The following is a 57,671-nucleotide window of genomic DNA, read 5'->3' on the forward strand; positions in this document are numbered from 1 at the left end:
CGTCGTTGGCTTTGGTTAAAAACTGTTTAGGGATCAGTTCGATCAGTTTCTCGTGGTATTTTGAATTATTTTTTAAATAAGCAGGGACAAACTCTTCCAATAAACCACCCATTACCTTATAACCGGCAACTTCCTTTTGCACTACCGGGCTATAGTTGTAGATCTTTTTTACAGAAACCTTTTCGATCGCTTTCATGGCAGACCGGAGTGGTTCTTCAATTGCATCCATCAGTGCCGAATTAAAATCACCATTCATGATCTCTTCCTGTTTGTCGTAAAACAGATTTGAACATTGATTTACCAGGGTATTTATTGCTATTGCCCTCAAATAGCCAACTTTGGCGTCTGTATCATCAAACTCTTCCAGTCGCTCTTCCATCCTGGGAATAGTACACAATGGCATTAGCAATGCTTTCACTTCCTCATAGGAGAGTATTTTAAGGCGATGGGCATCTTCCAGATCAACGACATTGTAGCAAATATCATCAGCCGCCTCAACAAGGTATACTAATGGATGCCTTTTGTAAATAAGTTCATCGTCCTCTACCCTGATCAAACCCAAATCATTGGCTATCTTTTCAAAGTCCTGTTGCTCGGAAGCAAAGAAACCATATTTCTTTCGGTAGATGATACCCTTTTTATGCCCGGCGACAGATGAACACGGGTATTTTGCAATAGAAGCGATGGTTGAATAAGTTAATGCCAAACTCCCCGGCCTTTACCGGCAAACGGATGCGTCAATAATCTCAGGGCATTGGCGTTGCCTTCAAAATGAGTGAGATCTTCCCATTGCTGCGCAGTAACAGTGTCTTTATAATCCTTACCTGCTCCTTCTGCAAAATAATGTGAAATGGCTGATTCGCCTGAATGGCCAAAGGCGGGATTACCCAAATCATGGGCTAAACAGGCTGCAGCCACCATATTACCGATCTCACTGATAAGCGGATATTTCTTTTCTACATCCGGATCTTCTTTAAGCATCCTGTTAAAATGCATCCGCCCTAACGAGCGGCCCACACTGGCTACCTCCAAACTATGGGTAAGCCGGTTATGTACAAAAATGCTTCCGGGTAAAGGGAATACCTGGGTTTTGTTTTGCAACCTCCTGAAGGGTGATGAAAAAATTATCCGGTCGTAATCCCGCTGAAACTCCGATCGTGCATCGATATGGTTTGCAATATATTTATCTTCGTAACCCCAGCGTTTTGCCGATAACAGTTGATCCCAGTTCATTATAGTTTGATGTATATAGAGCGGCAAAAGTAGCCATTATGCATGAAAGAAATAATAGGCTACACCACCTCAAAATGCTGCCTTAATTTCTCTTCTTCCAAATCAAGCAGATCCAATTGCTGCTTTACAATATCATCGCTGATGTTTTCTTTTTTATTCAGTGTAAGTAACAAGGCCCGCTGCTGATCCATTACATCATTTAAAATTACGCGGTAGTCATGATAAAAATTATCGGCGCGTTGTTCACTGCCATCTTTTTCCCAGTCTTTCAGCAGTTCCATATCAGCACTCAATCTTAACCTAAATGCCTTGATCATATCGTTACCGTCTAATCTGTCCGCATATTTATCTTCAAGTATTTGTAATGCCAACTTCGATAACTTTTTCCTGACTAATTGCTTTTGCTGCTCGTGCGAACCTATGTAATCACGATCGGGCATATTTACAAACCTCACCAATAAGGGCAACGTAAGGCCCTGAACCACCAGGGTAAACATGATCACCACGAATGTGATAAACAAGATGAGGTTGCGTTGAGGAAAGGCGGCGCCCGACGGCAAAAGTTCGGGGATACTCAAGGCAGCGGCAAGTGAAACCACGCCCCGCATACCTGCCCAGCCCAGCAATAACGGCCCCTTCCAGCCCGGGCTCGGATCGGCTGTAGTGATGTAACGGCTAATGAATACGGTAAATACAGAGGCCCCAAAAGTACTGGCTAAACGGGCCAGTATCAGTACACCGGTTATAATGAGGCTATAATTTATCGCCGGTTTCAGGCCTTCGGGCCCAAGCGCCTTGATAATTACCGGAAACTCTAATCCTATCAGGATAAACACAAACCCGTTTAAAACAAAAGCTACTGTTTCCCAAACATTAACTCCCTGCAACCGGCTGCGGTAACTTAATATCACGTGCCGTTGTGACGACAGGAACAACCCGCCGCTTACTACAGCCAGCACTCCCGAAAAGTGGAACTCTTCGGCTGCCATATACATAGCATACGGTGTAATAAACGTAAGGATAATATCAATATTGGCCGTAGTTGGCAACCATCGGTGTATGGTGTAAAAAACCAAACCTACTGCCAATCCTATAACGATACCCATTACAATCACCAGTACAAAACTTAGCGTGGCTTGTCCTAATGCAAATTTCCCGGTAACCACCGCGGCAAGCGCAAACCTGAATATTACTAAACTTGATGCATCGTTCAATAAGCTTTCACCCTCAACAATAGCAATAAACCGCTTAGGCACTTTTATATTTTTCAGGATAGTACTTGCCGACACCGCGTCGGGTGGGGAAATTATCCCCCCGAGCAAAAAACCCAGGGGCAGGGTAAAACCCGCTATCAGGCTGTTTGACACAACCGCGATTAAACATGACGTTAAAATAACGATCAAAAATGCAAAGCTGGAGATCACCCTGCGCCATTTCCAGAAATCCTTCCAGGAAGTGTTCCACGCCGATTCATACAACAAAGGCGGTAGAAAAATAACAAAGATCAGATCGGGCTGTATTTCGATACCTTTCAGAAAAGGAACAAAACCAAGAGGTAAACCGACTAAAACCAATAGTATGGGATAAGCTATTTTGATTTTTTGCCCAAGCATTACCACAAAAAGGATAACTACCAACAGGCAGGCACATTGAATAATAACGTGATGCAGCATGTAGCTAAAATACAATTATTCGTTGAGTAAAGCTTGCAAGTTATATTACTAGGTAGTATTAAGTAAGCATGAACAAATAACCGTTTTTGCTGTTATGAAATCATTAAATAAAAACTACCGAAGTAAAAATTGAGTTATAAAAAGATAAAATCCTAAAAAACAGCAACAAAAAATAAAAATAAAGTCATTTTATATCAAAAAAAATACAAACCTATTTCGATAGCTTCAAATATTTTAGTATTTTCGCAATCATGGCGCCGACAATAAAAAAATATTCTTCGCATTATTTTTTTCCAGCTTGCAATAGCTGTAGCCCCTGCTAACGCCGAATCAATTTTAACCCATTACAAAAAATCCGGCCAGGCTGCCGATTTAATTTCCCGTACCCATCAAAGGATCATCGGTCAAATTCAGCAGCAGGAGGTTCAGGACGATTCACCCGATTCGGATACTAACGAAGCTCATCATAACCGTACCATCATACGCTTTTTACCCAGTCGGGTAAATTATTCATCGGCACTAATGCCTGGTCAGCAGGCCTCACTTGCCGATATTATATCATTAGTCGAAAAACGACAAAACCAGAATAAATCCATCAAAGGCTTTTTGCCTGCATATTACAATTTCCTTTTCAGGCTCAGCCCGTTCTGATCCCTTTTCCGTTTCAGATGCCCTTTGCGGCAAATCCATGTTTTTATAAATCAAATTTTAACATTGGCTAACAGTACGTGATTAGCACTGCTATGCCTATAATCTATCCGGAAAAAAATGAAAAGGATCATCATTTATATACCCTTGCTGGCCATGGCCGCCGGCATACTTGTCACGGGTTGCTCAACCAAAGCCAAAACCAATAACGAAGCTGCCGCTTCCGATACGCTTCAGCTGCCTGTACTTACGTTAAATACGCAGGATACCGTTCTTCAAAAATCATACGTTGCCGATATCCAGGCACAAAAAAATATCGAGATCCGTTCACGCGTTCGCGGCTTCCTCGAAAAAATATATATCGATGAGGGAAAGCAGGTTAAAAAAGGCCAGCTTTTATTTAAACTTAACGACCAGGAATTTAAAGTAAACCTGTCAAAAGCTAAAGCCGCGTTAAGTAATGCCGTGGCCGCTGCCAAAGCAACCGAACTTGAGGTAGCAAGGGTTAAACTACTGGTTGACAAGAAAGTAATATCCAAGTCTGAACTGGAAGTTGCCGAATCAAAAATGAGCGCAGATCGGGCAACCATTGAAGAAGCACGCTCTATGGTACAAAGCGCCGAAGACCAACTGGCTTACACTTACATCCATGCGCCGTTTGATGGCATCATCGATAGGATCCCGCTTAAATCGGGCAGTTTGATTGATGAAGGCACATTGCTTACCAGTCTGTCGGATATCAGCTCCATGTACGCTTATTTTAGCTTTCCGGAAAATGAATACCTGCAATATATCCGCAAAAAGGAATCAGCACCGGGCCAAACAAGTGATAAGGTTAAGCTGGTATTAGCAGATGGCCTGGACTTCCCCTACCAGGGCGAAATAGAAACGGTAGAAGCTGAAATTGAGCAAAAAACGGGCTCAATCAATTTCAGGGCAAAATTCCCTAATCCGAACAAGCTATTGAGGCATGGTGCTACCGGTAAGCTTTTCATATCTACCAAAGCCAATAACGTAGTCATGGTGCCGCAGCAGTCGGTGTTTGATATCCAGGATAAAAGTTACGTGTACATAGTTGATAAGGATAATAAACTGCACATGCAGGCCTTTTCGCCGCAAACCCGTTTTTCTACCTATTATATAGTAAAAGACGGTCTAAAAGCGGGCGACAGGATCTTGTACCAGGGAGCGCAGAACGTACGTGACGGCATGATCATTAAACCAAGGAAAATGGCAAAAGATTCATTGCTGGCAATGAAATAATTATCGCCAAGGTTTCCTTTTTCCGGCCGCGTAAAACGCGCGGCGCGGGTTTATTGTACACTTACCCTAACAAACTATGTTCGAAACTTTTATAAAGCGACCAGTGCTGTCGCTTGTTATCTCATTGATAATTACCATGCTGGGTGTGCTGGCGTTGATAACGCTGCCTGTTACCCAGTTTCCTGATATTGTACCGCCATCGGTAACAGTAACGGCCAACTACACCGGTGCCAATGCCGAGGTATGTGCCAAAGCCGTAGCAACTCCGTTGGAGCGTGCCATTAACGGTGTGCCGGGGATGACCTACATGTCGACCGTTTGCAGTAACGATGGCTTAACGGTGATCCAGATCTACTTTAACGTTGGGGTTGACCCCGACCAGGCCGCGGTGAACGTTCAAAACCGCGTAGCCACCATTATTGACGAAATGCCGGAAGAAGTGATCAAAGCCGGTGTTACTACAGAAAAAGAAGTAAACAGTATGCTGATGTACCTGAACATCATGAGCCAGGACACCAGCATGGACGAAAAATTTATTTATAACTTCACCGATATCAACGTTTTACAGGAACTTAAACGAATTGATGGTGTAGGCCGTGCCGAGATCATGGGCGCTAAAGAATACTCTATGCGCGTATGGCTTAAACCCGACAGAATGATGGCCTACAAGGTATCAACCGATGAGGTGATAGATGCCATCCGTGCCCAGAACGTAGAGGCCGCGCCGGGCAAAACCGGCCAAAGCTCGGATAAAACCCCGCAAATGCTGCAATATGTATTGCGCTACCCGGGCAAATTTTTTGAGCCTAAACAATATGAAAATATTGTGATCCGCGCCGAGGAAGACGGTTCGGTATTAAGATTGAAAGAAATTGCTGATGTTGAATTCGGTTCCCTAACCTACAGTATGGTTTCCAATACTGACGGCAAGCCTTCGGCATCAATCATGATAAAACAACGCCCCGGTTCTAATGCCCGCGAGGTGATCAATAACATTAAAACCCGCATGGCCGAGCTTAAGGAAAGCTCATTTCCGGCCGGGATGACCTTCAACGTAAACTATGATGTATCGCGCTTTTTGGATGCATCAATACATGAAGTATTACGTACGCTGGTTGAGGCTTTCATCCTGGTTTTCATTGTAGTATTCATTTTCCTGCAGGATTTCCGGTCGACACTGATCCCGGCTTTGGCGGTCCCGGTAGCCCTCATCGGTTCGCTGTTTTTTATGCAGATGCTGGGGTTCTCCATCAACCTGCTCACGCTCTTCGCATTGGTGTTAGCCATCGGTATTGTGGTGGATAACGCAATTGTAGTAGTGGAAGCCGTACACGTAAAAATGACCGAAAACCACATGAACGCCATGGATGCCACCGTAAGCGCCATGCGCGAGATCAGCGGTGCTATTGTGGCTATTACGCTGGTCATGTCGGCGGTGTTTGTGCCGGTTGCCTTTATGTCGGGGCCTGTTGGGGTATTTTACCGGCAGTTTTCGCTTACGCTGGCTATTTCCATTGTGATATCGGGCGTCAATGCTTTGACGCTTACCCCCGCCCTTTGTGCTATCATGCTGAAACATAGCCCTGCTTCAAAAAAGAAAAGTTTGATGCAGCGCTTTTTTGGCGGTTTCAATAAACGGTATGATGGATTACAGAACAGGTATTCAACCTTCATGACCTATCTGTCGCCGCGCAAGGGTATTACTTTGATATTGCTGGCGGGTTTCTTTATCCTCACCTGGGGAACCAGCGCTATTTTGCCAACGGGCTTTATCCCAACTGAAGACCAGGGTATGCTTTACGTGAACGTAACCACCCCGGCAGGTGCTACAGTTGAGCGTACCGAACAGGTGCTGAAAGAGATCGAAGCCAAAACCAAATCGATGAAATCTATCGAATCGGTTTCAACCCTTTCAGGTTACAGTTTGGTGAATGAGATTGCCGGTGCCTCCTACGGTATGGCCATGATCAACCTTAAACCATGGGATGAGCGCAGTGAATCATTGGATGATATTATTGCCGAACTAACCGCAAAAACCAAGAATATCGGCGATGCTTCTATCCAGTTCTTCCCCCGCCTACCGTGCCGGGCTTTGGTAACGCCAGCGGTTTCGAGATAAGGGTACTTGATAAAAGCGGCCAGGGCGATTTGCAGAAAGCTGCCGATGTAACCAAAAACTTTGTAAATGCGCTTAACGCCTCACCGGAGATTGCCGGAGCATTCACCAGCTTTGACCCCAACTTCCCGCAGTATATGATCTCTGTCGATCAGCAAACAGCGGCTCAAAAGGGCATTACGATTGATAAAGCCATGTCGACCCTGCAAACATTGATGGGGAGTTTCTATGCTTCCAATTTTATCCGTTTCGGGCAGATGTATAAAGTGATGGTACAGGCCTCGCCCGAATACAGGTCGCGCCCCGAGGATGTTTTAAACCTGCAGGTTAAGAACGATAAAGGCGAAATGGTGCCGTTCTCCACATTCATTAAAATGGAGAAGGTTTTCGGCCCCGAACAGCTCACCCGCTATAATATGTATACATCGGCCATGGTTACCGGCGATGCAGACAAAGGCTTCAGCAGCGGCGATGCCATTAAAGCCATTGAACGTATTGCTGCCGAAAAACTGCCGAAAGGCTATGCCTTTGAATGGTCGGGTATGACGCGTGAGCAGATCCTATCCGGTAACCAGGCTATTTACATTTTTGTGATCTGTTTGATCTTTGTTTACCTGTTGCTGGCTGCCCAGTATGAAAGCTTTTTGCTGCCGCTTCCGGTTATCCTTTCATTGCCTACCGGTATTTTCGGCGCGTTTTTCTTTCTGAAAATCACGGGACTCGAAAACAACATTTATGCCCAGGTGGCACTGGTAATGCTTATCGGCTTGTTAGGTAAAAACGCCATCCTGATAGTTGAGTTTGCTATCCAGCGGCAAAAAGAAGGATTGAGCGTGCTAAAAGCCGCTATTGAAGGTGCAGTATCCCGTTTACGGCCAATCCTCATGACCTCGCTGGCATTCATTGCCGGTTTGATACCGCTTTGCGTAGCAAGTGGCGCCGGTGCAATGGGTAACCGGTCGATAGGTACCGCTGCTGCCGGAGGTATGCTGATGGGAACTATTTTCGGATTGATCCTTATTCCGGGTTTATATGTCATCTTCGCGGGTTTGGCCGAACGCAATAAAAAGCAAAAACCAGCCACAGAAGTAGCTCACCATGAGCTCGATATCGTTAATAATTAATCAAGATCTGCAATGCTAAAAAAGCAATTTTCCATATACTCTATACGGCACTTTTGATGGTAATCATGGCCGGCTGTAAAAGCTACAAACCGGTCACGGGGCAGGAAGTGGCCGCTAATCTGCCGTCGTCATTCAATAACAGTACTGATACGGCAACCATTGCGGCCTTACCAATAGGCCAGTTTTTTGCCGATCAGAGGCTCGTTAACCTCATTGACACAGCCCTTAAAGCAAACCCCGATTTGTTAAGCGCCCTGCAAAGGGTTGAAGCCGCGCGGGCCAATCTACGGTTCAACGCCTCAAAGCTTTTACCTACCATAAACCTCGCCGCCAACGCAGGGGTTGAAAAATATGGTGATTATACCCAAAACGGCGTAGGTAATTACGATACCAATTTTTCAAACAACATCAATAGCGATCAGCATATCCCCAATCCTGTACCTAACTATTTCCTGGGCTTTCAAAGCTCATGGGAGGTTGACCTTTGGGGCAAGCTGAATAACCAGAAAAAGGCCGCCTTTGCCCGTTTCCTGGCCAGTCAAAGCGGATACCACCTGGTAACAACCGCACTTACAGCCCAAATTGCCGGGCTTTATTACCAGTTACTGGCTTACGATACCGAATTAGGCATCATCAAAAAGAATATTAAGCTACAGGAGCATGCCCTGGAAATCGTTAAAATCCAAAAACTGGGCGGCCGCGCTACGGAATTGGCTGTACAGCAGTTTGAGGCTCAGCTGGCCCGAACCAAAGGTTTGGAATACACTACCCGGCAGCAGATTACCGAGACTGAAAACCAGCTTCGTTTTTTAACAGGAAGTTATACCGGAACGGTAACACGGGACACTTCTATCATGAAAACGAAACTACCATTGGTTGTTGGTACAGGAGTTCCATCGCAAATGTTACTGAACCGCCCGGATATCCGAAGCGCGGAGCTGGAGCTTACCGCCATGAACGCGGATATCAAAGCGGCAAGGGCAAACTTTTTCCCCACTTTAACTTTAACTCCTTATGTTGGCTATAATAGCTTCAGGGCAAACCTCTTGTTTGATCCGGCTTCATTTACCTATGGTATTTTAGGGGGTATCACCGCTCCTATTTTCAACCGCAAGGCTATCAAAGCCGAATATGAGCGGACTATAGCTGAACAGAAAATAGCGGTTTACAACTATCAAAAAAGTATCCTTTCAGGTTTCCAGGAAGTGAAAAATAATTTGAGCGGGATAGAGAATTTTAACCGCGCTTTTGAATTTAAACAACAGGAGCTGCAATCGCTAAACAATGCCTTGTCCGTAGCTAACGATTTATACCTTGTTGGCCGGGCCAATTACCTTGAAATTATCACCGCGCAACGCAGCGTACTTGATGCCGAGCTTGAACTGGCCGGTATTAAGCGGGATATTTTCTTAAGCTCGGTTAATTTATACCAGGCTGTGGGCGGCGGCTGGAGATAAATAGATAGTTAATGTTAATAGAAAAAGGGTACTTATTTAGGTACCTTTTTTGTTTCTATGGGTCATCAAAAGCGTGGAAATGTGCGATTCCCCTCTTGAGAGGTTGTAGGGCGTGTTTCAGCATTTTTGCTAAACACGCAGCAGAAACACCCTTGCCGTCGCTCTTTTCCTGCGCGCCGCCTCTCTGCCCACAAAATTGTTGCGTATAATCAGCAAGGCGTTTGTTTTGCCCCTCTGGGGCAAAGGATATTTCTATTTTTCAGCTACAAACCTTTTGCACCTCTGGTGCACCTGTTTTTAAGCGCGTCTAAAGTAATACCGGTCTGTTAAATAGTAAAAGTCCCCCAGAGGGGGAAAAGGTTTGTAGAATAGCATCCTACCCTTATCCGAACCCCAGAGGGGTTCAACTAACCTGATTACTAAATTGGCAACAGCTATTTGACCATTATTTTGCGGGTGAGCTTAAACTTTCAGGGAGGGAATTGAAAAATACACGCCACACCCGTCACAAATCCGTTACACAAATCAAATTACATCGCAATAATATTAACCAGTAGTATATATTGCTTAATATAGTGGTTCCGGTGTTTACCAAACGAAGCACCGGTTGACTGACTAATACTTAAACAATTAACACAAATGATCAAACTTTTAAAGCATGCATTGATCACTCCATCAATTGCTGTACTGGCGTTTAACGCGGTTGCCCAAACCGCCGCGCAACCAAAGCTTATTGAAAAGGTTACCCGTAAGGGAACCGAGCTGGTGATCCCCTATGAAAAATATGTATTACCTAATGGCCTTACGGTTATTTTGGCCGAAGACCACTCCGATCCGCTGGTTCATGTGGATATCACCTATCACGTAGGTTCGGCGCGTGAGGAGATCGGTAAATCGGGCTTCGCTCACTTTTTGAGCACATGATGTTCCAGGGATCAGATCATGTAGCCAATGGCGATCATTTTAAGATCATTACCGAAGCAGGCGGTACCCTAAACGGTTCAACTAACCGCGACCGTACCAACTATTATGAAACCGTACCCGCCAATCAGCTGGAAAAAATGCTTTGGCTGGAATCGGACAGGATGGGCTTCCTGCTCGACGCTGTTACCCAGCAAAAATTTGAGGTGCAGCGTGCAACCGTAAAAAACGAACGCGGGCAAAACTACGATAACCGCCCATACGGTTTAGTTAGCCAGTATGCATCAAAAACACTTTATCCATACGGCCACCCCTATTCATGGCTTACCATTGGCTATATTGAGGAGCTGAATAAAGTAGGCGTAAACGATCTTAAAAACTTTTTCCTGAGATGGTACGGCCCTAATAATGCCACGCTAACCATTGGCGGCGATCTTAACCCAAAACAAACCCTTGCCTGGGTGAGCAAATATTTCGGCAGCATCCCAAGAGGTCCTGTGGTAAAGAATATGTATTTACCTGCACCTGTGTTAAAGGCCGACAGGTATGTATCCTACACGGATAATTACGCCAAGTTCCCCTTGTTATCTGTAAGTTATCCCGGCGTAAAGATCTATGATAAAGACATGTCGCCGCTTGATGCTTTATCGGCCATCATCGGGCAGGGCCGTAACTCTATCTTTTACAAAAACTTTGTAAAAACCCGTAAGGCGGCACAGGCCACCATGAGTTCATCCAATACTGAACTGGCCGGTGAGATCAGCATGCGGGTTATACCTTTCCCTGGTCAAACTTTGGCTGATGCCAAAAAACTGGTAGACGAATCATTAGCCGAGTTTGAGAAAAAAGGTGTAAGTGACGATGACCTGGCCCGCTTTAAAGCCACCGCCGAAGCCGATTACATCAACAGCTTATCGAGCGTAAGCGGTAAAGTATCTGAACTGGCACAGGCGCAAACTTTTACCGGTAACCCTAACCAGATCGGCCGCGAACTGGCTGCTATCCGGGCGGTAACCAAAGAGGATGTAATGCGCGTTTATAACCAGTACATTAAAGGTAAACCGGCGGTAATATTAAGCGTATTGCCTAAAGGCGGTAACCTGCAACCTGTAGCACCCGATAATTTTACTGTTGATACCACAGGTTACAAAGCACCGGATTATGGCTATAATGGTTTAACCTATCACAAGCCTAAAGATAGTTTTGATCGTGCCGCAAAACCGGGCGTTGGCCCTAACCCGGCCATTAAAGTTCCGGCTATATGGTCGGCCAATACACCAAATGGCATCAATATCATCGGTACTCAAAATAACGAGATCCCATCGGTATCTATGTCGATCTCTATTAAAGGCGGTGGTTTGTTTGCCATCAACAACCCATCAAAAGCGGGTTTGGCAGGTATTGTCGGCCGTATGATGAATGAAGAAACCCAGAAATACACTGCCGAAGATTTCAACTCCGAACTGGATAAACTGGGCAGCAGTATCACTTTTTATGCCAGTTTAGATCAGATTGATGCTGAGGTATCGTCGCTTACCAAAAACCTGGGCAAGACAATGTCCCTGCTCGAAGAAAGGTTATATCACCCGAAATTTACCCAGGACGCGCTCGACAGGATCAAGAAGCAAACTTTGGAAGGCTTTAAACAAGCTAAAACCCAACCTGCAGGCGTAGCCAGCACAGTTTACAGCAAAATCCTTTATGGTACCGATAACGTACGCACTTACGCCGCGGGCGGTAATGAAGAAACTGTTGCAGGTATAACATTGCAGGATGTTCAGGACTATTACGATAAAAACTTTTCGCCATCGTTAACCAAAATTGTTGTGGTAGGCGATGTTAGCGAGGCATCTGCAAAAAGCGCGCTCGCTTTCCTCAATACCTGGAAGGATAAAAAGGTGACCATCCCGGCTCCTGCTGAGGGTAAAACATTTGATAAAACCACTTTATACCTGGTTGATATCCCAGGCGCGGCACAATCTGAGATCCGTATTGGGTATCTGGATAAACTAAACTATGATGCAACAGACGATTATTATAAGCTGAACATAGCTAACTACATTTTAGGAGGCGCTTTCAACAGTCACATCAATCTTAACCTGCGTGAGAAAAAAGGCTGGACATATGGAGCCCGTTCATCTTTCAGTTCGGGTAAATATGGCGGCGACTTCACCGCTTCGGCCGGCGTATTGGCTACGGCTACCGATAGCTCGGTGGTTGAGTTTATGAAGGAGATCACCAACTACCAAAAAACCGGGATTACACCCGAAGAATTGAAGTTCACCCAAACTTCTATCGGCCAGAGTGATGCCCGTCGTTATGAAACCAACGCGCAAAAAGCGGCGTTTTTATCGCGCATCCAGGAGTACAGCCTTAAACCTACTTTTGTTGACGAGCAAAGCAAGATACTATCGACCATTACTCCCGCCGAGATCAATGGGCTTGCTTCCAAATACCTCAATCCCGACAACATGATCATTTTGGTTGTTGGCGATAAGGCAAGGATCTATCCGGGCCTGCAAAAACTGGGCTACCCGATTGTTGAACTTGATGCCGATGGCAAGCCAAAACAATAAATTAACCTAACAACTGGCGGATAAAACCCTTATACCTTAACCGGTATAAGGGTTTTTATTTTAAAAATCAATCCTTTACAATCAAGCACCAACCCGGCTGGTGTTGTTTGTACCGCTGCTTTGCAACTGAAAAGTTACTATTCAAAACCTATTTACTAACATTGATTTAACCTAAATTGAATACACAAAGTTCAATTTTGAAAAGTTGATATAGTGCTTATGGCAACTGCCAAATGCGGTGACGGTAATATTTAAGTTTTAACTATTAGTGTGCAAGCACTGCACCGGCCTTGTAAAGCCACAATAATATCTCAAGAGGAGCATGTGAATGCCTACTCCTGTTTCTTTTAGTTCCCCTAAATCTTTCCGGTTTAAAAATTTACGCAGCGTAAACGCATTTGCTATGCATTATCTATCTATCATAAAAAACAACATTATGAAAATTAACAACCTACTTATTGGCCTGGGTTTAGCTTTAACCCTTGCCGGATGTTCCAAAGACCTTAAAAACTCGCCTATCCCGCCCAAAACCGGCGATACTACAGCAAGCCCTCCTGCCCCGGTTCCTTATTCCATTACCGAAGGTTTTGAACAGGGCAGTAAAACCGCCTACGCAGCAGCCGATGTAACCCTAAGCACCGGAAGCTGGAATTTTAGCGATGCCCTGATAGGCAATCTCGCTGCCGACCTTAAAGATGGCAGTAAATCTGTAAGGCTGCGTACCGGGGATATCGCGATGAATTTTGATATCAAAGGCCTTACTACTTTATACATTAAACACGGTAAATATGGCAGCGATGCCACATCGACCTGGCAGTTGCTAATGTCGACAGACGGCGGGGCGAATTACACGCAGGTAGGTACCGATATTACTGAAACCAATACCACACTGGTAACCGACTCATTTAAAGTGAGCGTTACGGGTAAAGTTAGGTTTGAGATCAAAAAAGCTGGCACAACCCGCATCAATATTGACGATATTACCTTTAAGGGTACCGGCGATCCGGGCATCACCGTTGGCATACCCGATACAGGCGGCGGCGATACTACCGGCACATCAAACTCAGCAACACCAAGGGACGTTACTGCCGGCGCCGACGCCCCGCCTGCAAGCGGCGATAATAGCAACCTGCTTTTTGGCAACCCCTCAAATGCCCTTTCAACACTGGCATCTAAGGATAACTACCTGATAGACCAGAAGTATTACGTAGAATCATACAACGCCACCAAAGGCGAACCAAACTGGGTAAGCTGGCACCTTGACGCGACCAATACCACCAATGCGACTGGTCGTTTGGATAATTTTGCAGGTTGGAGCGGGATTCCTGCTGGTTGGTACCAGGTAGAAAGCAACAGCTATTCGGGCAGCGGGTTCGACAGGGGGCATAACTGTCCCTCGGCCGATCGTACCAGTTCAACCAACGCTAACTCATCAACCTTCCTGATGACCAATATGATACCGCAGGCGCCTCAAAATAACCAGCAAACCTGGGCCAATCTTGAAAATTACCTACGCGAACAAGTGGCGGCCGGTAACGAGGTTTACATAATTATGGGCAGCTATGGTACAGGGGGAACAGGCTCAAACGGGACTGCCAGTACCATCAATAATGGCCACGTAAATGTACCCAGCAACGTTTGGAAAGTCGCCCTGATCATCCCCAAAGGTGACGGCGACGTTGCGAGGGTTACCGCTTCAACCAGGGTTATCGCGATAAACACCCCTAATGTTAACACCATCAACTCCGACTGGACCAAGTACATAACAACTATCAAGGATATTGAAAGAGCAACAGGTTATACCCTGCTCTCAAGCCTGCCAACTGCGGTTAGAACAGCGCTTGAAGTTAAGGTAGATACCGGAGCCTCGGGAACATAAGAAATTGGTAATTGAAAAAGGAAGCCGGGGGTATATAATATTTCCGGCTTTTTTATTGGCTTTTTCGCGGGTGTTCAATTTTTGAAAAAAGGGGTGTTCAACTTTCAGAAGCTCAATATCATAACACATTGACTATCAGCACCAAGATGTTCAAATTCTCTTATTGGGCGTTTCTTTATATTTATAAAACATTGATTATCAGCGGTTAAAATTTAGACAAAAACAACAAGTGTTCACACTTTTAAAAATTGAACACCTGGTGTTTGTCTTGCTAAATATTTAAATCCTGTGAACTCCAAAGGTGAAATGACAAAAGAGGCCTGTCAGTCTGAACTTGTCGAAGACTCGCGCGCAGAGTCCCGCCCACCATGCTTCGACAAGCTACCCATGACATAATTAAATTAAGGATGCTCCCGTCAGCAGGTAAGCTTCGGGTGAAAGCGGGCAGAACAATGGTGGTCTTGAGTGCAGGAAGGGGCATAGCAAGTTTTTGCAGAAGCATTGGGAAAGCGCGAGCGTAGCGGGGCAAAATAATTGCAGCCCGTGGTTCTGCCCGTTTTGCAGGGCAAAGGCCCGCGCGACGGGCTGTGGAGTGGGTGAGCGCAAAGAAGCCTCCCTGCTGACTTGATTTTTGGGTACTTTTGTATCAAGACAAAAGTACCTGGCCCCGCGCGGCTAAGAGCGCGACAATGCAAGTTCAATACCACTAAGCACCTTGTCTGCCGATAAAGGGATTGCTTCGTAACTCAGCAATGACGTGGAAGAGATGTCATTGCCTTCAGACTCCAGCGGATTTAAATCACTCAGGATGACCCTTACTTTATTTTGTCATGGGTATACTGATAGTATAGTGACCGGATCAATCCACTCCTTTTACATTCATTTTAAAGGTATAAACTGCCTTTGATGCGGTTATAAATAATACATCTTTGTTTTTTCCGCCAAAACAGATGTTGGCAGTCCACGGTTCATCGATATCTATGTGGCCAATCTTTTCGCCTTTAGGGTTAACTATGGTAACTCCTTTGCCGCACATATAAATATTGCCATGCTCATCTATTGTCATACCATCGCAGCCCATAGCGATAAACAGGGTGCGGTTGGTTAATGTACCATCTTTATTGATATCGTAACGATAGGTTTTGTTATCGCCGATATCGGCTACATACAAAGTCTTACCATCCGGAGTTCCGATGATGCCGTTAGGACGCACAAACTTATCATCAACCATAACAGCCGGTGCCTTGCCTTTGGCCAGGAAGTATAATTTTTGTCCGTCGAGGTCGGGTTGTTTACGGGTCCAGTAATCACGCTGATAGTAGGGATCGGTTATATAGATGCCCTCGTCCGGGCGCACCCAAACATCATTAGGGCCGTTAAACTTATGCCCCTGGTAATCTTTCAGCAAAATAGTAACCTTTCCTTTAGGGCTGATAGACCAAAGCTGATCATCGGCATCGGCACAACTAATGAGATTCCCTTTTTTATCAAAATACATCCCGTTTGAGCGGCCAGCACTATCCAGGAAAACAGAAAGCTTGCCATTGGTATCATATTTCCAGATCTTGTTGTTGGGCTGATCTGTAAAAAACACATTGCCTTTTTTATCGACAGCCGGCCCCTCGGTAAAGGAGAATTGTTTGGCAACCAGTTGGGGTTTTGTATTGGGGTCGTACAAATTGGCATCGGTTTGTGCAAACACTTTAACAGAGAGCGCCGATATCAATAAAATGAAAGTAGAGACTTTTTTCATGGTTTACGGAATGTTATAATGGTTTTGCTAAAGTAATATGTTTTTGAGACCGATTATTTTAAAGGAGTAAAATATTTGATACAAGTGGTAGTTTTGTAGGATTGAAGATAAACCCACCTGACTACGCTTACCAAACACATTTTTGATCGGTGTGATAGCGTGATAACTTAAAAAACCTTACTTTTGCACCTTTATTAAAATACCGTACATCACATGAGTATTGCATTATCCGAACAGGAGATCATTCGCCGCAAATCTTTACAGGAGCTACGTGCACTGGGAATTAACCCTTACCCTGCCGAAGCTTTTAATGTTAACGCCTGGGCACAGGATATAGCCGATAATTTTAAGGATAAACCCGAGGCCTACCAGGATGTTGTAATTGCCGGCCGCATCATGACCCGTCGTATTATGGGCAGCGCTTCTTTTGCCGAACTGCAGGATTCAACCGGTCGTGTGCAGATCTACCTGAAACGCGATGATATTTGCCCTGGCGAGGATAAGACCTTATATAATACTGTATTCAAAAAACTGCTGGACATTGGTGACTACGTTGGCGTAAAAGGCTATGTGTTCCTCACTCAAACGGGCGAGATCTCGGTTCACGTACGTGAGCTCGTTGTGCTTTCAAAATCTCTGAAACCGCTGCCAGTTGTTAAGCGCGAAGAGGACGGAACTATCCATGATGGTTTTACCGACCCTGAACTGCGTTACCGCCAGCGTTACGTGGATTTAACCGTTAACCCGGATTACAAACAGATCTTTATCAATCGCTCGAAAGTGATCAGCGCTATGCGCGATTACTTTAATACCCAGGGATGGATGGAAGTGGAAACCCCAATCCTGCAGCCTGTGCATGGTGGTGCAGCGGCCCGTCCGTTTGCAACGCACCATAACACGCTGGATATGCCCTTGTTTTTACGTATTGCCAACGAGCTTTACTTAAAAAGACTTATCGTTGCCGGTTTTGACGGTGTTTATGAGTTTGGCAAAATGTTCCGTAATGAGGGCATGGACCGCACCCACAACCCGGAGTTTACCGCCATGGAAATTTATGTAGCCTATAAAGACTATATATGGATGATGGCCATGGTTGAGGAATGCCTGGAAACTGTTGCCAAAGCAGTTCACGGAATCCCGGTTGTACAGGTTGGCAGCAATGAAATTAACTTTGCAGGTCCGTACGAAAAATTATCGATGTATGACTCGATCCTGAAATACACCGGTATTGACGTATCTGCAATGGACGAAGCAGGCTTACGCGATGTTTGCGAAGAACTAAAAATAGAAGTAAACCCAAGCATGGGCAAAGGCAAACTGATCGACGAGATTTTCAGCGCTAAAGTTGAGCATCACCTGATCCAGCCTACTTATATTACCGACTACCCTATCGAAATGACCCCTCTTGCCAAAAAGCACCGTACTAAAGAAGGTTTGGTTGAGCGTTTTGAGTTATTCGTAAATGGTAAAGAGATAGCAAATGCTTACTCGGAGCTGAATGACCCTATCGACCAGCGTGAGCGTTTGGAAGAGCAGCTGATCCTGGCCGGTCGCGGTGATGACGAAGCTATGGCCATGGATGACGATTTTTTACGTGCGCTTGAATATGGCATGCCGCCAACATCTGGTTTAGGTATCGGTATCGACAGGCTGGTAATGCTGATGACCAATCAAAGCACCATCCAGGAAGTATTGTTCTTCCCGCAAATGCGCCCGGAGAAAAAAGCTAAAGTAGCTACCGCCGATGATTTTATAAATATTGGCGTACGAGCTGAATGGGTACCGGTATTGAATAAAATGGGCTTTAATACCGTTGAAGAATTAAAAGCAGCTAACCCCAACAAGGTATTTAATGATCTTGGCGGGATGCGTAAAAAACTAAAACTCGATATTACCATGCCAACCAAAGAAGAGGTAATGGCTTGGTTTGAATAATTAAACCTTGATTTGTAGGATTTTCGGATTACCCTGATATTTAATAATGGCCTGCTTCGTGCAGGCCATTTTAGTTTATAATCAATCGTAAAATCTTTCAATCAAGAAAATCAACGCAATCAGCGTAATCCCTCCATTCAGCGGTTATAATTTCTTAACAAAAGCTTAAAAAAAATAATACTTTCATTTAAAAAGAGTTAGCTATTATTGTAATAAACATATATTACAAATATCATGACCAACTCAATATTAGAGATCACCGAAAACGAATACCTGATCAAACTTAACAGGAGCAATTTTAACCTGTCGTTCATCAGGAGTTTATTGAAGCTTGTTGAAGTGGCCAACCCGTCTGAAGAATCTGAATATTCATCATACACAGACAGCTACGTTCAGCCTTATCAAAACCATTCAGCTACGCCTGATTATTTCAGCGCCATTGAAGAAAAATAAAAGGGACGCGGTTTTCGCGTCCCTTTTATTTTTTATACCTTTTCCTATCTGTTCTTTTTCTTAGAACTGACGATATCCACCTCTTACTACTTGCTTATCCATCTGGGCTAATTGGCCTTTCATCATTTTGATCTGTTCGGTAAGCAACTTGTTCTTGTCATCTTTTGAAGCTTCTGACAAATACATTTGCGCCTCGCGCTTGTTACGCTTAGCCATTGAAATGCCGGCCAGGCTCAACTTCGCCAAAGCTATATTGTGCGACATTTTCATACCCAGCGACAGAGCTTTCTTAAAGTATTTCTCTGATTTCATTGGCGCCTTGCGTGATTCGATCAAACCGATCAGCAAGTTGTAGTAACCGTGCTGGTTTTTGTGCAGCTGTTTTTCGTAATCGGTAATTTTCAACAACCATACTTCTGACTTTTCAGAATTTTCCTTACGCAAAAAATACTGGGCGATGATCATATTCTCGTTAAAGAAGAAGCTAAGCAGTATAATACCGCCCATTAACAGAACAAAAATACCCCATCCCCAAAAACCGAATGCACAAAGGGCAACCGCCGCACCCATCACTACACAAGCAATAACTAACCGAACAATATTTGACATAATTTGTGATACTAATATTAGCGCAAATATCTGTTTATTTGTACGCTAAACCAACTTCTATATAAATATTTATGGCGATTGCATTACCACCATCATGGCTTGAGGTTTTACAACAGGAATTTGACAAACCTTACATGATAAAACTTAAACAATTTTTAAAAGAAGAGCAGCAATCAGGGCAAGTTGTTTATCCCAAAAACGGCGAAATTTTCAACGCTTTCAATACTACACCTTTTGATGATGTTAAAGTAGTTATATTAGGGCAGGACCCGTATCATGGCGCTCACCAGGCCCATGGTCTTTCCTTTTCAGTACAAAAGGGCATTGCTATTCCCCGATCATTAATAAACATTTACAAAGAGCTGCAAAACGATATTCCCGGATTTAAAATCCCCGCACATGGCAACCTCGAAGAATGGGCTAAACAAGGTGTGTTGTTACTGAACGCTACACTAACCGTTAGGGCAGGCAATGCAGGTTCGCACCAAAAAAGAGGATGGGAAGAATTTACCGATGAAGTAATCAAAACCATTTCCGATAAAAAAGAAGGTATCGTGTTTATACTGTGGGGAGCTTTTGCCCAATCAAAAGCGGTTTTGATTGACGAGAAGAAACATTTTATTATTCGCTCTCCGCACCCCTCGCCTTTCTCAGCCGATCGTGGTTTTTTTGGCAGCAAACCATTTTCAAAAACTAATGAGATATTGAAAAAGGAAGGGAAAGAAGAGATTGACTGGCAAATACATTGAGCGAGAGACAAGACGCCAAGAGTCAAGAAACAAGATTTAAAAAAGTCTGAAAATAAAAAGAGTCAAGAAATAAAAGATATTTAATCCTTCTTCTTGACTCTTGATTCTTATAGTCTTGACTCTTACCTAATACTCCAGCGGCACTATAGGCTCTTTTTTACTGGTAGACATGATCATCATTGTTTGGAAAGTTTTCACCACAGTAATACGGCTAATCTTTTCCATGATGAGTTGCTCGTATGATTTGATGTCGCGTACGTATACCTTTAACAGAAAATCACACTGGCCAGTTACGTGATGACACTCGGTTACCTCTTTAATATTCTTAATTTCATCCAAAAAAGTTTGAATGGTGTTTTTCTGATGAAAATCAAGGGAGATCTGGATAAAGGTTTTGATTCCTAATCCTAACTTCTCTTCATCTACCAGCGCATGATAGCTTTTAATGTATTCTGCGTTCTCAAGTTTACGCACGCGTTCAAGAGTAGGTGCTGGCGAAAGCCCTATCTCGTTAGACAACTGGAGGTTGGTTATCCTTCCGTTTTCCTGTAAAATCTTGAGTATTTGTAGGTCTATTTTATCTAATTCGGCGGCCATAGTTGTATGCAAATATAGTATTTTCCTTGCTTCGCAAAATTTAATTTTTCGTTAAAGTACTTCAACGAAAACATATTTCCTAACGTTTATTTTTTTAGATTAGTCTAAATTTTTTATTAGATTTGTTTAAATGAACACTTTAGCCGAGGAAAACTACTTAAAATCCATCTATCATCTCTCTGTAAATGATGGAAATGCGAGTACAAATCAGATCGCATCCTCGCTAAATACCAAAGCGTCTTCGGTTACCGACATGCTTAAAAAACTTGCAGATAAAGCGCTCATCAATTACACCCCCTACCAGGGAGTAAGCCTCACCCCTTCCGGCGAGAAAATAGCGATAAGCATTATCCGCAAACACCGGCTGTGGGAGTACTTTCTGGTAGAGAAACTCAATTTTAAATGGGACCAGGTTCATGACCTTGCCGAAGAGATGGAACATATCTCGTCTGAAGAGTTAATTGACCGCCTTGACAAGTTTATGGGTTATCCAAAACATGACCCACACGGCGACCCTATACCTGACTGTAACGGCCGTTTTAACACGCACGAGTTAAAACCGGTTTCGGCAGTAACAGTTAACCAAAGCGGTATAATTTCAGGCGTCCGTGACCATAGTTCATCCTTTTTACAATACCTCGATAAAAAACAGCTTACTATCGGCTGCAAAATAATGATAACTGATATTATTGAATATGACCATTCGGTAGTGGTACAAACCGGCAATAAAGAAGTGCATATCAGCCGCGAAGTAGCCAACAACTTGCTTATAGCCCTATGAACAATACACACAACGAATCTTTAGGCAATGTACACGGATCAGTAACCACCGAAAACAAAAGCGGCTGGCGTAAGCTGATGGCTTTCCTGGGCCCGGCTTACCTGGTGAGCGTGGGCTATATGGATCCGGGAAATTGGGCAACGGATATCGCAGGAGGCAGTGCTTTTGGATATAAGCTGATCTGGGTATTGTTTATATCCAACATGATTGCCCTTCTGCTGCAATCACTGGCAGCCCGATTGGGGATAGTGCGCGGGCTCGACCTTGCACAGGCCTCCAAAAATGCCTATCCCCGTTTTGTAAACTTTTGCCTGTATATACTGGCACAAATAGCCATTATAGCATGTGACCTGGCCGAAATTATTGGCATGGCCATTGGGTTAAAGCTACTGTTTCACCTTCCGTTAATCTGGGGTGTATCGCTTACCATCACCGATACTGTACTGATGCTCTACCTCATGAATAAGGGTATGCGCAAGCTCGAAGGTTTTATTATTTCGATGATCTTTATAGTCGGGCTCTCTTTTTTGGTCGAAATGTTTATTGTTAAGCCCGATGTAATAGAAGTAGCAAAGGGTTTTATTCCCGGCAATCTGTTTAAAGGTGATAAAATAAGCCAGCAAATGCTTTATATAGCTATAGGCATTATTGGCGCTACAGTAATGCCGCATAACTTATACCTGCATTCATCACTGGTGCAAACCCGCCAAATAACCCGTAGCGAAGAAGGCTTCAGGGCGGCGATTAAGTTTAATCTTTTTGATACTGTTGTAGCCCTAAATCTTGCTTTTTTTGTGAATGCGGCTATTTTGATATTAGCAGCAAGCGCCTTTTTCAGGAACGGTTATTTTGAAGTAGCGGAGATCCAGGATGCATTCAAGCTGCTGGAGCATATTTTCGGTGCAATAGCGCCTACTTTATTTGCCATTGCGCTTATTGCCTCGGGTCAAAGCTCAACCATTACCGGTACACTTGCCGGCCAAATCATTATGGAAGGGCATATTAACCTGCGGATAGAGCCCTGGTTACGCCGCCTGCTTACCCGTGTATTGGCTATTGTACCGGCAGTGTTCACCATACTTTTTTATGGCGAGGAAGGTTTAGGAAAACTCCTGATCTTAAGCCAGGTTGTATTAAGCCTTCAGTTGGGTTTTGCGGTAATCCCCCTCATCCATTTCACCTCCGACCGAAAAAGAATGGGCAAGTTTACCATCAATTTCCAAACAAGAGCATTGGCCTGGGCAAGTGCTTTATTAATCGTTGCATTAAACGCCAAACTGGTATATGAACAAATTGGCGATTGGGTAAACGGAACCCCATCACCGGTATGGATTTATGCCGTAGTGGTTCCCATTGTTATCGGCATAGCGCTATTACTGATCTACGTTTTTATACGGCCATTATTATTTAAACATCATGACAGGCCGGCTATTGTACCACATGGGATAGCCAATGCCATTACCGAGCTTGATGCGATAACTTACAGCCACATAGCCATAACCATAGATTTTTCAAAGAATGATACCGATTGCCTCCGGCATGCTATTATGCAGGGAGGTAAAAAAGCCGATTATACATTGATACACGTTGTTGAAACTGCTGGTGCGCGTTACTATGGCGGCCAGGTGCTGGATAATGAAACCCAAATTGATTTTAACAACCTCGATAAATATGTTTGCACATTAAAAAACCTTGGCTACAATGCCCAGGGACAAATTGGTTACGGCAATCCGGCCAGTGCCATAGCCGAAATTGTAAAGAATGAAAAAATTGATTTCATTGTCATGGGCTCGCACGGACACAAAGCTTTGAAAGACCTCATATTTGGCACCACTGTAAACTCTGTAAGGCACAAGGTTAATGTGCCGGTACTAGTGGTAAAGCCACAGTCAAACTAATTTTGTAAGTTTGCGGCTGAATAATTATGAGCCAGGATAACATCTATATAAAAAATAAAAAAGCCTACTTTGAGTATCATATACTTGATAAGTATGTGGCAGGCATACAGTTGCTCGGCACCGAGATCAAGTCGATAAGGCAGGGGAAGGCTAACATTAATGACGCTTTTTGTACATTCATTAATAACCAGTTATATGTACGCAACCTGCATATCTCTGAATATTCATTCGGCTCGTTCTATAACCATGAGGCCAAGCGCGACCGCATCCTGCTGTTAAATAAAAAAGAGCTAAAAAAACTCCAGACCCGTGGCGAAGAACGGGGGTTGACCATAGTCCCCCTGGCGTTATTTATCAGCGAACGGGGATTTGCCAAACTTGAAATTGGCCTTGCACAAGGTAAAAAGACATACGATAAACGCGAAACCATGAAGGAACGCGATACCAAGATTGAACTGGACAGAGTGATGAAAAGGTAAATTGATTTCGGAATTGGGAATTTCGATTTAGGATTTATTTAAATGAAATCATGATAATTCTTAATTCCGAAATCGAAAATTCGAAATCCGAAATCTCCTACCAAGCCTTATCCCCTACCAATGGTACAAACCTAAAGGTGTCCAGCACAATCTTTTCATAATCGTTATCTCCCACTTTTAGTATTGTAACCATCTTTTGGGTTTCTTCATCCCCAACCGGGATAACCAGGATGCCGCCTATTTTTAGTTGCTTTAACAGCACTTCGGGCACGGTGGGTGCTCCGGCGGTAACAATGATCTTATCATAAGGTGCGTGTTCGGCTATTCCAACAGAGCCATCTCCCAGGAAAAAACGGGCATTGTAACCCATTTCATTTGGCAATACGTATTTGGTGCGGTGATAGAGCTTTTCCTGGCGTTCAATAGTGTAAACATTAGCTCCAAGTTCAAGCAGGACACAGGTTTGATATCCCGAGCCTGTGCCTATTTCAAGTACTTTATCTCCTTTTCGGATATGCAATAGCTCGGTCTGATAGGCCACAGTATAGGGCTGCGATATGGTTTGTCCTTCGCCTATCGGGAACGCAATATCCCTGTAAGCCTGGTTCCAGAAAGTTTCATCAAAAAAGCAATGACGTTTTACCTTGCCAATAGCCTCTAAAACGTGTCTCGTCGCCAATCCCCTTCTTTCTCAAAACATCCACAAGCCTTTTACGGGCACCCTGTTCGCGGTAATTATCAGTATACTTGTAAGCCATTTTCAAAGGCAAAGTTAATACGAATTTTCACACAATTTACCCAATAAGCATCATTTACGGGGTTTTGGACCCTGGTGGTTATTTATGTGCTTCATTAGTACAAATTTAAAATTCAATTTTGTCAATAATGAAACGCATGGTCTAAAAACACGACACGCCGAACAGTTTGCCCGGCGTGTCATGTTTTTATGTAATTAAGAACCTATACCTCCCTGTTACTGTCCCACTTCTCTAAATAATCGGCCACACGCCTTACAAACGAGCCACCCAAAGCTCCATCTACAACGCGGTGATCATATGATAATGAAAGGAACATCATGTGGCGTATAGCGATCATATCGCCTTCTTTTGTTTCAATAACAGCAGGTTTTTTCTTGATAGCGCCAACAGCTAAAATGGCAACCTGCGGCTGGTTGATTATAGGTGTACCCATTACGTTACCAAATGAGCCAACGTTGGTAATCGTAAATGTGCCTTCTTTTACATCATCGGGCAATAACTTGCCATTGCGTGCACGGTTCGCAAGGTCATTAACGGCCTTTGTTAAACCAACAAGGTTAAGCTCATCTGCTTTTTTAATTACCGGTACAATCAGGTTACCGTTTGGTAAAGCCGTAGCCATGCTGATGTTGATTGCCGCTTTTTTTATGATCTGAGTACCGTTAACAGATACATTGATCATTGGAAAATCCTTGATCGCTTTCGCTACTGCCTCAATAAATATAGGCGTAAAGGTTATTTTTTCGCCTTCACGTTTTTCAAAGCTGTTCTTTACTTTTTCGCGCCATAACACCAGGTTAGTGACATCGGCTTCAACAAATGAGGTAACATGCGGCGATGTTTGTTTGCTCATCACCATATGATCGGCAATCAAACGGCGCATCCTGTCCATCTCTATGATCTCATCACTGCCGGTTACAGAAACAGCCGGAGCAGGCTGCTGCTCAACAGGGGCAGCTTTTGGCGTTTCCGTTTTTGCAGGTCCAGGAGCCGCAGTAATTATTGGTTGCGGCGCTGGTTCAGCAGCCGGTCGTGCTTCTTTAGCAGGCTCAACTGTTTTTACAGGTTGCCCGGCAGTTTGAGTAGTAAACGACTCAACATGAGCTAACTGATGCGTATTTTGAACTGATGGAGTTTTTGCCTGCAGATAGTTCAGCAGGTCATCTTTGGTTAAACGGCCATCCGACCCCGTCCCGGGGATGCTATCCAACTCCCCAATAGTGATACCTTCCTGTGTGGCAATATTTCTTACAAGGGGCGAATAAAAACGGCCTTCGGATTTAAATACCGAAGCAGCAGGCGAGCTTTTTTGCTCAAGCTGATCTATCCCGGGAATACCCGATAAATCTGAAGATTGAATTTCGTTTATTCCGGCTTCAGGAACTTTTTCGGCTTCATTTAACTGAACAGCTTCCTGGTATGTTGTTTCCGTTATTTGGGGTTCTTCGGCTGATTGAGGAACTGGAGTTTCTTCCGGCTGAACACTTATCTGGGCAGTTTCGGCTTCTTCAGTTTCAATGATCGCTATAACTGCGCCAACCTGTACCACATCGTTTTCCTGATACAGTTGTTCAACTAACTTACCGGCTACAGGCGAAGGCACATCCGAGTCAACTTTATCGGTAGCGATTTCCATTACAGCATCGTCGGCATTCACCTTATCACCCGGCTTTTTTATCCATTTGATAACGGTTGCTTCAGCAACACTTTCCCCCATTTTTGGCAATAACAGCTGGTATTTGGCCATACAGTAGAATATAGTTTAACTCCAAAATTAGGTATTTAAATCTTTACTTTTTAATTTGAGTAAGCAAAGTATTCAACATTGACAGGGCCATCACAGCACTTCGCTCAATGTTTTGCCTGCGTTTACTGCCAAATGTATATTTTTTTATTAATGATTTCTCTTTTGAGGCAACTGCAATCCACACAGTACCAACGGGTTTATCTTCCGTACCGCCCCCCGGGCCGGCAACGCCGGTTATAGCTACGGCCAAATCCGATTTGAAATTCAACAGTGCCCCCTCTACCATTTCTTTTACAGTTTCTTCACTAACGGCTCCATGTTGCCACAAAGTTTCGTTCTTTACTCCCAAAATACTTTCCTTTAACTCGTACGAATAAGAAACCGCGCCGCCTAAAAACACCTGCGATGACCCCGGATGTTGGGTAAACAAGTGCGAAAGATAACCGCCGGTACAGCTTTCGGCTACTGATAAAGTAAGGCCGTTACTTTCCATCAAATCAAGGATGGCTTTTTCAAGCGGGATGTCCTGATCAATAACAAACGGTGAACCTATGCGCTCAATAAACCTGGTGGCAAATGCATCAACTTCTTTTTGCAAAGCAGCTTCATCTTCGCCAAAAGCGCTTAATCGTAAACGCACCTGTCCTAACTTTGGCAGGTAGGCTAGTTTAATATGCGATGGCAAATCATTTTCGATATCTGCAATCCGTTCGGCCAAAAATGATTCACCCTCACCAACGGTTAGCAGCGTTTTATGAATGATCACGGGAAGCTTCAGGGTAGCCTTAATTTTAGGCAATACCTGCCCTTCCATCATGTACATCATCTCAAATGGCACACCTGGCATCGACATGTAGATAACTCCATTGTGATTAAACCACATACCCGGAGCAGTGCCGTTTTCATTAAGCACAACTTCGCAATTGGCAGGAACAAGCGCTTGTTGCCTGTTGATCTCCAGTAACGGGCGGTTATATTTGGCAAAAATGCGTTCTACATTAGCAAATGCATCCTCGTTTTCAACAAGTTCAACACCAAAGTATTCGGCTAATGTTTTTTTGGTGATATCATCTTTTGTAGGGCCAAGTCCACCGGTAATAAAAATGATACTGGCCCGGCTTGCAGCTTCGGCTAATGCCTTCAGGATATGTTCTTTATCGTCGCTTATTGATGAGATCTGCTTTACCCTTATCCCTATCTTGTTAAGTTCGGTGGCCATCCAGGCCGAATTGGTATCAACAATTTGTCCGATAAGTATCTCGTCGCCGATGGTAATTATTTCTGCCAGCATTATTATATTAATAAAAAGATGATTGTGGATTGTAATCGCTTTTCTTGCTTAGTTTCAAATCCTGCAAAATAGAAGCCTTCACTTTTAAAGTTACGTTATACATTTTGTATACACCGAAGGGGATCCATTGAAAGGCCAGATCCCAGCAATGCAGATCGCGGTATATTGAAAACGAGGTAGCGCTTGCAAATTTAGCCGCCTTTATATCATACGTAGTAGAATATTGGATCTTCCACTTTTGCGTAAGGTTCACATCGCCCGAAATCTGGAGCGTATTACTGGTTGTTTTGTTGTTTAAGTAGTTTTGATAGCTAAAACTGTAGTTGAGCGAGATATTCCACGGTACGTTAAAGTCAACATATGCGTTCGGATCGCTGTTTACCAGGGCCAATCTCTGAGCCTGGGTAGGATTCATGGTTGCAATAGTATTCAGGGCGGCATTTCCCGGAGTTGCTTTAGTTGAATTCAAGCTCCCACCCATAGAAATGTTTAAACCTGATAAAGTTGGAAATTTGCCGTCCTGCCAGGCATACCTGTTTATATAACGGCTTGTTCTTACAATCTGATTATTGGAGATTGAATCGCTTACCTTGGTTACATATGGGCTAAACACTCCCGAAAAACTGATACTTAATTTTTGATTAAAAATAGCGGTATGCCCCGAAAATGAGATATCCGAAAGTTTCATTGAGTCGGCTGCGAAATTATAAAAGGTGGAGAACGACAAACCTTGTAAAATCATGATTTTTCGGTCGGTGCCGGATGTATCCGTGCTTTTCGCTTTTACCTTAGCTTCTATCGTGTTATCTACCGAGAAATTTAAACCCGCCTGCTTACCCGCTGAGGGGCCGCCGTAAACTCCGTTCTGGAAAATAGAATATTTTTGATAGGTATACGGATAAGGTACCGTGGCTGTACTAACAGCTGTTTTGTAATAGCCAAAGCTTGGGTCGCTGAAGTCGGGACGATAGCTAAAACTTATTGACGGTGTAGCCACGTGCCTGATTGCTTTCAGGTTACCATGTTTAAAGTTTATGGTACCGTACAATTTAGTTGATATACCTGTACTGATACTATACTCGCCGGCACGCTTAAAACCAGGTATAGTATCAATAATTAATTGATTTGAACCGGCAATGCTTCCCCTTTCAAATCTTTCATTAATGCTTTGAAAATACCAGCGTTCGGTATAGTTAACACTGTTATTAAACTGAAAGTACTTTAATACGTTTAAGCCCAAACTAACCGGGATGGTATGCTGAAAACCATTTTGTAACCGTTTTGATAAAGTTTCGCCTTTAAATAACTGGGACTCGGGGATATCGTTAAGCTTGTTGGTACCTACCAAATTATAGCTCACGGTAATTTTTTGATACCATTTTTGTTCGCCAACCCTGTTTTTAGAGTCGAATGGGTTTATTGACGACATACCGAAGGCAATAGTCGGCAATTCGATATTCACCGTTTTACGGGCTATATCCTGGCTATGCGAAATGCCTACACTTAAGTTAAACGGTGTACCTGCCCAGGTTTTACCATAAGCGATACTTGAGCGTAAACTACTTTGGGCAATGGAGTTAACATTATAGTTACTTGCCGATGGCGTATTCCGGAAGAAACCGGAAGTACCTGCATCAACCGAAGCACTGAAAGTTGAACCTGGGTTAGCATTGGCATCCTGCACATGCGACCAGTAAATATGAGCGTCTTTAGTGGCCGGGTCGCCCTCAAGGCCATAGTTATGCGAGCCAAAGCTTAGCGTAACGTTGCCCGTATATTTATAACGTTTAAGATATCGTGCCGTGCTGCTTAGTTCATACGAGCCCTTTGAGTAGATAGACCCGGTGGTAGTCAAATCAACATAATCACTTATACCAATATAGTATCCAAGCCCTTTTAAATAGAACCCCAAGGTGTTGTCCTCACCAAAAGTTGGCAAAATAACACCTGATGTCCTGGTATCCGGCTTAGGGAAAAACCGAACGGAATGGCAAGCGGTAAAGGGACCCCTTCAATCTCCAGGTAAGCGGGCCCGGATATAATACGTTTCTTTTCGCCGATGCCACGGGTAATCACTATACCAAAGTGGGTATCGGGATAAGGCAAATCGCAGGTACTAAAAATAACGTTACGGTATGCAACCTCATCATCATTGAGTTTTTTTGCCTGCCCGCCCGAAATAAAGTTGCCTTCCTGTTCGGATGCAGGATTATAGATCTTTACTTTTTTTGTTTGATAATTAAAAATCAGCGAATCGGATGCTACGGGCTTATCCGTTTTTTGCTTCATGATAGGCCTGCGGATATATTGGTGCGTACGAGGATCAATGCTTCCCCGAGCAAATATGAGGTGGTTTTTATCATCAACCCTGATATAATCTGCATCAAGCTCGAAATCTTCATAGGTTACACGGGCCTTGCCGTAAAAATAGGTAACCTGGTGCTCCCGGTCTGAGTGGGTCGAGTCCTCGGCAGTTGCCTTTACTTCTGATTGCAGGCCACCTTTATTCTTTTTAGTGGTATCATTTGCAGGTAAAGAATTTACAGGCTTACCGTTTCGTAGCGGCGTTATTGAGCCGGATTGTTTACCTTTAAGAAGTTTCTTATCACGAAGCGAATCAAGTTTGATAATAGTATCAGTTAAAGGCCTCCTGCCATGGCTGTTATTTAAAACAGTGCCGGCATTAGCAGCAAGTCCGTTTACTATTAATATAATTGCAAGCAGAAAAAAAGGTTATGAATTTCAAAATTGATTATGAATAGTATTTTTGCAGATATAGTTAACAGCGTTCAAAAATAATGAAAAATAAGGCATTGAAAAGATTGATTTATAGTTTGTGGGTGTTGCTGGTTCTCCTTTCATTTTTTCCTTTTAAATCATACAGTTCTGTTTTAACCAATAGTCTTCCCCGTCAAACCGACACTGTTGTCAACAGTACCGGTTTTAAGATCAAAACCATTATTATCGACCCCGGGCATGGCGGCAAACCATCAGCCTCTACAGGTCATTATTCACACGGTGCATCGGGCTCTTATTCGTCAGAAAGGAATGTAACGCTGGCTATTGGCTTTAAATTGCAAGCCGCTATAGAAAAAGAATTAAGCGGCGTGAAAGCTGTAATGACCCGTACTACCGAAGATGATGTTTCGTTTGAACGGAGGGCTGAAATAGCCAATGAAAACAAAGGGCAGCTCTTCATTTCCCTGCATTGCAATTCGCTATCCGACAGAACAATTCGCGAAAAGGTTGGTACCAAACGTCATAAAGCGGTGTACCGTACCGTTCGGGTACCGGACAGGTCGGGCAAAGGCGTACTGATTTTGGTTTATGGTTTACACCGTACCCGCGAAGAGGAAAACGCCATTCAAAAAAACCAGGTTGGCGAAGAGACCGAACTCGACGGCGGCGCACTGGACCCGAACGACCCCATGACCATTATTTTAACAAACGAGTACAAAAGAAAGTTCAGGCAGCAGAGTATCAAGCTGGCTACTTTAATTAACGGCGAGTTTGTTGATACCGATGGAAGGCGTAGCGAAGGGATCAGGGAGCAGGGCATTTACGTACTTTGCCACAGCGCAATGCCATCAGTATTGGTTGAAACCGGCTATATCAATAACCCCGACGATGAAAAGTACCTTAACTCGGAAGAAGGACAAAATGAGATTGTAGCTTCAATTATCCGTGCATTAACAACCTATAAAAAAGAAATGGAACAGATTTCTCAATAATTATAAAAGCCAGACTGTTACTTCCTGGCAAATAAAACGTACATCATAAAACATATAAGCCTGGTTGCAGGTTTATAGCCTTAAACACAATTAACGCATAAACTCTACTTAATGAAAATCTCTAACGAAACCAAAATTGGTGCACTTACGGCAATAGCAATTACCATACTCATATTAGGTTACAGTTATTTACGCGGTAATGATGTTTTTTCAGGATCAAATAAATACTATGCTATTTATAACAGCGTTGAAGGTTTAACCGTTTCAAAACCAGTATTGGTAAACGGTTACCAGATAGGCCGCATCTCTAAAATGAAGCTTCAGCCAGACGGGCGTACCGTGGTTGAATTTAAAATTGAGCCAGATGTGGTTGTGCCTAAAAACACCCTCGCCAAGCTCGAAAGTACCGATCTGCTGGGCAGTAAAGCCATTGTTTTTGAGTTAGGTAACAGCAATGTGCCCGCCGAAGACCAGGATACACTTAAAGCCGATATCCAGGGCAGCCTTGCGGAAAGCCTGCAGCCCATACAAAAAAAGGCAGAGATGCTGATGTCTAAACTCGATTCGTCACTGAGCGCTGTTAACAAGATCCTGAATCCTAACTTTCAGAAAAACATTGACCGCAGTTTCATGAGCATTGCGAACTCATTGCAAACGCTTGAAGGCACTACCAAAAAAATAGACCACCTGGTAGGTTCACAAACCGGACATATCGACGCCATACTTACCAATGCCGAGGAAGTATCAGGCAGCTTAAAGACAAGCACAGCACACCTAAACGGAATGACAGCTAACTTTGAAAAAGTAAGTAACGACGTTGCTGCTGCTAACCTGAAACAAACACTTGATAATGCAAATAAAGCTATGGCCGATTTGCAGGCAACTATTGCCAAAATCAACTCCGGTCAGGGTTCTTTGGGCCTTTTGCTTAATGACGATAAAATGTACAAAAACCTTACAGATGCATCAAACAATCTCAATAACCTGTTTATTGATCTGAAGGCACATCCAAAACGTTATGTGAGCTTCTCTGTTTTTGGTGGTAAGAAGGATTAAGGAAAGCTAAAAGCCTGCTTTTGGCTTTCTGCCTTAAGCTTTTAGCTTTATTCTATAAAAAAGGTTTTCCCCTCAATTGCAAGTTCAGTTGAGGGGAAATTTATTTTAGCCTCATCCAGTAACTCATTCAGGGTTTTATAACGGGCCGAAAAATGGCCTATGAGCAGTTTTTTGGCGTTGGTTTTCAGGGCTATCTCTCCGGCTTGTAACGCTGTGGTGTGATGGGTTATAGCTGCCCGGTCAAGCATATCGTTTAAAAAAGTAGCCTCGTGATAAAGCAACGTGGCGTTGGCGATTTGGCCAAAATAGTTTTCATTATACATCGTATCGGAGCAGTAGGCATAGGTTTTAGGCTCGGCCGAATCGATAGTTAGCTCCTCATTTTTGTAAACTTTGCCTTTTTCATCAGTATAATCCCCCCTTTTTCAATACCGAATAATAGGCAACCGGGATGTCGAGACTTTCTATTTTCTCCTTAATAAATTTACGAAGTCTTTTCTTTTCCTTAAACAAAAAGCCGGTACAGGCAATGCGGTGATCAAGCGGTATCGTTTCAACTACAACATCACTATTATTGATCACCACTTCACTTTGTTGGGCATTGGTAAATATATATTCAACAGGGAATTGCAGTTCGGTATCTGAATATCTTAATTGCAGATCAATTATTTCTTTCAACTGCACAGGGCATACCAGTTTAAGCGCCTTTTTACGACCGTTAAGATGCATGGATGATAATAAACCAACCAGGCCTAAATAATGATCGCCGTGAAGATGACTTATAAAAATATGATCAATGCGACTGGCTTTGATATCAAAACGGAGCATTTGTTGCTGAGTGCCTTCGCCGCAGTCTATTAAATACAGGCGCTCATTGATATTGAGCACCTGTGAAGTAGGATTTCTGTTAAAGATGGGGGTTGCGGAGCTGCTGCCAAGTATTGTTACCTCAAATTTCATAATAGGTAAACAATCAAATGGTTTATCTTGCTTCCTTTTTTAATTCTTTTTCAATCTCTTCCATAAAAATAAGATCGACACCCTCTTCGGCGGTTGGGACAATGGTTAATACATTATCCAATTGTGATATGGTTATTAAACGCGCAACCGCGTCATTTAAACCCGCCAAAATAAATGAACCCGTAGCATTTTTACACAAGCGATGACCAACCAGCAAACTGCTTAAGCCTGATGAATCGGCATATTTCACCTGCGACAAGTCGAGAATGATGTTGCGCTGCCCCTCTGTATTGATCAAAATCAGTTCTGATTTTAACTGAGGCGTTACTATTGAATTTAATTTTGATTCATTAAGTTTCAATAATATATATTTCTCATGTTTATCTACAGTAAATTTCATTCTTATTAAATTTAATAAGCTAAGATAAATATTTTATGGATATTTTAAAATTACATAACGCTCAACGCGTTATTAATTGCCGTTTCAACGCGGGCTAATACATTCCCTTCGGCAGGCTTAACAAATGCCTCGCCGATAATCTTTTCGTAAAGCTCTATATAACGCTCAGATATCGAATTAACAATCTCTTCGGTCATAACCGGCACTACTTGCCCCTCTTTACCCTGGAAGCCATTTTCGATAAGCCATTTGCGCACAAACTCTTTAGAAAGCTGTTTCTGCGGCTCACCTTTTTGCTGACGTTCCTCGTACCCTTCTTTATAAAAATATCTCGAAGAATCAGGCGTGTGGATCTCGTCGATCAGGTAAATCTGACCATCAACTTTACCAAACTCATATTTGGTATCTACCAATATTAAGCCTTGTTTGGCTGCAATCTCGGTACCACGTTTAAATAGCGCCTGGGTATAGGCCTCAAGCTTTACATAATCTTCTTCCGATACAATGCCTCTTGACAGGATCTCCTCGCGTGAAATATCTTCGTCATGTCCTACCGACGCCTTGGTTGTCGGCGTAATGATAGGCTCAGGCAATATGTCATTCTCCTTTAAGCCTTCAGGCAAAGCCACTCCACATACATGATGCCTGCCTGCGCTGTATTCGCGGGCAGCATGGCCGGCCAGGTAGCCGCGGATCACCATCTCTACCTTAAACGGCTCGCAAATACGACCAATGGTAACACTTGGGTCCGGAACAGAAATAACCCAGTTCGGAACAATATCGGTTGTAGCCTTTAAAAAACGGGCTGCTATCTGGTTAAGCACCTGTCCTTTAAACGGAATAGCTTCAGGTAATACAACATCAAAAGCCGAAATCCGGTCGGTAACAACCATGGCCAGGTATTTATTATCTATCGTATAAACATCGCGTACTTTCCCCTTGTAAAAAGCCGTTTGCCCCGGAAAGCTGAAATGTGTTTCTTTTATTGAGTTCATTGTTTTTAGTGATTAGAGATTGGAGGTTAGAGATTAGGATTTGCAAGTTTGCTTCCCTTTCAATAGCCTCAAATCACTTTATATTGAAGACTAAAGGTTGTTAGTTAGACATGAGCTTTGCAACTAATCTCTAACCACCAACCTCTAATCAACTAATTACTGTATATCCCCGTAAGCTTCTAATATCTTACGTACTAATTTGTGCCTTACTACGTCTTCGCCGCTTAAGTATACTATCTCGATACCTTTGATATCGGTCAGGATCCTTAAAGCAGTGTGCAGGCCGGATTGTTGTTTTTTTGGCAAATCAATCTGTGTTACGTCGCCGGTTACAATAAATTTAGCTGATGGCCCCATACGGGTCAGGAACATTTTGAGCTGCATATCCGTAGCGTTCTGGGCTTCATCCAAAATAACAAAACAGTTATCAAGGGTACGGCCACGCATAAAGGCAAGCGGTGCAATCTCAATGGTGCGGTTCTCCAGGTAAACCTTCAGTTTTTCGGCCGGGATCATATCATCAAGCGCATCATATAACGGCCTCAGGTATGGGTCGATCTTTTCTTTAAGGTCGCCGGGTAAAAAACCAAGGTTCTCCCCTGCTTCAACCGCCGGGCGGGTTAGTATAATGCGTTTAATCTCTTTGTTTTTAAGTGCCCTTACGGCCAATGCCACCGCGGTATACGTTTTACCGGTACCCGCAGGCCCGATTGCAAAAAGGATATCGCTTTTGTTAATACTATCAACCATGCGGCGCTGATTGGTGGTACGCGCCTTAACCATTACGCCGTTAGGCCCAAACACAATCACTTCACCACTCGCAAATTTATCTGCAGCAGCGGGTTCGGATGTGGTTGCATTATTAACCTTCGAACCAAGGATCCGCTCGAGATCAGTTATGTTGAGATTTTCAAATTTCTCAACATGATTTATCAGATGGGAAAATTTTTCCTGGAAAATATTCAGTTCGTTATCATCGCCCAAAACCTTCACTTCACTGCCGCGGGCAACTATTTTAAGCTTGGGGTATTGTTTCTTAATGATCTCAAAATGATCATTATTAGGCCCCCACAGTACTGCAGGGTTTACGTTTTCAATTGATAGCTTAAGTTCGTTCAATACTAATTTGATTTTTTTAGTTACGGATTTTTATGAATTAAAAATTGAATATTTGTAGCTTCAAATGCTACTACAAGATTAGCAATAAATATTTATAAAATTAATGGCAATTATAACATTAACTACTGATTTAGGCGATAAAGATATTTACCAGGCTGCGTTAAAAGGCAGTATCTACAAATTGTTGCCTACAGTAAATATTGTTGATATTACCAACAGTGTTGCAGCCTTTAATGTACAGCAGGCCGCTTTTATACTTAAAAACAGTTTTCATTATTTCCCTGAAGATACCGTACACCTTATCGGTATTGATACCGTTTATAATGACCATACCAAATACCTCGCTATCCGCTACAAAAAGCACTACTTTGTGGGGGCTGATAACGGTATTTTTTCGCTGATGTTTGACCAGGAGCCTGAAGAGATAGTTGAGATCAACATTATGCAGGACCTTAAATTCCTCCACTTCCCCCTGGCCGATATCTTTGTTAAAACGGCCTGCCATTTAGCCAAAGGCGGCAAGCTGGATGAAATAGGCCTGCCGGTGAGCGATATTGAAAACAAAATGAATTTGCAGCCTGTTATTGAAAAAAACATGATCAAAGGTGTTGTAATTTATATCGATTCATTTCAGAATGTGATAACCAATATAACCAAGGAGTTTTTTAACAGCGTGCAGCAAGGCAGGCGTTTTGTGCTCAATTTTAAGCGCAATGAAACCATAAACCATTTAAGCTGGCATTATAATGAAGTACCCGTTGGCGAAAAACTTTGTTTGTTTGGTATCAGTGACCATTTGGAAATTGCCATAAATAAAGGCAATGCAAGTGGCCTTCTGGGCCTGAACCTGAATGATAAGGTGATCATTGAATTTCAATAAGGTATTTATATAAATGAAAAAAACTGTACTGATTTTTTTATTTTGCTTGATAACAATCGGTTGGGCATCGGCCCAAATCCCCGTTAACTCCGATTCTGTAGCTTACCAGCTTCAGCGTAAAAAAATAAATAATATGCTGGCGGCCCGTAAACAAAAATTCGGGCAATATGACCAAAGCCTGGGCCAGCATACCGGCATTTTCGGCTTTCAAACCAAAGGTGATGTCCGACGTTCGGCCGGCATCCTGATGGATATCGCCAAAACAGACGATGCTATTTTTAAAGAGCTCAAGATCCTGCTTGAATACCGTGATTTTCAGCAAAGGCAGATCCAAAGTCACAGCAAGGAGGCAGAAACTACAGCTGCCGGTTATATACAGGTAATTAACAGGTTAAAGCAACAAAATGCGCATCTTAAACAACAGTTAAACAATTCAGAAGAGCACTTCAAAACCCGGCAAAACATATTTGTGTTAGTGATACTTTTCATGATTGCGTCAATTTTATTTCTGCTTGTTAAAAAGAACCGTGTTAAAGCGTAAATTCGCGGCTTATAACATTCAAACGCATACATGGCAAGAGGACGACTGAACAGTGGCAGCAAGGCCGAAGCAGAATTACCTAAAGCAAAAATAAACAGGAGCAGCCTGCGCAACGTAGCTAAACTGCTCACTTACTTAAAACCTTACCGGGTTAAATTCATAGCCGGATTAGTTTTCCTGTTTCTGTCAAGCCTGGTAGGCTTGGCATTCCCCGCCATTCTGGGCGCATTGATTGATGCAGCACAAGGCATTTATAAATACAAGTACCTGCCGCATGGCTTAAATGCCATTGCCATCATGGGTTTTATTATATTATTTGCACAGGCTTTTGTGTCGTTTTTCAGGGTGGTTTGGTTTGTACAGGTGGCCGAAAAATCTTTAGCCGATATCAGGCGTGATACCTATTTTAAGCTTATTACCTTGCCCATGAACTTTTTTGCCAATCGTAGGGTTGGTGAATTGAACAGCCGTATTTCTGCCGATCTTTCCCAAATCCAGGATACGTTGACCACCACTTTTGCCGAAATGATCCGCCAGTTGGTGATCATGATAGGCAGCACTACCTTACTGGCCATCGTGTCTATCAAACTTACACTTGCGCTATTAGCTATATTGCCATTCCTGGTTGCATTCGCTGTATTCTTTGGGCGATTTATCCGTAAGCTATCACGTGAGGCGCAGGACAAATTAGCCGAATCAAACACCATAGTTGAGGAAACACTGCAAGGCATTGCCAATGTAAAGGCATTTGTTAACGAGGCCTACGAAGCTAATCGGTACGACAAGATTTTACGCAAAGTGGTGAACATCGCCGTTCGCGGTGCAAAATTCAGGGGTACCTTTGCCTCATTCATCGTATTTTGCTTGTTTGGCACATTTGTAGGCGTAATTTGGTATGGCTCGGTGCTGGTAGCTAATCATGAAATATATGTAGGCGACCTTACTACTTTTATAATGTACTCGATATTTGTAGGCGCCGCTATGGGTAGCTTTCCAGATCTGTACGCCAATTTGCAAAAAGCGGTTGGCGCCAGCGAACGTGTACTGGAAATCCTTCACGAACAGGGCGAAGATATTTCGATTATTGAAAGCGAAAATGGCATTAAACAACCCATTAAAGGCGACCTTGCTTTTGACAATGTGGTATTCGCCTACCCATCCCGCCAGGAAATTACCGTTTTAAAAGGCATCTCTTTTAGTGCAGATGCCGGGCAGCGTGTAGCTATTGTTGGGCCAAGTGGTTCCGGTAAATCTACCATGGCATCATTGATCTTACAATTTTATCACCCACAAAACGGAAATATCTTATTTGATGGCAAGCCAGCCGACAATTACACCCTTACTGATATCCGTAACCAGGTAGCTATTGTTCCGCAGGATGTATTATTGTTTGGAGGCACCATAATGGAAAACATTGCCTACGGCAGGCTCAATGCATCAAAAGAGGATATCATACAAGCCGCCAAACGTGCCAACGCGCATCAATTTATCTCGTCCTTCCCCGAAGGTTATGAAACTATTGTTGGCGAGCGTGGTGTTAAATTATCAGGCGGACAAAGACAGCGGATTGCCATTGCAAGGGCGCTCCTTAAAAACCCATCTATACTGATACTTGATGAGGCTACATCTTCATTAGATTCAGAGTCAGAACGCCTGGTACAGGAGGCGCTGGAAGAGTTAATGAAAGACCGTACATCTATCATCATAGCCCACCGTCTGTCAACCATTCGCGAAGCAGATAAGATCATCGTACTTGAAAAAGGCCATATAGTTGAAAGCGGTAGCCACGTCGAACTCATTGGCAATGAACAAGGTCTTTATAAATACTTAAGCCAGCTCCAGTTTGAAAGCAATCAGGCTTAGCAACACTCCTTAAAACTTATTGGTTTATAACTAAACTTATAAAGCATTAATACGTTTACACTCGCAATAAAGCGGGTGTAAACCGTTATATTCACAAACTGAAGATTACTTACAACGTAATATAATTATCGATACCCGCTTTAGCACAGGTATCACTTATAAAAATGAAACTAACTATACACGGGGCGGCCCGGCAGGTAACCGGGAGCATGCATTTGCTCGAGGTTGGACAATATAAAATTTTAGTGGATTGCGGACTTGATTATGAAAAGGACCGCAGTATCATATCTAACGAAAACTTTCCTTTTCGGCCCGAAGACATTGACGTGGTAGTACTTACCCACGCTCATATCGACCATTCGGGCAACCTGCCTACCCTGATCCGCTTAGGTTTTGAGGGGCAGATCTTATGCACCCCTCCCACGGCAGACCTGACTGAATTATTGCTGCTCGATTCTGTAAACATATTCATGCGCAAAGCGGCAAGTAAGGGCGGTCACCACAAACGTGGCAGAGGCAAATTCAATACGCATGCCCAACCACTATACATGCAAAAGCATGTGATGGACACGGTTGAGCGCTTTGTTACCATAGGATTTAACAAACCGTTTAGGATTACCGGCGATATTGAGCTAACTTTTGTACCGGTAGGCCACCTGTTGGGCGCAGCAGCAGCTGTATTTAAAGTAAATGATAAAGGCGAAGAAAAATCCATCGCTTTTACCGGCGATATTGGCAGGAAGAATTACCCTGTTTTGAATGATCCGCAGCCCCTCCCTCCTGTTGATTTCCTGGTTTCGGAAGCAACTTATGGCGGCCGCTACCACAGTAAGGACAAATCCGTTGAGCAAACCCTGATAGAAGTTATTGAAAAAGCCTGTATTAAAGAGCAGGGCCGTTTAATTATCCCGGCATTCAGCATCGGGCGTACACAATCTTTGGTTTATACGTTGAACAAGATCTTTAGCACTGGTTTACTGCCGCCGGTTAAAGTTTTTGTTGATAGTCCGATGGCTACACAGGCTACCGAGGTATTCAGAAAATACCATAATCAGGTTAACCAGGAAGCACAGGAGTTTTACCAAAAACGTGGCGACGAATTTGAGTTTGATAACCTCACTTACGTAGAAACACTAAAGGATAGCCGGCAGATCTCCAATTATTGGGAACCCTGCATCATTATCTCATCTGCAGGAATGCTTGAAGGCGGCCGCATCCAGGACCATCTTTTTTATAACATCCAAAATTACTACGCCACCATCCTGTTCATTGGCTACTGCGCCAAAGGAACATTAGGCCATCGTTTGTTACGGGGAGATTCTATCGTCCACATTAAAGACCGTGAACTGGCCGTTTATGCCACCATCAAACAAACCGACGTACTAAGCGCCCACGGTGACCATGACGACCTGATGAATACCGTAAAAGCCATTGATAAAGCAAAGCTCAAACACATATTCCTGGTACATGGTGAAGGTGAAAGTATGCAGCTATTAGCCAATGACCTTGAAAAAGAAGGCTACGGAGTTACTTTGCCGGAGAAAGGTGTTAGTTATATAATTTAAATACATAATATTCGATGTCATTGCGAGAAACGAAGCAATCGCACGGAAGCATAGCTGCCCTGTAAAGCATGCGATTGCCACGCTACGCTCCTAATGACATAAGATATAAAACAAACGGCACGAATTGATGAAATTCGTGCTGTTTGTTTTATAGTTTGTATTCGTGTAATTCGCTCTAATTAGAGCAAATTCGTGTTATGCTTTTTTGAAATGCTCGATAATTAAGCTTGCAAGCTCTACACCGATCCTTTCCTGAGCCTCATTGGTAGCAGCACCAATGTGTGGGGTTAAGGAAATTTTTGGATGGGTTAAGATTTCAGCGCGAGGGGCTGGCTCATTGTCGAACACGTCAAGTGCTGCAAATGAAACCTGGCCGCTGTTTAGAGCGTCAACCAAAGCAAGTTCATCAATTAAACCACCGCGTGAGATGTTTACCAGGCCAACACCTTTTTTAGTTTTAGCCAATTCCTCAGCACCAAAAAGGGCTTTGTCGATAAATGGAGTATGTAGGGTAATGAAATCTGCAGTAGTGATGATTTCATCAAGAGTAGCTTTTTTAACAGATGCTTTAACAGTGATACCACCGCCTAAAACAAGATCCAGCTCGGGGTTAAAATCAAAAAGATCATAAGCTAAAACATCCATACCAACACCGATAGCTATTTTAGCTACTTCCCTGCCGATACGACCAAAACCTACGATACCTAAAGTTTTACCGCGAAGCTCAACGCCTTTAGCATAAGCTTTTTTCAGGTCGTTAAATTTGGTACCGCCATCAACAGGCATTTTACGGTTGCTATCAGGTAAAAAGCGTACAGCGCCAAATAAGCTGGCGAACACCAACTCAGCAACTGATAATGAAGAAGATGCTGGCGTGTTGTAAACACCAATGCCTTTTTCTTTGGCATAATCAACATCAATATTATCAACACCTACACCACCACGACCAATCAGTTTAAGATTAGGGGTAGCGTCGATCAATGCCTTACGTACTTTAGTAGCGCTACGTACGGTAATAGCATCATAGTTTTTCAATTTTTCAGGAAGCTCGTCCTGTGGGATATTGTTGGTATCAACGAAAAAGCCGGCATCTTCCAGCATTTTCTTACCTATCGGGTCGATACCGTCATTAGCTAATATTTTGATCATGTCTAAAGTTTTGCCCCCGGCCCCCTAAAGGGGGAGTGATTATTCCATATCTTTAAGGGCCGGGGGTAATTATTTAAAATTGTTGTTCCCCCTTTAGGGGGTTAGGGGGCTACTTATTCTTTTCAGCAAATTCCTGCATTACGTCAATCAGCACATAGATGCTGCTTATTGGCAATGCGTTGTAAATTGAGGCGCGGAAACCACCTACGCTCCTGTGGCCTTTGATACCTACTATACCGCGTTCTTCGGCAAGTTTCAGGAATGGTTTTTCCAACTCAGGGTTTTCCATTACGAAGCATACATTCATTTTTGAACGGTCTTCAACGGCGGCCACTGCTTTGAACAATGGGTTGCGGTCAATTTCTTCGTAAAGTACACGTGCTTTGGTAATGTTTTCCTGCTCAATTGCCGGTACACCGCCTTTTGCTTTTAGCCACTTAAGGGTAAGCATTGATACGTAGATAGCAAATACCGGTGGGGTATTATACATTGAACCACCTTCAATTTGAGTTTGGTAGTTGAACATTGCGGGGATTTTGCGACCGGTTTTACCCAGCAGGTCGTCCTTAACAATAACCAAAGTAACACCTGCAGGACCCATGTTTTTCTGAGCACCGGCATAAATCAAACCAAAATCGGCAACGTTAACCACGCGGCTGAAAATATCTGACGACATATCGCAAACCACCGGAATTGGCGATTTAAAGAACTCCTGTAACTGCGTACCGTAAATGGTATTGTTAGAAGTAATGTGAATATAAGCAGCATCAGCCGGGATTTCAAAATCCTTAGGGATGTAAGTAAAGTTGGCCTCTTTTGATGAAGCTACAATTTGTACTTCGCCAAAATACTTGGCTTCTTTTAAAGCTTTGTTAGCCCAAACACCGGTTTCCACATAAGCAGCTTTGCCGCCTTCTGGTAACAGGTTGTAAGGAGCTAAAGCAAATTGGGTGCTGGCACCGCCTTGCAGAAACAATACCGAATAACCTTCAGGAACGTTGAACAATTCTTTTACCAGGGTAACAGCTTCGTCTAAAACGGCCTCAAACTCTTTTGATCGGTGCGAAATTTCAAGCAAAGAGAGTCCAGTACCATTAAAATCAATAACTGCTTCTGAAGCTTGCTTTAAAACTTCGTGTGGTAGAATGCCAGGTCCGGCACCAAAATTATGTTTCATAATATTAACGAATTGTAGGTTCTAAATACACTATTAGGAAGTTTGTATTTTGTTGGGCCGAAGTTAATTAATTTGACAAAATATATAGACATTATTTACATTTTTTGAAAAAATATACAATTAATCAACAAACGGGCCTTTGATTGCAAATAATTAAACCAACCCTACAGGGCTGGTTTAATTATTATCATTATAATAACTTTTAGGGATGTTTGAGTTTTGAAATTGCGGCCACCTGGTTGGCCGACGAGAACACTGAAGTGCCTGCAACAAACACATTTGCTCCTGCTTCTATCAGTTTGGTGATATTGTTGGCATCCACCCCACCGTCAATCTCAATTAACAGACCGGGATTTTTTTGGCACTTAGTGTCCTGAGTTCTTTGATCTTTTTATAGGTATTTTCAATAAAATGCTGTCCGCCGAAGCCGGGGTTAACCGACATGATCAAAACCATGTCCAAATCCGCAAGGATATCTTCCAAAGTAGATACAGGTGTGGCCGGATTAATAGCCACGGCGGCTTTGCAACCTAATTGCTTAATAGCCTGAATGGTGCGGTGCAAATGCGGACAGGTTTCCTGGTGAACAGTAATACTATCGGCACCGGCATCTTTAAATGCCTTAAGATAACGATCGGGGTCAACTATCATCAGGTGAACATCGAGCGGTTTGGAAGCGTGTTTTTTTACTGCGCTTACAACCGGGAAGCCAAAAGAGATATTTGGAACAAACATGCCATCCATAATATCAACGTGGATCCAGTCGGCTTCGCTGTTATTGATCATTTCAATATCGCGTTGCAGGTTGGCAAAATCGGCCGCTAAGATAGATGGTGCTATGAGGTGATTCATATGCAAATATATAAAAGCAGGTAATCTATGGGACTGATAGTGTAATTATTTTTATGATATAATTGTAAAAAAGTGCCTGTCCCAAAATCGCCGTTCTCCATAAAAAAATGAAATCATGCAGACTCCGTTTTTTAACTGTTCCATTTTTTGAGTGTAAAAACATGAAACACATTGAAAATTAAACACACTGATAATCAATAATTTAATATTCCACCCGAAACACCACTAATAGCTGATAATCAAAGAATAAAACTTTTGAGAATAAAAACATGCGTTTCAAAAAGCACTTTCTTTACCCCCGCTTTTGGGTGATTTTTTGGTTGTTTTTCTGATTTTTTTCCTAAAACTTAAAATTGACCGAAAGGTGCTGACAGAACGCCGCCACCAAAAAATGCGGTTAATTTAGCTAAAGCTGAAGGCTTTTAACATACTCAACCACCGGTTACGCTGCGCTAAACCCGCGGCAGCTATTTTAAAATCTAAACCCAATAGATATATAAGGCAACGAGCCTTCTTTTGAAAAGCCCATTACGGCTTCAATCAGCACCAATTGCGCTGGAATAATATACAAACCGCCGCCATACCCATCGTGCCACCTGTCCGATGATTCGCCGGGGACCCATACCCTGCCTATATCATTAAAACCGATTAAACCCAATGAGCCCGGCAACAGGTATGAAGTAAAATCCAATACTTTTAACCGCATCTCCAGGTTGTTATAGGCTATAGTACGACCGGTAAACCTGTTGGTATGAAAGCCGCGGAAGTTTTGCGCCCCGCCTAATTTCATCTGCTGAAAATATGCTGCATTACCTACCGTAGTACCTAACCCGGTGCGGTTAGCAATTACCAATACCGAGTCCTTGTCGGGATTTAAATAGAAACTAAACTCCGATAACACCTGGCCGTAAGTATTGTGACTTCCCGAGCCGCCGCCGCTAAAGCCGCTTACAGTGGTTGTCCATAAAATGCCTTGTGTTGGGATGATCAGTTTATTCCGCGTATCAACCGTTGCATTAGCTGTTAAGCCGCCGTAGACCTTAGTGCCAAATACCTTCTCATCCGGAAACGCGGCATTATAGCCATTCAAAAATCTTTCGGTGTTGTTGGAGGCTTTGCTGTTGTAAAACTGCCCTGCAACGCCGGCGCTCACGTGTAGGTTTCCAAAACTGCGGTGCAGGGAAACGTCGCCGGTAACATAGTCGTAGCGATTACGATAATAGGAGATCTTCCTGTCGTCCTTATTCTCAAAAACAGTGTTATTTCCTATTCCGAAAAAATTGCTGAGGTTGCTTGGCCCGCGCGAAAGCAGGTTAATCTTCAGGTCGTTTTCACCGACGGCTTTTTTCCAGTCGGCGGTATAGGTAAACAAAAATGATTTACGCCCCAGTGAATAATTGGTCAAAAATTCTTCGCGGAAAGCATAGGGTTCCTTGCGAAACCCGTGCCGCTCGTATGAGAAACCTCCAATCAACAAAATGCCAATATCATTACTGTAATTAGCCAGGATAATAGGCTCAAACCTGTCGAACTTAAAGGCAGTTTTATCATAGCTATTTACCGCCGTGTCTGTTGATGTACGGTTTTTAGCCAGCGATGAAGGAGGAAGTACATTTTTTTGATCCGAACGATCATAAATATAGGTTTTGCCTTTATTATTTAAACTGCTGTCTACAGCAAACGTATCCATGCCCTGCCCCCTATCATCCGCACAGTTATGGGTGATGGCGTTGAGCCCGTCACCTTAAATAAATCATCGCCATCAAAACCATACATCCTGATCTCTTTGGTAACATCGGGTTTAAAAGTACGCTGGTAGGTAACCTTATCAACGCTGCCGTCTTTCTTTATCTTATTTATAGTAAGCGTGATGTCACCATTAGTTTCATGAGCCACAGTAAATTTGTCCGTTTTATCACTCGCTGGTACATCTACATATGTGGAGATGAATTTATAATATTCGAGTGCCTGTTTTTGCAGGATGTTGCGCCTCGCTATCATTTTGCTGATGATCTCAGGCCCCGAAAGTTTGTAGATGGTATCGGGCATTAAATGCACCGCTTTTTTGATCAGGTCATCGGTCAGTTTGTTTTGTACATAGGCTATCTGTTCTTTCCAGTCGTCTTCGCTCAACTGGTTCAGGAAATAGCGGTCGAAATAGCGGGCATTGAAATTCCATCCATTGATATCCCTGATCTCGTCACTATAACCCTGAAATTTTGATTTAAGCCATTGATGTGCTACTATCCAGGGCAATACGCCCGAAGTTTTATAGTACACCTGGTCACGGTCGCGCGGAACGGGTTCATATACGGTTTCATGTTTTCCATCTATTTTTTCCCAGCGCCATTGGTCTTCGTGCCTGTCCCAATCGCCCAAAAGCATATCAAGCAAGCGGGCACGCAGCACAATCTTTTGGTCAACACGGTTATCATTGTCATCCTGCAGTTTGCGTTGTACCTTTTCGGTATTATCCGTTTTTTCGGCATCGAGCGGCTCACGCTCTTCAAATAAAAACACCTGATTAGCAAAATCCTTTTGATACTCACCAAAAGCAGGATCATCGGGTACATAAAAAATTTTAGGATTAGAATGCGGAACCCCAAGCGCTTCGGCCAGCGGCGGTACTGTGAGTGCCGAGAATGGATGTGCGGCCGATACCTGATCTTGCAGGATATCTTTGGCTACCGTTGGCCGCAGATCAACAGGCAGACCTTTTTCAGGATACTTTTGAATGGTGCGCAGTACCCATTGCTGGCCGGTAGGATCCTGCAGGCGTAATGATTTTGTTTGCTTCCCCCGCCTCTTTGCAGTATTTTAAGTCCACCCTTTTCGGCGGTAAGGTGAAATACCGGCAAGGTGACGGGTGCCGCCCAAAGCTTGCGGTAATTATCGCCTAAAAAAATTGGTGGGTACCGCTTACATTATTATAAGATGGCTCAATGGCCAGTTTAATACTATCGGCAGGGGTTTGAGCATATGAAATATTGCCGGCTAAGCACAAGCCTGCCGTTAAAAAAAGGATAAAGCGTTGAACAGTTTTTTGCCGCCCATGAGGTTTTGTAAGTAATGCGTCAGTAGAATAATGCATATTACAAAATAGTTTTAATTATACACAGGGAAATTACTTTAAAATGCATGGTGAGCAGCTGTTTAAAAAAACAGAATATTCATTGCCGTTGGTTTTAACCAACGGAATAAAAAGCTAAAAAGTCTTGGCTTCAGCCTAATTATGCAAGCGAATTTGGGCTGAAGCCCTCATGTTGCTACTCATTATTCCGTTGGTTAAAACCAACGGCAATGAAGTTTTATCTACCTCTAAACGATATTCTTCAAGCTTTGACAGTTTCTAAGAAGAATCGAACAAATAAAAACTCCCGCACTATTTTTCCGAATTAACCTAATTACACTAATTTCAAATTTACGCCATTGAAAAATTCGTGTAATTCGATTAATTGAGACAAGTATGAAAAACAATTCGCGTAGAAATTTCTGATCCTATTGTTAAAACTTGATTACTATCTGCCCTGATTAATCAACGCATGCATCACCTGCTCTTTAAGCTGCCTGCTGATTGGCACCTCAAATGTGCCTATATGCAGCATATTTCCTTCTATCGATGTAATTTTATTATTGGCTACAATGTATGACTTATGGGTTTGCATGAATTTACGTGGAGGCAGTTTTTCGGCAAAGGCCCGCAGGGTACTGTGGGTTATAATCTTACGCGCCGGGGTATAAACCTCAACATAGTTTTCCATGCCTTTAATGAACAACACTTCGTCAAAAATTATCTTCTCGAGCTTACCATTGCTTTTAACAAACAGATAATCTACACTATCTGTATTGTTCCTCAAATCAAAGTAATCCTTAGCTTTAAAGGCTGCCTTCATAAAACGCTCAAAAGGTATAGGTTTAAGGAGATAGTCGAGCACATCCAGGTCGAAACCATCAGTAGCATATTCTTTAAAAGCAGTAGTGAAAATCACTTTTGGCGGGTTGGGCAGCGAACGAATAAATTCAACGCCGGTTAAATGCGGCATCTGGATATCCAGGAACAGCAGGTCTACAGGTTGCTGCGCTAACAACGCTCCTAATTCCATAGCATCTTCACATTGCGCTTTCAGGTCGAAAAAGCCAGCTTTTTTAACATAGCCTTCCAGGCCCTTACGGGCAAAGGGTTCATCGTCGGTAATAATGCAGCTGATTAATGCCATCTTCTAAATATTCAATTCAAGTATTGCTGTATAATGATCTTCTTCGCGGCCAGCAGTTAGTTTATGTTTATCCGGATAAAGCAATTGCAGCCTGCGGCTTAAGTTTTCCAAACCAATACCGCTGTAATTATCGGGGGCTTTCATATTCGCGGGTACATCATTATAAACTTTAAAAACAAATCTATTGTCAATAATGCAGCCTTCAATGGCTATTTTATATTCACCACCTATATATTTAAAGGCGTTTTCAACCAGTGGAAGCAAAAGCAGCGGAAAGATGAGCTGATCCGTTAAACATCCTTCAAAATTAACACTGAGCTGCATTTTGCTGCTCGCCCTGATCTGCTGCAGGCGGATATAATTTTCAAGATACTCCAGCTCCTGCTTAACGGGCACTTGCTGGTGTTGGTCATAAAGCTGATAGCGCAACAGGCTCGATAGTAACTCGGTACTCTTTTTTGCGCCGGGCACATCTTCATCCATCTGGAAATAAATAGTATTCAGGGCATTAAATAAAAAATGCGGATGATATTGAGCTTTTAGAAACTTCAATTCAGTTTCCAGCTGGTCGTTGGTTAACTTTTCCAGTTGCATCTTATTATTTACATAAGCCTTTAGCCAGGTACTGCTACGTGCAATTCCATAATAAACAATAGCGTACAAAGTGGGGATCATGTTAATATCAGCCACATCTGCCCAGGGTATTAGCTCATCTATGCCCTGGCTTACGTGCAGAGCCATGACCATCGGAACAAATACGACGTTCACTAATATCAAATTTGCTCCCACCAATATGGCCAACTCCCTAACTACAGCCCCGTAGGATAGCTGTACCGTCCGGTGCCTGTCATAGTACTTAAAAAGCCGTTCAAAAATATAGATTGCCAAATAGCCAACCAATATTGAACAGGCCATTTCAATGCCATTAACATAAAAATCTCTTTCCCAAAAATGCTGACCAATGTCAGTATCATGCAATAGCCTGATGGTAAAATAAACCAGTAGGCCATACAGTGCCGGAAAAATGTACTTCCTGAAAAATTTCATATCAGCAAATTACAAATTTAAGGCAGAAAGAATAGGTTCGGGTTTTGTCTCTACTATCTCCCGGATCGGCACAGTTTTGAGTTTTTCCTTTGGTTTCATACCGAATAAAAACCGGGTTAAAGCATAAGGGCGTACTAACAAATGATAGGTAAGCACCGTTACAAAAAAGGTAATACCCACCGTATAAATATATTTTGATAGGATGCTTTCATTTTGCGTTTGCACAATATAATAGGCAATTAATACAATAACGGTTTGGTGCAATATGTAAAACGGATATACCGCCTGGTTTAAATAATTGAGCGCGTTATGAGGCTTATTTAAATAATGTTTGCCATAGCCAACCAGCGCCAACACCCATCCCCAGGCAATAATTGGGCGCAATGCGGTAAAAGCATAGGAGAATGCGATATTTTGAAAAGGCCAGTGGGGATGCAAGGGTTCGATACCGTTCCAGCGCATTACTTCCCATGTCATCAGGCTTAAAAAACCGATGGTTAAAGCAAAACGGCGGTTGCGCTCAAGGCTATCCATCAGTTTAGATTGAAGGATACAGATAAAACCTGCCAGGAGGAACAATAACCAGTAAACAAAGTAACTGCCATCATGGATCAGGTCGTTGGTTTCGGGCAGGTCCCAACTGGTGAAGGTAAACCAAAGGATTCCGGGCAGCATTAATAGGTAAACCCATTTCCCCCGGGCCAAAATGGCAAGCTTTTGTTTAAAACCATTGCTTTTGGGCGAGATCATCCAGGCAAATAAAGGCGCGAAGATGAGGTCATAAAGAAACAGATAGGCAATAAACCAAAGATGGTGCCAGCTGAAATTGCCTTTGGGATATGGCTGAAAGTTAAATGTACTGGGATAAAAATCCAGGAATGAGCCTTTGTAGCCATTGGCCAATCGTTCCATGTAAATTTGCGGTGGCACAATGATGAACATGCCCACCAAAAGCGGAATAAAAAGACGGCGGAAACGCAAACCGATGAAACTGAGTGTAGAGCGCCGCTGCATCATGTAGTAACTCACGGTACCTGAAATAAAAAAGAGCAGCGGCATGCGAAAAAGGTGCAAAAAGTGATTTGATTCCATCATCAGGTTGCTGGTTTCGTGGTTTTTGATGTGCCAGCCATCCTCAGCAACAAAAGGCATTGCCGAATGAAAAAATAACACCCCCAATATGGATAAGATCCTCAACCAATCGAGGTAGGTTTGACGTTGTGTGGTTTCCATGATTTCTTTTTTATCAAAAGAAGTCACAACCTACCGCCCCATAAAATTACTTTGACCAATGGTAAAAAGCCTTTGACCATTGGTTGAAAACAAGAACATTTCCCACGGCGGCCAGAGGCCGCGTGATAGTTGCCACCCGGCTGGAGCCGAGCGGCGGCGGAGTTTATCCGCTATTTCAAAGGAACAAGCGAGGCGATGAAACCCCTCCCTACACCCTCCCAAGGGAGGGAATCGCACAATCCGGCGCTTTTTCAAATAATCAACTCGTCACAAAAAGATCAACGTAATCAACGCAATCAAAACAGTCAACGGTCAGCCGCGCATAAACGGATTAAAATTCCTTGTACCAATTTCCATCCCTGCCGCCCGGCAGATGGTTTTATCGCCGAACTTGAAATTGATCTGGTCCATGGCCTGGTAAAGTTTGATGCGTTCCTCATTATCCTCAAACAGGTTGATCTGGTAACTGCCCGTACAAAGATCACTCAACCGCACACCTATCAACCTGATGGGCCGGTGCTGGTCCCAGGCCATTTTAAGCAGGTTTTTTACACCGGGAATCAGGATGTGTTCTGCCGCCGTAAGTGCTATTTTTTGCTGTTGGGTATGGGTTTCAAAATTACCGTATCGCAACTTAATAGCCATGCATGATGAAAGCTTATTTTCCCGTCGTAGTTTGGATGACAGCTCTTCGGTCATGGATACTAAAGTAGTTTCAAGTGTGCGGTGATCAGACACATTAGTATGGAAAGTATGCTCGGTGCTGATGGATTTCCTGTCGGAATGCGGAACGATTTCGCTATGATCGATACCATTGGCTTTTTCCCAAAGCGAATGCCCGTATTTACCAAAAACTGTTTCCAGGAAACGGATATTGGTACGTTGCAGATCACCTATTTTTTCGATGCCGTATTGATATAACTTATTGCGGGTACTTTCGCCCAGGCCGGGTATCTTACCAATGTTAAGCGGCGCCAGGAACTTCAGCTCATCACCATGCTTTACAAACATTTGTCCGTTAGGCTTGGCCTGGTTAGTGGCCATTTTGGCTATCGTTTTACCCGATGCCATACCGAAGGATATAGGCAGGCCCGTTTCTTTAATTACTTTCTGCCTAAGTTTGGTGGCTTCATGGTAACAATCAAAAAAACGGTCCATACCGGTGTAATCAATGTAAAACTCATCAACCGATGTTTTTTGATACAGGGGTACCGTATCGTGAATGATCTGCGTAACCTCGCGTGAGGCTTCGCCATAGCGCCCGTGCGAACCGCGAATAAGAATGGCATGCGGACAAAGCTTTAAAGCTTGCCGGGTAGGCATAGCCGAATGCACACCAAAAGCCCTCGCCTCATAACTGCAGGAAGCCACAACTCCCCTTTCGGCCGAGCCCCCTATGATCACAGGCTTACCGATCAGTTCAGGATGAAACTTCCGCTCTACTGAAACGAAGAACGAATCAAGATCGATATGAACAATATAACGTTTAGCTTCCACATACCAAAAATGCTAACATTTTTTGTATTTTGCTAATTTTATTAGCATATTTGACATATAGAAATTGTGAAGCAAATGAGTATATATGAAGACTACCTGCTGTTATTATCGCCTCCCGACACGGTGAAGCATGAGATTGCGCGTTACAAAAAGGCATCGGCGAGGCTTATTGGCAGTTACCAAAGCATGGATTCGCCTGCTCATATCTCTATACAACACCTGGAGAGGCAAAAGCCCTTTATGGCCGATAAAAACCTGGAATTGATGGAACAGGCCCTGAATACCATGCCACCGGTATTGCTGCATATGGATGGTTTTTATCATTTTACCCACTTGCACAGCCGCATGACCATTTATGCCAACATCCGCGCAACACCCGCTACCGACGAATGGTTTAACACCTTAAAAAGAAGCTGCGCATTAAAAAAATCTTATCCCACATGTAACGGTTGTGCGTGATATTGCCGAAAAAGATTTCGACACACTTTGGCCGCATTTTAAGCATAAAAAATTGGTGGAGCCTTTTTGGATCAAAGAACTTACCATATTGAAACGCGATACACTTGACGCCTTTGCCAAATGGGATAAGTTTAAAACTTTTGAATTTAAAAACATGACCGGCCCCGGCTATACCCGCGATGAACTGGAACTACTTAAAGCCGGCGACCCTGATCAGATCAATTTATTCATTTAAAATTTAACAATCATGGACTACGCATTTTATCATTTTATCCTCCCGATACCTGATCATGTAGATGTTATGATCCGGAAATTAAAAAGCGAAGCAAAACGTGTTATCGGTAATTATCCCAGCATGCATGCCCGGTCGCATATCACCATAAACAATTATCCGCGCAAACCGCTTGATGTAGACGTTCAGGGCTTCTCGTTTTTGAGCCGTAAACTTAGTTTGCTGCCTCCCGTTGTTTTTGAAACAGATGGATTTGATTGCTTTAATGAGAGTAATGACTATAACAAAACCATTTTTGCCAGGCTTAAGCTCACCGAACAAAATAAATATTGGATTAAACTATTGAAGGGTATTGTTGGCGATAGCAGTACCATACCTCATATTACCATAGCAAGGGCCATAACGCCCGAACAATTTAACCTGCTTTGGCCCTATTTTCAAAAAAGGGAAATGAAGGTAAAATTTGTTGTGAACCGGCTTACTATTTTAAAAAATTTGTTGCTTGATCTCGACCAACATGCCAAAACTTATCGGGAATTTGAATTTCGGGGAGATGAAAACGTGTTAACGAAGTATGATAACCTGGCAATAGCAAGGCAAATTAAAAATTATCCATCTATAAATCAACAGATAAGCCTTTTTTAACATTTTCTTAACCATAAACGCTACCTTTTTCTATATTTGCGCCGGGGTAAGTCTTTTACGGCCAGCTCCTCTTGAACTCCCCCAGGGTGGGAACACAGCAAGGGTAGAGAGTTGAGCGGCGCGATAAAAGTAGCTTACCCTTTTTTATTTTCTTATTTTTGCCGCACCGGCAAAAATGCCCCGAACCTGCACAGGTTCATGATTTCTTAAATTTCATAAAGTACATCAAATGCTTGATATATTTATTATTGGCGGTGGCCCGATAGGTTTAGCTTGCGGACTTGCTGCTCAAAAAGCCGGTTTAAGTTTCGTAATTGTCGAAAAAGGCACGCTTGTAAATTCATTGTACAACTATCCCGCTACCATGACGTTTTTCTCCACATCTGAGAAATTGGAGATCGGCGGCGTTCCCTTTGTTACTGTACATAACAAGCCTACCCGCAATGATGCTTTGGAATATTATCGCCGCGTAGCACTTTCAAATAACTTGCCCATTCATCTTTTTGAAGAAGTTACTGAAGTAAAGCCGGAAAATGGCTTTTACACCATCACCACAAAAAAGGCAACCTACCAGGCTAAAAACGTGATCCTTTCAACCGGCTTTTATGATATCGCGGTAAATCTTGATATCCCCGGCGAAAACCTTCCCAAAGTAAAACACTACTACCAAGACCCTCATTATTATACCCTGCAAAAAGTGGTGGTAGTTGGCTCAAGCAACTCGGCCATTGATGTGGCCCTGGAAACCTACCGTAAAGGTGCCGAGGTAACACTGGTGATCCGCGGCAGCGAGGTAAGCAACCGGGTTAAATATTGGGTAAGGCCGGATATTATTAACCGCATCAAAGAAGGAAGCATTAAAGCCTATTTCAATTCAAACCTCGAAGCCATCCGCGAAAATGAAGTCGATATTCAAACCCCGGAAGGCTTGATCACCATTCCCAACGATTTTGTAATGGCGATGACGGGCTACAAGCCCAATTTTGAGTTCCTGAAAAAGCTCGGTATTATTCTTTCTGAAGATAAATTTATTCCGCAATACAACCCCGAAACCATGGAAACAAATATGCCTGGTTTATACCTTGCAGGTGTGGTTTGCGGCGGCCTTGATACCCATCTTTGGTTCATCGAAAACTCGCGCATTCACGCTGATATGATCATCAATGATATTGTTGAAAAGAAATGAATGGTTGATTGGGTTGATTAGGTGAATGGTTATTGCTGTAAATCTGCGAGTTACAACAACAAACCAACCACTCGTTCAATAAACTTAATCAACCATTCACCAACCAACAAATAATCACATTTTTTTCTTGTATAAATAAAATTTTATAGCCTAATTTGCAGCAAATTAAAAACACAGTAATTCAACAAAAAAATGAATACACCAAGCTTAAATAAGCCCGCTACAAGAGCAAATTTTGCTCCGGTTGCTGCTGCCTTGGGTTCAACTGTTTTTTTAAACTGCCCTCTCCGACGAAGGACCTACATGCCACGGGTTTGAATTAATTTTTCTCCTGTCCACACAAAAAGAGTTTTTTAAACGTCTTTTTAAAAAAACCATCTAATTATTTAAGGCTTATAAAGCCAATTAATTTCACGGTAATTATCTATTTAAATGACAATACAAGATTTTGATATTCAGGTTGCTACTGCACAGCATGTAGATTATGCCACTATGATTTGCGATGAGATGGCCGAATCGGCCAAGGCGCGCGGAACTGGTATAGCTACACGCTCGCCCGAATACGTTGCTAATAAAATGCTGGAAGGCAAGGCTGTTATAGCCCTGCATAAAGACGGTACCTGGGCCGGTTTCTGCTATATTGAAACCTGGAGCCATGGCGACTTTGTTGCTAACTCGGGACTTATTGTTAATCCGCAGTTCCGTAAGGCGGGATTGGCAAAAGCCATCAAACACCGAATTTTCCAGTTATCGCGTACCAAATACCCTAATGCCAAAATATTTGGGTTAACAACCGGTTTGGCGGTAATGAAGATCAACTCGGAGCTTGGTTACGAGCCCGTTACCTATTCAGAACTAACCCAGGACGAAAACTTTTGGGCCGGCTGCAAAAGCTGCGTAAACTTTGACATTTTAACCAGCAAAAACCGCAAAAACTGCATGTGCACCGCCATGCTTTTTGATCCTGCCGAAAAACAAAAGGAATACGAGGAGAAAATGCAGCGCATTACGCACAAAGCGACTTTGCTTGAGCGTATTGAGAACGCCATAAAGAAACGTATAAAACATGATGTTTAGGATTTAGGTAAAAGGTTAACACCTGTAAATTAATAAAACAGATCACCATAATTGATAAGTAAAGCTTTAAGCCTTGTGCCTTTAGCTTTAAGCTCACCAAAAACATGAAGAAAAAAGTAGTATTAGCTTATAGCGGAGGTTTAGATACCTCTTTTTGCTGTATTTATTTAACACAGGACCTTGGTTATGAGGTTCACTCGGTTATTGTAAATACCGGCGGTTTTAGCGAGGAAGAGTTAAAAGGCGTTGAAGAACGCGCTTATAAAATGGGCGTTACTTCTCACCATGTGGTTGATGAAACCGAAAACTTTTACAATACCTGCGTACGCTTTTTAATTTACGGCAATGTATTAAAAAACAACACCTATCCGCTATCGGTAAGCGCCGAGCGCGTAAGCCAGGCTACAGCTATTGCTAACTACGCTAAAGAAATTGGTGCTGAATTTGTTGCCCATGGCAGTACAGGCGCAGGTAATGACCAGGTGCGTTTCGACATGATCTTTAACATCCTTGTACCTGAAGTAAAGATCATCACCCCTATCCGCGACCTGAAACTAAGCCGCGAAGAAGAGATAGAATACCTGAAAAAACATGGTGTTGATATGAACTTCGAGAAAGCCAAATACTCTATCAACAAAGGGATCTGGGGTACATCAGTAGGTGGTAAAGAAACTTTGACTTCAAACCTTGGCCTGCCAGAAGAAGCATGGCCTACACAGGTAACTGCTTCTGAAGTAAAAGATCTTGTGCTTACTTTTGAAAAAGGCGAGTTGGTAGCCATCGGTGATGAAAAATACGATCATCCAACAAAAGCTATCCAGGCCTTACAGGCTATTGCTCAGCCTTATGGCATTGGCAGGGATATTCACGTTGGTGATACCATTATCGGTATTAAAGGCCGTGTAGGCTTTGAGGCCGCCGCTCCTATGGTGATTATTAAAGCTCACCATACTTTAGAGAAACATGTGCTAACCAAATGGCAGCTTTCATGGAAAGATCAGTTATCATCTTTCTATGGCAACTGGCTGCATGAAGGTCAGTTTCATGACCCGATCATGCGCAATATCGAGGCCTTTTTAACCGATACTCAGAAAAACGTTACAGGTAAAGTATTTGTTCAGTTGCACCCATATCGCTTCCAGGTGGTAGGCATTGAATCACCATACGATCTGATGTCGAACAAGTTTGGCAGCTACGGCGAAATGAACAACGCCTGGAGCGGCGAAGACGTTAAAGGGTTCTCCAAAATATTTGGTAACCAGGTAATGATCTATCATAAAGTAAACAGCCAAAATGATTAATACGGCGTTTTCAAAAGGTGACTGCTTAAAGCACTATAACTGGGGCGATGATTGTCATGGCTGGACTTTCATTGATACAGACGCGTTATCTGTTAAACAGGAGTTAATGCCACCAGACACTGCCGAACAATTGCATTACCACGAGAAAGCCACGCAGGTATTTTTTATTTTAAAGGGCCGTGCTACATTTTCGATAGACGGCGAGGTTACGGTATTGAAGCCCGAACAGGGTATCGAGATCCATCCGGGTCAAAAGCATTTCATCAGCAATAACGACCGGAGCGACCTCGAGTTTATTTTATATTCATATCCATCTACAAATAATGACAGAATTGAAATCAAATAAGGTGCGTGCAGGCATAATTGGCGGAGCAGGGTACACCGGTGGCGAAATGCTCCGGATCCTGATCAACCATCCTCACGTGGAGATAGCTTTTGTTCATAGCAACAGCAACTCGGGTAACTATGTTTACCAGGTACATACCGACCTGTTTGGTGATACCGATCTGAAATTCGCTGCCGAATTATCTACAGATATTGACGTGTTAT

At 43.1% G+C, this 57,671-nt stretch carries 47 protein-coding genes, 1 other RNA gene and 3 pseudogenes (2 of these 51 cut by a window edge); 27 read left to right on the plus strand and 24 right to left on the minus strand.

All coding sequences use genetic code 11. The features are described from left to right. Positions 1-1,233, minus strand: a pseudogene (locus tag ACQ86K_RS18150) (deoxyguanosinetriphosphate triphosphohydrolase) (it extends 110 nt beyond the left edge of the window). A gap of 59 nt (positions 1,234-1,292) precedes the next feature. Then, the gene (locus ACQ86K_RS18155) at positions 1,293-2,906 is read right to left on the minus strand and encodes a Na+/H+ antiporter (protein WP_176844345.1); all 1,614 of its coding nucleotides are present in this window, start codon (positions 2,904-2,906) and stop codon (positions 1,293-1,295) included. 768 nt (positions 2,907-3,674) lie between these two features. Here ACQ86K_RS18155 and ACQ86K_RS18160 point away from each other — a divergent pair. The 6 genes and pseudogenes from ACQ86K_RS18160 (at position 3,675) to ACQ86K_RS18185 (ending at position 14,890) form a co-directional block, all read left to right on the plus strand. After that, on the plus strand, positions 3,675-4,817 hold the full coding sequence (locus tag ACQ86K_RS18160) for an efflux RND transporter periplasmic adaptor subunit (RefSeq protein ID WP_091162713.1): 1,143 nt from the start codon (positions 3,675-3,677) through the stop codon (positions 4,815-4,817). A 136-nt stretch (positions 4,818-4,953) separates the two neighbouring features. Continuing rightward, positions 4,954-8,057, plus strand: a pseudogene (locus ACQ86K_RS18165) (efflux RND transporter permease subunit). 65 nt (positions 8,058-8,122) lie between these two features. After that, positions 8,123-9,514, plus strand: a complete 1,392-nt coding sequence (locus ACQ86K_RS18170) for a TolC family protein (RefSeq protein ID WP_431198497.1) — start codon at positions 8,123-8,125, stop codon at positions 9,512-9,514. 639 nt (positions 9,515-10,153) lie between these two features. Further along, complete coding sequence (locus ACQ86K_RS18175) at positions 10,154-10,438, plus strand: hypothetical protein (protein WP_431198498.1); 285 nt, start codon at positions 10,154-10,156, stop codon at positions 10,436-10,438. Beyond that, positions 10,435-13,011: a M16 family metallopeptidase gene (locus tag ACQ86K_RS18180; RefSeq protein ID WP_431198499.1), complete on the plus strand. Its 2,577-nt coding sequence runs from the start codon at positions 10,435-10,437 to the stop codon at positions 13,009-13,011. Before ACQ86K_RS18175 ends, ACQ86K_RS18180 begins: the two co-directional genes overlap by 4 nt. 436 nt (positions 13,012-13,447) lie before the next feature. After that, entirely contained in the window at positions 13,448-14,890 is a 1,443-nt protein-coding gene (locus tag ACQ86K_RS18185; RefSeq protein ID WP_091162709.1) for a DNA/RNA non-specific endonuclease, read from the plus strand. Between the two features lie 859 nt (positions 14,891-15,749). Here ACQ86K_RS18185 and ACQ86K_RS18190 read toward each other — a convergent pair. After that, positions 15,750-16,643 carry an SMP-30/gluconolactonase/LRE family protein gene (locus ACQ86K_RS18190; protein ID WP_091162707.1) on the minus strand — a complete coding sequence of 298 codons (894 nt, stop codon included), beginning with the start codon at positions 16,641-16,643 and terminating at the stop codon, positions 15,750-15,752. Between the two features lie 213 nt (positions 16,644-16,856). On the opposite strand from ACQ86K_RS18190, the gene lysS reads away from it, so the two are divergent. Both lysS and ACQ86K_RS18200 read left to right on the plus strand, forming a co-directional pair. Continuing rightward, positions 16,857-18,578 carry a lysine--tRNA ligase gene (lysS, locus tag ACQ86K_RS18195; RefSeq protein WP_091162706.1) on the plus strand — a complete coding sequence of 574 codons (1,722 nt, stop codon included), beginning with the start codon at positions 16,857-16,859 and terminating at the stop codon, positions 18,576-18,578. 234 nt (positions 18,579-18,812) lie between these two features. Continuing rightward, complete coding sequence (locus ACQ86K_RS18200) at positions 18,813-19,031, plus strand: hypothetical protein (protein ID WP_090527160.1); 219 nt, start codon at positions 18,813-18,815, stop codon at positions 19,029-19,031. A 60-nt stretch (positions 19,032-19,091) separates the two neighbouring features. On the opposite strand, the gene ACQ86K_RS18205 is transcribed toward ACQ86K_RS18200, so the two are convergent. Beyond that, entirely contained in the window at positions 19,092-19,640 is a 549-nt protein-coding gene (locus ACQ86K_RS18205) for a hypothetical protein (protein WP_091162705.1), read from the minus strand. A 71-nt stretch (positions 19,641-19,711) separates the two neighbouring features. Between ACQ86K_RS18205 and ung the strand changes: the two genes are divergently transcribed. Beyond that, a complete protein-coding gene (ung, locus tag ACQ86K_RS18210) occupies positions 19,712-20,389 on the plus strand; it encodes a uracil-DNA glycosylase (RefSeq protein WP_091162704.1) in 678 nt (225 codons plus the stop codon). Between the two features lie 126 nt (positions 20,390-20,515). Here ung and ACQ86K_RS18215 read toward each other — a convergent pair whose 3' ends face one another. Further along, complete coding sequence (locus tag ACQ86K_RS18215) at positions 20,516-20,986, minus strand: Lrp/AsnC family transcriptional regulator (protein ID WP_022832833.1); 471 nt, start codon at positions 20,984-20,986, stop codon at positions 20,516-20,518. 130 nt (positions 20,987-21,116) lie between these two features. On the opposite strand from ACQ86K_RS18215, the gene ACQ86K_RS18220 reads away from it, so the two are divergent. The 3 genes from ACQ86K_RS18220 to smpB are packed head-to-tail and all read left to right on the plus strand — an operon-like array spanning position 21,117 to position 24,144. Next, entirely contained in the window at positions 21,117-21,767 is a 651-nt protein-coding gene (locus ACQ86K_RS18220; RefSeq protein WP_091162703.1) for a metal-dependent transcriptional regulator, read from the plus strand. Then, complete coding sequence (locus tag ACQ86K_RS18225; RefSeq protein WP_091162702.1) at positions 21,764-23,665, plus strand: Nramp family divalent metal transporter; 1,902 nt, start codon at positions 21,764-21,766, stop codon at positions 23,663-23,665. The genes ACQ86K_RS18220 and ACQ86K_RS18225 overlap by 4 nt, the downstream gene beginning before the upstream one ends. Positions 23,666-23,691: 26 nt before the next feature. Next, on the plus strand, positions 23,692-24,144 hold the full coding sequence (gene smpB, locus ACQ86K_RS18230) for an SsrA-binding protein SmpB (RefSeq protein WP_090527145.1): 453 nt from the start codon (positions 23,692-23,694) through the stop codon (positions 24,142-24,144). A gap of 97 nt (positions 24,145-24,241) precedes the next feature. Here smpB and ACQ86K_RS18235 read toward each other — a convergent pair whose 3' ends face one another. From ACQ86K_RS18235 to ACQ86K_RS18255, 5 genes are all read right to left on the minus strand, one after another. After that, positions 24,242-24,823 (minus strand): protein-L-isoaspartate(D-aspartate) O-methyltransferase, encoded by a 582-nt coding sequence (locus tag ACQ86K_RS18235; RefSeq protein ID WP_431198500.1) that lies wholly within the window; start codon positions 24,821-24,823, stop codon positions 24,242-24,244. Positions 24,824-25,104: 281 nt separating this feature from the next. After that, on the minus strand, positions 25,105-26,649 hold the full coding sequence (locus ACQ86K_RS18240) for a dihydrolipoamide acetyltransferase family protein (RefSeq protein ID WP_091162700.1): 1,545 nt from the start codon (positions 26,647-26,649) through the stop codon (positions 25,105-25,107). Between the two features lie 43 nt (positions 26,650-26,692). Beyond that, positions 26,693-27,940, minus strand: a complete 1,248-nt coding sequence (locus tag ACQ86K_RS18245; protein WP_091162699.1) for a competence/damage-inducible protein A — start codon at positions 27,938-27,940, stop codon at positions 26,693-26,695. Positions 27,941-27,947: 7 nt separating this feature from the next. Beyond that, a complete protein-coding gene (locus ACQ86K_RS18250; protein ID WP_431198501.1) occupies positions 27,948-29,879 on the minus strand; it encodes a putative LPS assembly protein LptD in 1,932 nt (643 codons plus the stop codon). After that, positions 29,837-30,229, minus strand: a complete 393-nt coding sequence (locus ACQ86K_RS18255; RefSeq protein ID WP_431198502.1) for a putative LPS assembly protein LptD — start codon at positions 30,227-30,229, stop codon at positions 29,837-29,839. The genes ACQ86K_RS18250 and ACQ86K_RS18255 overlap by 43 nt, the downstream gene beginning before the upstream one ends. Before the next feature lie 509 nt (positions 30,230-30,738). On the opposite strand from ACQ86K_RS18255, the gene ACQ86K_RS18260 reads away from it, so the two are divergent. Both ACQ86K_RS18260 and ACQ86K_RS18265 read left to right on the plus strand, forming a co-directional pair. Next, positions 30,739-31,671: an N-acetylmuramoyl-L-alanine amidase family protein gene (locus tag ACQ86K_RS18260; protein ID WP_091162697.1), complete on the plus strand. Its 933-nt coding sequence runs from the start codon at positions 30,739-30,741 to the stop codon at positions 31,669-31,671. A gap of 111 nt (positions 31,672-31,782) precedes the next feature. Beyond that, positions 31,783-32,727 carry an MlaD family protein gene (locus tag ACQ86K_RS18265; RefSeq protein ID WP_090527134.1) on the plus strand — a complete coding sequence of 315 codons (945 nt, stop codon included), beginning with the start codon at positions 31,783-31,785 and terminating at the stop codon, positions 32,725-32,727. Positions 32,728-32,774: 47 nt separating this feature from the next. Here the strand turns inward: ACQ86K_RS18265 and ACQ86K_RS18270 are convergent, their stop codons facing one another. From ACQ86K_RS18270 to ACQ86K_RS18290, 5 genes are all read right to left on the minus strand, one after another. Continuing rightward, complete coding sequence (locus ACQ86K_RS18270; protein WP_431198503.1) at positions 32,775-33,050, minus strand: hypothetical protein; 276 nt, start codon at positions 33,048-33,050, stop codon at positions 32,775-32,777. Positions 33,051-33,132: 82 nt separating this feature from the next. Beyond that, on the minus strand, positions 33,133-33,687 hold the full coding sequence (locus ACQ86K_RS18275; RefSeq protein ID WP_431198504.1) for an MBL fold metallo-hydrolase: 555 nt from the start codon (positions 33,685-33,687) through the stop codon (positions 33,133-33,135). Between the two features lie 22 nt (positions 33,688-33,709). Further along, positions 33,710-34,087 carry an STAS domain-containing protein gene (locus tag ACQ86K_RS18280; protein ID WP_090527130.1) on the minus strand — a complete coding sequence of 126 codons (378 nt, stop codon included), beginning with the start codon at positions 34,085-34,087 and terminating at the stop codon, positions 33,710-33,712. 50 nt (positions 34,088-34,137) lie between these two features. After that, positions 34,138-35,082, minus strand: a complete 945-nt coding sequence (locus tag ACQ86K_RS18285) for a phosphoribosylaminoimidazolesuccinocarboxamide synthase (protein WP_091162695.1) — start codon at positions 35,080-35,082, stop codon at positions 34,138-34,140. Between the two features lie 156 nt (positions 35,083-35,238). Beyond that, positions 35,239-36,201, minus strand: coding sequence for a PhoH family protein (locus ACQ86K_RS18290; protein ID WP_091162694.1), 963 nt, complete (start codon positions 36,199-36,201; stop codon positions 35,239-35,241). Positions 36,202-36,304: 103 nt separating this feature from the next. Here ACQ86K_RS18290 and ACQ86K_RS18295 point away from each other — a divergent pair, with 103 nt between their 5' ends. From ACQ86K_RS18295 to ACQ86K_RS18310, 4 genes are all read left to right on the plus strand, one after another. Further along, complete coding sequence (locus ACQ86K_RS18295; protein ID WP_091162693.1) at positions 36,305-37,081, plus strand: SAM hydrolase/SAM-dependent halogenase family protein; 777 nt, start codon at positions 36,305-36,307, stop codon at positions 37,079-37,081. Positions 37,082-37,094: 13 nt separating this feature from the next. Further along, positions 37,095-37,622, plus strand: a complete 528-nt coding sequence (locus ACQ86K_RS18300) for a hypothetical protein (RefSeq protein WP_256337322.1) — start codon at positions 37,095-37,097, stop codon at positions 37,620-37,622. A gap of 30 nt (positions 37,623-37,652) precedes the next feature. Beyond that, positions 37,653-39,485, plus strand: a complete 1,833-nt coding sequence (locus tag ACQ86K_RS18305) for an ABC transporter ATP-binding protein (RefSeq protein WP_091162692.1) — start codon at positions 37,653-37,655, stop codon at positions 39,483-39,485. A 164-nt stretch (positions 39,486-39,649) separates the two neighbouring features. Then, the gene (locus ACQ86K_RS18310) at positions 39,650-41,050 is read left to right on the plus strand and encodes an MBL fold metallo-hydrolase (protein WP_091162691.1); all 1,401 of its coding nucleotides are present in this window, start codon (positions 39,650-39,652) and stop codon (positions 41,048-41,050) included. Between the two features lie 195 nt (positions 41,051-41,245). Here the strand turns inward: ACQ86K_RS18310 and ACQ86K_RS18315 are convergent, their stop codons facing one another. The 9 genes and pseudogenes from ACQ86K_RS18315 to dinB all read right to left on the minus strand — a co-directional run bounded on the left by ACQ86K_RS18315 (position 41,246) and on the right by dinB (position 52,222). Then, positions 41,246-42,199, minus strand: a complete 954-nt coding sequence (locus ACQ86K_RS18315; protein WP_176844344.1) for a D-2-hydroxyacid dehydrogenase — start codon at positions 42,197-42,199, stop codon at positions 41,246-41,248. 109 nt (positions 42,200-42,308) lie between these two features. After that, the gene (serC, locus tag ACQ86K_RS18320) at positions 42,309-43,376 is read right to left on the minus strand and encodes a 3-phosphoserine/phosphohydroxythreonine transaminase (RefSeq protein ID WP_091162690.1); all 1,068 of its coding nucleotides are present in this window, start codon (positions 43,374-43,376) and stop codon (positions 42,309-42,311) included. Between the two features lie 202 nt (positions 43,377-43,578). After that, a pseudogene (gene rpe / locus ACQ86K_RS18325) lies at positions 43,579-44,228 on the minus strand (ribulose-phosphate 3-epimerase). Between the two features lie 472 nt (positions 44,229-44,700). Continuing rightward, positions 44,701-45,918 carry a hypothetical protein gene (locus ACQ86K_RS18330; RefSeq protein ID WP_431198505.1) on the minus strand — a complete coding sequence of 406 codons (1,218 nt, stop codon included), beginning with the start codon at positions 45,916-45,918 and terminating at the stop codon, positions 44,701-44,703. After that, positions 45,900-46,748, minus strand: coding sequence for a hypothetical protein (locus tag ACQ86K_RS18335; RefSeq protein ID WP_431198506.1), 849 nt, complete (start codon positions 46,746-46,748; stop codon positions 45,900-45,902). The genes ACQ86K_RS18330 and ACQ86K_RS18335 overlap by 19 nt, the downstream gene beginning before the upstream one ends. A gap of 998 nt (positions 46,749-47,746) precedes the next feature. Beyond that, entirely contained in the window at positions 47,747-48,445 is a 699-nt protein-coding gene (locus tag ACQ86K_RS18340) for a LytR/AlgR family response regulator transcription factor (protein WP_091162688.1), read from the minus strand. 3 nt (positions 48,446-48,448) lie between these two features. Next, on the minus strand, positions 48,449-49,492 hold the full coding sequence (locus tag ACQ86K_RS18345) for a sensor histidine kinase (RefSeq protein WP_091162687.1): 1,044 nt from the start codon (positions 49,490-49,492) through the stop codon (positions 48,449-48,451). 9 nt (positions 49,493-49,501) lie between these two features. Then, positions 49,502-50,725, minus strand: coding sequence for an acyltransferase family protein (locus tag ACQ86K_RS18350; protein WP_091162686.1), 1,224 nt, complete (start codon positions 50,723-50,725; stop codon positions 49,502-49,504). Positions 50,726-51,037: 312 nt separating this feature from the next. After that, a complete protein-coding gene (dinB, locus tag ACQ86K_RS18355; RefSeq protein ID WP_091162685.1) occupies positions 51,038-52,222 on the minus strand; it encodes a DNA polymerase IV in 1,185 nt (394 codons plus the stop codon). Between the two features lie 75 nt (positions 52,223-52,297). On the opposite strand from dinB, the gene ACQ86K_RS18360 reads away from it, so the two are divergent. From ACQ86K_RS18360 to argC, 9 genes are all read left to right on the plus strand, one after another. Continuing rightward, positions 52,298-52,681, plus strand: a complete 384-nt coding sequence (locus tag ACQ86K_RS18360) for a 2'-5' RNA ligase family protein (protein ID WP_431198507.1) — start codon at positions 52,298-52,300, stop codon at positions 52,679-52,681. Then, positions 52,674-52,916: a hypothetical protein gene (locus ACQ86K_RS18365; protein ID WP_431198508.1), complete on the plus strand. Its 243-nt coding sequence runs from the start codon at positions 52,674-52,676 to the stop codon at positions 52,914-52,916. Before ACQ86K_RS18360 ends, ACQ86K_RS18365 begins: the two co-directional genes overlap by 8 nt. Before the next feature lie 12 nt (positions 52,917-52,928). Then, the gene (locus ACQ86K_RS18370; protein WP_091162683.1) at positions 52,929-53,558 is read left to right on the plus strand and encodes a hypothetical protein; all 630 of its coding nucleotides are present in this window, start codon (positions 52,929-52,931) and stop codon (positions 53,556-53,558) included. A 44-nt stretch (positions 53,559-53,602) separates the two neighbouring features. Then, positions 53,603-53,701: signal recognition particle sRNA small type (ffs, locus tag ACQ86K_RS18375), an RNA gene on the plus strand. Between the two features lie 86 nt (positions 53,702-53,787). Next, complete coding sequence (locus ACQ86K_RS18380) at positions 53,788-54,744, plus strand: YpdA family putative bacillithiol disulfide reductase (protein WP_091162682.1); 957 nt, start codon at positions 53,788-53,790, stop codon at positions 54,742-54,744. 432 nt (positions 54,745-55,176) lie between these two features. Further along, positions 55,177-55,821, plus strand: coding sequence for an N-acetyltransferase (locus ACQ86K_RS18385; RefSeq protein ID WP_090527097.1), 645 nt, complete (start codon positions 55,177-55,179; stop codon positions 55,819-55,821). Between the two features lie 104 nt (positions 55,822-55,925). After that, positions 55,926-57,122, plus strand: coding sequence for an argininosuccinate synthase (gene argG / locus ACQ86K_RS18390; protein WP_091162681.1), 1,197 nt, complete (start codon positions 55,926-55,928; stop codon positions 57,120-57,122). Next, a complete protein-coding gene (locus ACQ86K_RS18395) occupies positions 57,115-57,468 on the plus strand; it encodes a cupin domain-containing protein (RefSeq protein ID WP_091162680.1) in 354 nt (117 codons plus the stop codon). The genes argG and ACQ86K_RS18395 overlap by 8 nt, the downstream gene beginning before the upstream one ends. After that, positions 57,446-57,671 carry the beginning of an N-acetyl-gamma-glutamyl-phosphate reductase gene (gene argC, locus ACQ86K_RS18400; RefSeq protein ID WP_091162679.1) on the plus strand. The gene runs 773 nt beyond the window's last position, so 226 of the gene's 999 nt are visible here — the first part of the coding sequence; it begins with the start codon at positions 57,446-57,448; its stop codon lies off the right edge, out of view. The genes ACQ86K_RS18395 and argC overlap by 23 nt, the downstream gene beginning before the upstream one ends.

Source organism: Mucilaginibacter sp. P19, assembly GCF_050632265.1.
Taxonomy (GTDB): Bacteria; Bacteroidota; Bacteroidia; order Sphingobacteriales; family Sphingobacteriaceae; genus Mucilaginibacter; species Mucilaginibacter gossypii.

Coding starts and splice junctions, on each gene's coding strand:
- ACQ86K_RS18395 (WP_091162680.1), top strand. CDS start 57,115: ATGATTAATACGGCGTTTTCAAAAGGTGACTGCTTAAAGCACTATAAC.
- ACQ86K_RS18315 (WP_176844344.1), bottom strand. CDS start 42,199: ATGATCAAAATATTAGCTAATGACGGTATCGACCCGATAGGTAAGAAA.
- lysS (WP_091162706.1), top strand. CDS start 16,857: ATGAGTATTGCATTATCCGAACAGGAGATCATTCGCCGCAAATCTTTA.
- ACQ86K_RS18280 (WP_090527130.1), bottom strand. CDS start 34,087: ATGAAATTTACTGTAGATAAACATGAGAAATATATATTATTGAAACTT.
- ACQ86K_RS18260 (WP_091162697.1), top strand. CDS start 30,739: ATGAAAAATAAGGCATTGAAAAGATTGATTTATAGTTTGTGGGTGTTG.
- ACQ86K_RS18180 (WP_431198499.1), top strand. CDS start 10,435: ATGATGTTCCAGGGATCAGATCATGTAGCCAATGGCGATCATTTTAAG.
- ACQ86K_RS18370 (WP_091162683.1), top strand. CDS start 52,929: ATGGACTACGCATTTTATCATTTTATCCTCCCGATACCTGATCATGTA.
- ACQ86K_RS18340 (WP_091162688.1), bottom strand. CDS start 48,445: ATGGCATTAATCAGCTGCATTATTACCGACGATGAACCCTTTGCCCGT.
- ACQ86K_RS18200 (WP_090527160.1), top strand. CDS start 18,813: ATGACCAACTCAATATTAGAGATCACCGAAAACGAATACCTGATCAAA.
- ACQ86K_RS18175 (WP_431198498.1), top strand. CDS start 10,154: ATGATCAAACTTTTAAAGCATGCATTGATCACTCCATCAATTGCTGTA.
- ACQ86K_RS18275 (WP_431198504.1), bottom strand. CDS start 33,687: ATGAAATTTGAGGTAACAATACTTGGCAGCAGCTCCGCAACCCCCATC.
- ACQ86K_RS18190 (WP_091162707.1), bottom strand. CDS start 16,643: ATGAAAAAAGTCTCTACTTTCATTTTATTGATATCGGCGCTCTCTGTT.
- ACQ86K_RS18225 (WP_091162702.1), top strand. CDS start 21,764: ATGAACAATACACACAACGAATCTTTAGGCAATGTACACGGATCAGTA.
- ACQ86K_RS18170 (WP_431198497.1), top strand. CDS start 8,123: ATGGCCGGCTGTAAAAGCTACAAACCGGTCACGGGGCAGGAAGTGGCC.
- serC (WP_091162690.1), bottom strand. CDS start 43,376: ATGAAACATAATTTTGGTGCCGGACCTGGCATTCTACCACACGAAGTT.
- ACQ86K_RS18255 (WP_431198502.1), bottom strand. CDS start 30,229: ATGAAGCAAAAAACGGATAAGCCCGTAGCATCCGATTCGCTGATTTTT.
- ACQ86K_RS18205 (WP_091162705.1), bottom strand. CDS start 19,640: ATGTCAAATATTGTTCGGTTAGTTATTGCTTGTGTAGTGATGGGTGCG.
- ACQ86K_RS18215 (WP_022832833.1), bottom strand. CDS start 20,986: ATGGCCGCCGAATTAGATAAAATAGACCTACAAATACTCAAGATTTTA.
- ACQ86K_RS18185 (WP_091162709.1), top strand. CDS start 13,448: ATGAAAATTAACAACCTACTTATTGGCCTGGGTTTAGCTTTAACCCTT.
- ACQ86K_RS18160 (WP_091162713.1), top strand. CDS start 3,675: ATGAAAAGGATCATCATTTATATACCCTTGCTGGCCATGGCCGCCGGC.
- ACQ86K_RS18265 (WP_090527134.1), top strand. CDS start 31,783: ATGAAAATCTCTAACGAAACCAAAATTGGTGCACTTACGGCAATAGCA.
- ACQ86K_RS18155 (WP_176844345.1), bottom strand. CDS start 2,906: ATGCTGCATCACGTTATTATTCAATGTGCCTGCCTGTTGGTAGTTATC.
- ACQ86K_RS18285 (WP_091162695.1), bottom strand. CDS start 35,082: ATGAACTCAATAAAAGAAACACATTTCAGCTTTCCGGGGCAAACGGCT.
- ACQ86K_RS18350 (WP_091162686.1), bottom strand. CDS start 50,725: ATGGAAACCACACAACGTCAAACCTACCTCGATTGGTTGAGGATCTTA.
- ACQ86K_RS18240 (WP_091162700.1), bottom strand. CDS start 26,649: ATGGCCAAATACCAGCTGTTATTGCCAAAAATGGGGGAAAGTGTTGCT.
- ACQ86K_RS18360 (WP_431198507.1), top strand. CDS start 52,298: ATGAGTATATATGAAGACTACCTGCTGTTATTATCGCCTCCCGACACG.
- ACQ86K_RS18385 (WP_090527097.1), top strand. CDS start 55,177: ATGACAATACAAGATTTTGATATTCAGGTTGCTACTGCACAGCATGTA.
- ACQ86K_RS18305 (WP_091162692.1), top strand. CDS start 37,653: ATGGCAAGAGGACGACTGAACAGTGGCAGCAAGGCCGAAGCAGAATTA.
- argG (WP_091162681.1), top strand. CDS start 55,926: ATGAAGAAAAAAGTAGTATTAGCTTATAGCGGAGGTTTAGATACCTCT.
- ACQ86K_RS18270 (WP_431198503.1), bottom strand. CDS start 33,050: ATGTATAATGAAAACTATTTTGGCCAAATCGCCAACGCCACGTTGCTT.
- ACQ86K_RS18345 (WP_091162687.1), bottom strand. CDS start 49,492: ATGAAATTTTTCAGGAAGTACATTTTTCCGGCACTGTATGGCCTACTG.
- ACQ86K_RS18310 (WP_091162691.1), top strand. CDS start 39,650: ATGAAACTAACTATACACGGGGCGGCCCGGCAGGTAACCGGGAGCATG.
- smpB (WP_090527145.1), top strand. CDS start 23,692: ATGAGCCAGGATAACATCTATATAAAAAATAAAAAAGCCTACTTTGAG.
- ACQ86K_RS18380 (WP_091162682.1), top strand. CDS start 53,788: ATGCTTGATATATTTATTATTGGCGGTGGCCCGATAGGTTTAGCTTGC.
- ACQ86K_RS18295 (WP_091162693.1), top strand. CDS start 36,305: ATGGCAATTATAACATTAACTACTGATTTAGGCGATAAAGATATTTAC.
- ung (WP_091162704.1), top strand. CDS start 19,712: ATGGCGATTGCATTACCACCATCATGGCTTGAGGTTTTACAACAGGAA.
- ACQ86K_RS18330 (WP_431198505.1), bottom strand. CDS start 45,918: ATGGATACGTTTGCTGTAGACAGCAGTTTAAATAATAAAGGCAAAACC.
- ACQ86K_RS18245 (WP_091162699.1), bottom strand. CDS start 27,940: ATGCTGGCAGAAATAATTACCATCGGCGACGAGATACTTATCGGACAA.
- ACQ86K_RS18300 (WP_256337322.1), top strand. CDS start 37,095: ATGAAAAAAACTGTACTGATTTTTTTATTTTGCTTGATAACAATCGGT.
- ACQ86K_RS18220 (WP_091162703.1), top strand. CDS start 21,117: ATGAACACTTTAGCCGAGGAAAACTACTTAAAATCCATCTATCATCTC.